The 57671-nt window shown below is 70.9% G+C and carries 48 protein-coding genes (2 of these 48 running past the window's edge); 27 read left to right on the top strand and 21 right to left on the bottom strand.

Going from position 1 to position 57671, the window contains the following annotated elements; translation table 11 throughout:
• From purH to AB0M01_RS07630, 6 genes are all read left to right on the top strand, one after another.
• Window positions 1-709, top strand: the end of a protein-coding gene (gene purH, locus AB0M01_RS07655; protein WP_363666634.1) for a bifunctional phosphoribosylaminoimidazolecarboxamide formyltransferase/IMP cyclohydrolase. 851 nt of this gene lie to the left of the window's left edge; 709 of the gene's 1560 nt are visible here — the last part of the coding sequence; its start codon lies beyond the left edge, outside the window; its stop codon occupies window positions 707-709.
• 89 nt (window positions 710-798) lie between these two features.
• The gene (locus AB0M01_RS07650; RefSeq protein WP_363666632.1) at window positions 799-1779 is read left to right on the top strand and encodes an alcohol dehydrogenase catalytic domain-containing protein; all 981 of its coding nucleotides are present in this window, start codon (window positions 799-801) and stop codon (window positions 1777-1779) included.
• The gene (locus AB0M01_RS07645; protein ID WP_363666630.1) at window positions 1772-2725 is read left to right on the top strand and encodes a Gfo/Idh/MocA family oxidoreductase; all 954 of its coding nucleotides are present in this window, start codon (window positions 1772-1774) and stop codon (window positions 2723-2725) included. The genes AB0M01_RS07650 and AB0M01_RS07645 overlap by 8 nt, the downstream gene beginning before the upstream one ends.
• A 9-nt stretch (window positions 2726-2734) precedes the next feature.
• Window positions 2735-3712 (top strand): LacI family DNA-binding transcriptional regulator, encoded by a 978-nt coding sequence (locus tag AB0M01_RS07640; protein ID WP_363666628.1) that lies wholly within the window; start codon window positions 2735-2737, stop codon window positions 3710-3712.
• Window positions 3713-3855: 143 nt separating this feature from the next.
• Window positions 3856-5136 (top strand): glycoside hydrolase family 18 protein, encoded by a 1281-nt coding sequence (locus AB0M01_RS07635; protein ID WP_363666626.1) that lies wholly within the window; start codon window positions 3856-3858, stop codon window positions 5134-5136.
• Between the two features lie 45 nt (window positions 5137-5181).
• Complete coding sequence (locus AB0M01_RS07630) at window positions 5182-5802, top strand: phosphotransferase (protein ID WP_363666624.1); 621 nt, start codon at window positions 5182-5184, stop codon at window positions 5800-5802.
• Here the strand turns inward: AB0M01_RS07630 and AB0M01_RS07625 are convergent.
• The 5 genes from AB0M01_RS07625 to AB0M01_RS07605 form a co-directional block, all read right to left on the bottom strand.
• Window positions 5799-7025 (bottom strand): acyl-CoA thioesterase/bile acid-CoA:amino acid N-acyltransferase family protein, encoded by a 1227-nt coding sequence (locus tag AB0M01_RS07625; RefSeq protein ID WP_363666622.1) that lies wholly within the window; start codon window positions 7023-7025, stop codon window positions 5799-5801. The genes AB0M01_RS07630 and AB0M01_RS07625 overlap by 4 nt on opposite strands.
• A 53-nt stretch (window positions 7026-7078) precedes the next feature.
• Complete coding sequence (locus tag AB0M01_RS07620) at window positions 7079-8065, bottom strand: pirin family protein (protein WP_363666620.1); 987 nt, start codon at window positions 8063-8065, stop codon at window positions 7079-7081.
• Between the two features lie 75 nt (window positions 8066-8140).
• Complete coding sequence (locus AB0M01_RS07615; RefSeq protein WP_363666618.1) at window positions 8141-10888, bottom strand: AAA family ATPase; 2748 nt, start codon at window positions 10886-10888, stop codon at window positions 8141-8143.
• 100 nt (window positions 10889-10988) lie between these two features.
• Window positions 10989-13169 (bottom strand): MMPL family transporter, encoded by a 2181-nt coding sequence (locus AB0M01_RS07610; RefSeq protein ID WP_363666616.1) that lies wholly within the window; start codon window positions 13167-13169, stop codon window positions 10989-10991.
• A gap of 43 nt (window positions 13170-13212) precedes the next feature.
• Window positions 13213-13812 (bottom strand): TetR/AcrR family transcriptional regulator, encoded by a 600-nt coding sequence (locus tag AB0M01_RS07605; RefSeq protein WP_363666615.1) that lies wholly within the window; start codon window positions 13810-13812, stop codon window positions 13213-13215.
• Between the two features lie 986 nt (window positions 13813-14798).
• On the opposite strand from AB0M01_RS07605, the gene AB0M01_RS07600 reads away from it, so the two are divergent.
• The 5 genes from AB0M01_RS07600 (at window position 14799) to AB0M01_RS07580 (ending at window position 22995) form a co-directional block, all read left to right on the top strand.
• Window positions 14799-15653 carry a bifunctional methylenetetrahydrofolate dehydrogenase/methenyltetrahydrofolate cyclohydrolase gene (locus tag AB0M01_RS07600; protein ID WP_363666613.1) on the top strand — a complete coding sequence of 285 codons (855 nt, stop codon included), beginning with the start codon at window positions 14799-14801 and terminating at the stop codon, window positions 15651-15653.
• A complete protein-coding gene (locus AB0M01_RS07595) occupies window positions 15650-15880 on the top strand; it encodes a hypothetical protein (RefSeq protein WP_363666611.1) in 231 nt (76 codons plus the stop codon). The genes AB0M01_RS07600 and AB0M01_RS07595 overlap by 4 nt, the downstream gene beginning before the upstream one ends.
• Window positions 15880-16155 carry a DUF3017 domain-containing protein gene (locus AB0M01_RS07590; RefSeq protein ID WP_363666609.1) on the top strand — a complete coding sequence of 92 codons (276 nt, stop codon included), beginning with the start codon at window positions 15880-15882 and terminating at the stop codon, window positions 16153-16155. The genes AB0M01_RS07595 and AB0M01_RS07590 overlap by 1 nt, the downstream gene beginning before the upstream one ends.
• 78 nt (window positions 16156-16233) lie before the next feature.
• Window positions 16234-19605 carry a S8 family serine peptidase gene (locus AB0M01_RS07585; protein ID WP_363666608.1) on the top strand — a complete coding sequence of 1124 codons (3372 nt, stop codon included), beginning with the start codon at window positions 16234-16236 and terminating at the stop codon, window positions 19603-19605.
• Window positions 19606-19722: 117 nt separating this feature from the next.
• Window positions 19723-22995, top strand: a complete 3273-nt coding sequence (locus AB0M01_RS07580) for a S8 family serine peptidase (protein WP_363666606.1) — start codon at window positions 19723-19725, stop codon at window positions 22993-22995.
• 54 nt (window positions 22996-23049) lie between these two features.
• Here the strand turns inward: AB0M01_RS07580 and AB0M01_RS07575 are convergent, their stop codons facing one another.
• The gene (locus AB0M01_RS07575) at window positions 23050-24042 is read right to left on the bottom strand and encodes a malate dehydrogenase (RefSeq protein WP_363666604.1); all 993 of its coding nucleotides are present in this window, start codon (window positions 24040-24042) and stop codon (window positions 23050-23052) included.
• Window positions 24043-24419: 377 nt separating this feature from the next.
• Here AB0M01_RS07575 and AB0M01_RS07570 point away from each other — a divergent pair, with 377 nt between their 5' ends.
• From AB0M01_RS07570 to AB0M01_RS07550, 5 genes are all read left to right on the top strand, one after another.
• Window positions 24420-25637, top strand: a complete 1218-nt coding sequence (locus AB0M01_RS07570; protein WP_363666602.1) for a glycerophosphodiester phosphodiesterase — start codon at window positions 24420-24422, stop codon at window positions 25635-25637.
• 1233 nt (window positions 25638-26870) lie between these two features.
• The gene (locus AB0M01_RS07565; RefSeq protein ID WP_363666600.1) at window positions 26871-27674 is read left to right on the top strand and encodes a fused MFS/spermidine synthase; all 804 of its coding nucleotides are present in this window, start codon (window positions 26871-26873) and stop codon (window positions 27672-27674) included.
• 60 nt (window positions 27675-27734) lie between these two features.
• On the top strand, window positions 27735-28595 hold the full coding sequence (locus AB0M01_RS07560; protein WP_363666596.1) for an MOSC N-terminal beta barrel domain-containing protein: 861 nt from the start codon (window positions 27735-27737) through the stop codon (window positions 28593-28595).
• A 34-nt stretch (window positions 28596-28629) separates the two neighbouring features.
• Complete coding sequence (locus AB0M01_RS07555) at window positions 28630-29961, top strand: M1 family metallopeptidase (protein ID WP_363666594.1); 1332 nt, start codon at window positions 28630-28632, stop codon at window positions 29959-29961.
• A 79-nt stretch (window positions 29962-30040) separates the two neighbouring features.
• Window positions 30041-31264, top strand: coding sequence for an NADP-dependent isocitrate dehydrogenase (locus tag AB0M01_RS07550; RefSeq protein ID WP_363666592.1), 1224 nt, complete (start codon window positions 30041-30043; stop codon window positions 31262-31264).
• On the opposite strand, the gene AB0M01_RS07545 is transcribed toward AB0M01_RS07550, so the two are convergent.
• The 4 genes from AB0M01_RS07545 to AB0M01_RS07530 all read right to left on the bottom strand — a co-directional run bounded on the left by AB0M01_RS07545 (window position 31261) and on the right by AB0M01_RS07530 (window position 34712).
• Window positions 31261-31521 (bottom strand): hypothetical protein, encoded by a 261-nt coding sequence (locus tag AB0M01_RS07545; RefSeq protein WP_363666590.1) that lies wholly within the window; start codon window positions 31519-31521, stop codon window positions 31261-31263. The two genes, AB0M01_RS07550 and AB0M01_RS07545, sit on opposite strands and share 4 nt — an antisense overlap.
• A gap of 81 nt (window positions 31522-31602) precedes the next feature.
• Window positions 31603-32400, bottom strand: a complete 798-nt coding sequence (locus AB0M01_RS07540) for a hypothetical protein (protein ID WP_363666588.1) — start codon at window positions 32398-32400, stop codon at window positions 31603-31605.
• 355 nt (window positions 32401-32755) lie between these two features.
• A complete protein-coding gene (locus tag AB0M01_RS07535) occupies window positions 32756-33637 on the bottom strand; it encodes a CAP domain-containing protein (protein WP_363666586.1) in 882 nt (293 codons plus the stop codon).
• Window positions 33638-33875: 238 nt separating this feature from the next.
• Window positions 33876-34712 (bottom strand): CAP domain-containing protein, encoded by an 837-nt coding sequence (locus AB0M01_RS07530; RefSeq protein ID WP_363666584.1) that lies wholly within the window; start codon window positions 34710-34712, stop codon window positions 33876-33878.
• 122 nt (window positions 34713-34834) lie between these two features.
• Here AB0M01_RS07530 and AB0M01_RS07525 point away from each other — a divergent pair, with 122 nt between their 5' ends.
• Window positions 34835-35755 (top strand): NAD-dependent epimerase/dehydratase family protein, encoded by a 921-nt coding sequence (locus AB0M01_RS07525; RefSeq protein WP_363666582.1) that lies wholly within the window; start codon window positions 34835-34837, stop codon window positions 35753-35755.
• A gap of 87 nt (window positions 35756-35842) precedes the next feature.
• On the opposite strand, the gene AB0M01_RS07520 is transcribed toward AB0M01_RS07525, so the two are convergent.
• Both AB0M01_RS07520 and AB0M01_RS07515 read right to left on the bottom strand, forming a co-directional pair.
• A complete protein-coding gene (locus tag AB0M01_RS07520) occupies window positions 35843-36502 on the bottom strand; it encodes a GNAT family N-acetyltransferase (protein WP_363666580.1) in 660 nt (219 codons plus the stop codon).
• An 88-nt stretch (window positions 36503-36590) separates the two neighbouring features.
• Window positions 36591-37748, bottom strand: a complete 1158-nt coding sequence (locus tag AB0M01_RS07515; RefSeq protein WP_363666578.1) for a GNAT family N-acetyltransferase — start codon at window positions 37746-37748, stop codon at window positions 36591-36593.
• A gap of 112 nt (window positions 37749-37860) precedes the next feature.
• Between AB0M01_RS07515 and AB0M01_RS07510 the strand changes: the two genes are divergently transcribed.
• Entirely contained in the window at window positions 37861-38679 is an 819-nt protein-coding gene (locus AB0M01_RS07510; RefSeq protein ID WP_363666576.1) for a DeoR/GlpR family DNA-binding transcription regulator, read from the top strand.
• On the opposite strand, the gene galK is transcribed toward AB0M01_RS07510, so the two are convergent.
• Both galK and galT read right to left on the bottom strand, forming a co-directional pair.
• Window positions 38676-39803, bottom strand: coding sequence for a galactokinase (gene galK, locus AB0M01_RS07505; protein ID WP_363666574.1), 1128 nt, complete (start codon window positions 39801-39803; stop codon window positions 38676-38678). The two genes, AB0M01_RS07510 and galK, sit on opposite strands and share 4 nt — an antisense overlap.
• Window positions 39800-40843: a galactose-1-phosphate uridylyltransferase gene (gene galT / locus AB0M01_RS07500; protein ID WP_363666572.1), complete on the bottom strand. Its 1044-nt coding sequence runs from the start codon at window positions 40841-40843 to the stop codon at window positions 39800-39802. Before galT ends, galK begins: the two co-directional genes overlap by 4 nt.
• A gap of 133 nt (window positions 40844-40976) precedes the next feature.
• Here galT and AB0M01_RS07495 point away from each other — a divergent pair, with 133 nt between their 5' ends.
• Window positions 40977-42269 carry a hemolysin family protein gene (locus AB0M01_RS07495; protein ID WP_363666570.1) on the top strand — a complete coding sequence of 431 codons (1293 nt, stop codon included), beginning with the start codon at window positions 40977-40979 and terminating at the stop codon, window positions 42267-42269.
• On the opposite strand, the gene AB0M01_RS07490 is transcribed toward AB0M01_RS07495, so the two are convergent.
• The 4 genes from AB0M01_RS07490 to AB0M01_RS07475 all read right to left on the bottom strand — a co-directional run bounded on the left by AB0M01_RS07490 (window position 42266) and on the right by AB0M01_RS07475 (window position 46655).
• On the bottom strand, window positions 42266-43516 hold the full coding sequence (locus AB0M01_RS07490; protein WP_363666568.1) for an MFS transporter: 1251 nt from the start codon (window positions 43514-43516) through the stop codon (window positions 42266-42268). The two genes, AB0M01_RS07495 and AB0M01_RS07490, sit on opposite strands and share 4 nt — an antisense overlap.
• Entirely contained in the window at window positions 43513-44133 is a 621-nt protein-coding gene (locus AB0M01_RS07485) for a helix-turn-helix domain-containing protein (RefSeq protein ID WP_363666566.1), read from the bottom strand. Before AB0M01_RS07485 ends, AB0M01_RS07490 begins: the two co-directional genes overlap by 4 nt.
• 54 nt (window positions 44134-44187) lie before the next feature.
• Entirely contained in the window at window positions 44188-45555 is a 1368-nt protein-coding gene (locus AB0M01_RS07480; RefSeq protein ID WP_363666564.1) for a serine/threonine-protein kinase, read from the bottom strand.
• Window positions 45556-45794: 239 nt separating this feature from the next.
• Complete coding sequence (locus tag AB0M01_RS07475) at window positions 45795-46655, bottom strand: alpha/beta hydrolase (protein WP_363666562.1); 861 nt, start codon at window positions 46653-46655, stop codon at window positions 45795-45797.
• 163 nt (window positions 46656-46818) lie between these two features.
• On the opposite strand from AB0M01_RS07475, the gene AB0M01_RS07470 reads away from it, so the two are divergent.
• Entirely contained in the window at window positions 46819-47199 is a 381-nt protein-coding gene (locus AB0M01_RS07470) for a YciI family protein (RefSeq protein ID WP_363666560.1), read from the top strand.
• A 50-nt stretch (window positions 47200-47249) separates the two neighbouring features.
• Here AB0M01_RS07470 and AB0M01_RS07465 read toward each other — a convergent pair whose 3' ends face one another.
• Window positions 47250-48998, bottom strand: coding sequence for an alpha/beta fold hydrolase (locus AB0M01_RS07465; RefSeq protein WP_363666558.1), 1749 nt, complete (start codon window positions 48996-48998; stop codon window positions 47250-47252).
• Between the two features lie 195 nt (window positions 48999-49193).
• On the opposite strand from AB0M01_RS07465, the gene AB0M01_RS07460 reads away from it, so the two are divergent.
• Complete coding sequence (locus AB0M01_RS07460) at window positions 49194-50546, top strand: histidine kinase (protein ID WP_363666556.1); 1353 nt, start codon at window positions 49194-49196, stop codon at window positions 50544-50546.
• A gap of 169 nt (window positions 50547-50715) precedes the next feature.
• On the top strand, window positions 50716-51363 hold the full coding sequence (locus tag AB0M01_RS07455) for a response regulator transcription factor (protein ID WP_363666554.1): 648 nt from the start codon (window positions 50716-50718) through the stop codon (window positions 51361-51363).
• Here the strand turns inward: AB0M01_RS07455 and AB0M01_RS07450 are convergent.
• Together AB0M01_RS07450 and AB0M01_RS07445 are read right to left on the bottom strand one after the other, a co-directional pair.
• Complete coding sequence (locus tag AB0M01_RS07450) at window positions 51256-51810, bottom strand: RDD family protein (RefSeq protein WP_363666552.1); 555 nt, start codon at window positions 51808-51810, stop codon at window positions 51256-51258. The genes AB0M01_RS07455 and AB0M01_RS07450 overlap by 108 nt on opposite strands.
• A gap of 33 nt (window positions 51811-51843) precedes the next feature.
• Entirely contained in the window at window positions 51844-52899 is a 1056-nt protein-coding gene (locus AB0M01_RS07445; protein ID WP_363666550.1) for a BadF/BadG/BcrA/BcrD ATPase family protein, read from the bottom strand.
• A gap of 209 nt (window positions 52900-53108) precedes the next feature.
• Between AB0M01_RS07445 and AB0M01_RS07440 the strand changes: the two genes are divergently transcribed.
• The 5 genes in view from AB0M01_RS07440 to ngcE (AB0M01_RS07420) are tightly spaced (at most 22 nt apart) and all read left to right on the top strand, a layout consistent with a single transcriptional unit that may run on beyond the window.
• Window positions 53109-53918, top strand: a complete 810-nt coding sequence (locus AB0M01_RS07440; RefSeq protein WP_363666548.1) for an SIS domain-containing protein — start codon at window positions 53109-53111, stop codon at window positions 53916-53918.
• Between the two features lie 22 nt (window positions 53919-53940).
• Window positions 53941-55356: an N-acetylglucosamine/diacetylchitobiose ABC transporter substrate-binding protein gene (ngcE, locus tag AB0M01_RS07435; RefSeq protein WP_363666546.1), complete on the top strand. Its 1416-nt coding sequence runs from the start codon at window positions 53941-53943 to the stop codon at window positions 55354-55356.
• Window positions 55353-56354, top strand: a complete 1002-nt coding sequence (locus AB0M01_RS07430) for a sugar ABC transporter permease (protein ID WP_363666544.1) — start codon at window positions 55353-55355, stop codon at window positions 56352-56354. Before ngcE (AB0M01_RS07435) ends, AB0M01_RS07430 begins: the two co-directional genes overlap by 4 nt.
• On the top strand, window positions 56351-57241 hold the full coding sequence (locus tag AB0M01_RS07425; protein ID WP_363666542.1) for a carbohydrate ABC transporter permease: 891 nt from the start codon (window positions 56351-56353) through the stop codon (window positions 57239-57241). The genes AB0M01_RS07430 and AB0M01_RS07425 overlap by 4 nt, the downstream gene beginning before the upstream one ends.
• 9 nt (window positions 57242-57250) lie before the next feature.
• On the top strand, window positions 57251-57671 hold the beginning of the coding sequence (gene ngcE, locus AB0M01_RS07420) for an N-acetylglucosamine/diacetylchitobiose ABC transporter substrate-binding protein (protein WP_363666540.1). It continues 926 nt past the right edge of the window; only the first 421 of its 1347 coding nucleotides appear in the window; its start codon is at window positions 57251-57253; the stop codon falls past the right edge of the window.

Raw genomic sequence — 57671 nt, 5'->3', positions numbered from 1 at the left:
CGGGATCGCGGTCGGCGCCGACATCGCCGAGGCGCACCGGCGCGCGCACGAGTGCGACCCGGTCTCGGCGTACGGCGGGGTGATCGCGACCAACGCTCCGGTGACGGTCGAGATGGCCAAGCAGGTCGCGGAGATCTTCACCGAGGTGCTGGTCGCGCCGGCGTACGAGGACGGCGCGGTCGAGATCCTGCAGGGCAAGAAGAACATCCGGCTGCTCGTCGCGCCGGCGGTCTCGGCCGCCGAGCAGGTCGAGATGCGCGCGATCAGCGGCGGCCTGCTGCTGCAGCACACCGACCGCTTCCAGGCCGAGGGCGACGACCCGAACGCCTGGACCCTGGCCGCCGGTGAGCCCGCCTCCCCGGAGGTCCTGGCCGACCTCGCCTTCGCCTGGAAGGCCTGCCGCGCGGTGAAGTCGAACGCGATCCTGCTGGCCTCGCAAGGCGCCTCGGTCGGCGTCGGCATGGGTCAGGTCAATCGCGTCGACTCCTGCCGCCTGGCCGTCTCCCGCGCCGGCGAACGCGCCGCGGGCTCGGTCGCCGCCTCCGACGCCTTCTTCCCCTTCCCCGACGGCCTCGAGGTCCTGCTCGAAGCCGGCGTCACCGCCGTCGTCCAGCCCGGCGGCTCCATCCGCGACGAAGCCGCCATCGAGGCCGCCACCAAGGCCGGCGTCACGATGTACTTCACGGGGACCCGGCACTTCTTCCACTGAGCTGACACCGGGAAGGCGGCCGCGCTGGTTGCGGTCGCCTTCTTTGCGGTTGAGGTTTGCCACGTGGCAAATGATGGAAACACAGGAGTATGGCGGATCTTGCGGCGGTGCTCGTGGGTGGCGGTCGGGTCGAGTTCCGGGAGGTGGAGCGGCCGGTGGCGGGGCCGGGGGAGTTGGTGGTGCGGTGCCGGGCGAACGCGATCTGTGGGAGTGATCGGGGGGCGTTCGCGGGTGGGGTGGAGGTGGTACAGGGGCATGAAGCTGCGGGGGAGGTGGTTGCTGCCGGGGAGGGGACGACCACGGCTGTCGGGACTCGTGGGGTGGTCTATCTGATGGTGTTTTGTGGCGAGTGCCGGAGTTGCCGGGCGGGGGCTACGAACGTGTGTCTCGACAAGCGCGGGGACATGGGGTTCAACCGGGCGGGTGGGTTGGGGCCCTATGCGGTGGTCGAGGAGCGGGTGTTCTTTCCGGTGGACGAGCGGGTTCCGTTCGCCACCGCGACGGCGTTGCTGGATGTGATGGGGACCAGTGGGCACGCGCTGGATCGGGCGCTGATGGTGCGGCCGGAGATCGAGGACCTGTACGTCGCGGGAGTCGGGCCGGTCGGGCTCGGGGTGTTGCTGATGGCGAAGCTGAGGTTCGGGGCGGATTTTCCTGTGTACGTGAGTGATCCGTCGCAGTGGCGACTCGACTTCGCGGCAGGGATGGGCGGTACGCCGGTGCAGGAGCCGCCGCTGGTCGACGCCGCGGTGGACGCGAGTGGGCGGACGGAGGCGCGGCAGACCGCCGTACGGCGGCTGGGGCGGCGTGGGGTGCTGGTGTGCGTGGGGCACGGGCAGGGGCTGGAGCTCGACGTGTCGCGGGACCTGGTGTCGAACGAGGCCGCGGTGATCGGGAGCGAGTACTTCCCGTACGCCGATTTCGTCAGGAATCATCAACTGCTGCTGGAGAATCTCGAAGCGGTCAGTCAGTTGATCACGCACGAGTTCGCGCTCGCGGACACCCAGGCGGCCTTCGAGACGTTCCTGGGCGGCGAGACCGGGAAGGTCGTGGTGACCCAAGATGCCTGACATCAGGGTCGCGGTGATCGGGGCCGGCGGGTGGGGGCGCCAGCACGCGCGGGCGTTCGCGCAGCATCCGGAGGCCGAGCTGGTCGGGATCTGGTCGCGCGATCTCGGCAAGGCCGAGCGGCGGGCGGCCGAGTGGCACACCACCGGCTACGACGACGTCGACCGGATGATCGATGCCGAACGCCCCGATCTCATCTCGGTGTGCTTGCCGAACACGGAGCACTTCGTGCTCACCGAGCGGCTGCTGAAGCGAAGAATCCCTTTGCTGGTGGAGAAACCGCTCGTCTTCGACCTCGACGAGGCCCACACGCTGATCGCCGAAGCCGCTGACACCTTCTTCGCGATCAACTTCAACCACCGGTACGCCGTACCGGTGCAGCGCGCGGCCGAAGCGATCCGGTCCGGCCGTCTCGGCGTGCTCGACTTCCTCACCTGGCGCTTCGGCGGCGAGGGCAGCAGCGCGCACCACCCGTACGCGAACCTGATCGAGACCCAGTGTCACGGCATCGACCTGCTCGAGCATCTCGGCGGCCCGATCGAGGCAGTCTCGGCGGAGCTGCACGGCAGCACCGTCGCCGCCACGCTGCGATTCGCGAGCGGTGCGGTCGGGTCGCTGGTCGGCAGCTACGACTCGTCGTACGCCTACCCGGGCACGCATCACCTGGAGGTCAACGGCCACGCCGGCCGCGTGCTCGTCGAGGACACCGTCAAGCGCTACACGTTCTCCGCGGCCGGCAACGAGACGCGCGAGGTCTGGGAGGCGGGCTACTTCGACGACCTCGGCCGGTCCTTCGAGCAGACCTTCGACCGGCACCTCGACGCCCTGCTCGCCGCACTGGCCGCCGGGGACGAGCCGCCGGTGCCGGCGACGGCGGGGCTGCGGGCGCTGGAGGTCTGTGCTGCGATCATCGAGGCGTCCGGGAGCGGTCGGCGTACGCAGGTGTGAGGAGCGCGGGTGGTGGTGCGGCAGAGCGACGTGGCCCGGTACGCCGGGGTGTCGGCGCGGACCGTGTCGAACGTCGTCAACGGGTACGTGCACGTCTCGCCCGAGGTGCGGGCGAAGGTCCAGGCGGCGATCGACGCGCTCGGGTACCAGCGCAGCGCGGCCGCGCGCGGGCTGCGGCTCGGGCGGACCGGGCTGATCGCGCTCGGCGTACCGAGTCTGCGGGAGCGGTACTTCGCGGACCTCGCCGAGGCGGTCGTGCACGAGGCCGAGCGGCACGAACTGACCGTGATGGTCGAGGTGACCGGCGGCCGGCGGGAGCGCGAGCGGCTGGTGCTCGGGGGTGGGCGGAGCAGCCTGACCGACGGCGCGCTGCTGAGTGCGATCGAGCTGACGGCGGCGGATGCGCGGTTGGCGGCCGGTACGGCGTACCCGCTGGTGCTGATCGGGGACCGGCGGCTGGACGGGCCGTTCGACCACGTGGCGATCCCGAACGTCGCGGGGGCGCGGGCGGCGACCGGGCATTTGGTTGCTCTGGGCAAGCGAAGGGTGGTGCTGCTGGGGGATGCGGCGGCGAACAAGTCGGGGAGGCTGCGGCGCGAGGGTTTCCGCAAGGCGCTGGCCGAGGCGGGACTGGAAGCGCAGGAGGAGTTGGCGATCCCGTGGACCCGGGAGGCCGGCCGGGCGGCGGTGGACAAGCTGAGGAGAGCTGATGCGGTCTTCGCGCTGAACGACTCGCTGGCGCTCGGCGTCCTCGCGGGCTGTGCCGAGCTCGGCGTCGACGTACCAGGTGAATTGGCGGTCGTCGGCTTCGACGACGTCGAGGAAGCGCAGTACAGCACGCCGCCGCTGACCAGCGTCGCGCCTTCGGTCGGCCAGATCGCCCGTCGCGGCGTCGAGCTGCTCGCTCAACGGCTGGCCGATCCCACCCGGACGCCGGAGCACGTGACCACCGACTTCCGGCTGGTGGTCCGGGGCTCGACCGACTAACCCAAGGGTGTGGGGAAAGAAAGCGCTCTCCCCGCTGGCGAGGATGTGCCAAAGTGACTTCGGCAGTGACATTGCCTAACTCATCGCCGGGACCTAGGGTGAGCCGCATCTGTCCCTTAGTGACCGCCCGGGTGGGGAGATCAATGTCAGTGAAACGTCGGAGTCTGGTGCTGCTGACGGCTGTGGCCGTCGTCGCGCCGGTGGGTTTGACCGCGGTGCCGGCCGAAGCGCACGGCAGCGGCAAGCGAGTGGTCGGGTACTACACCCAGTGGAGCGGCTACGACCGCAACGTCCTGGTGAAGGACCTGGTGAAGAGCGGCGCGGCCGCCAAGCTGACGCACCTGAACTACGCGTTCGGGTTCCTGGACGAGCAGGGCAAGTGCATCAGCAGCGACGCGTGGGCCGACTACCAGCGGCCGTTCACCGCCGAGCAGAGCGTCAGCGGCAAGGCCGACGTGGCCGGCCAGCCGCTCGCCGGAAACCTGAACCAGCTCAAGCAGCTGAAGCAGAAGTACCCGAAGCTGCGGATCAGCATCTCGCTCGGTGGCTGGACCGGTTCGAAGTACTTCTCGGACGCCGCACTGCCGGCGAACCGCGCGGCGAGCGTGAAGTCCTGCGTCGACATGTGGATCAAGGGCAACCTGCCGGGCCTGCCGGCCGGCGCCGCGAAGGGCGTCTTCGACGGCATCGACCTGGACTGGGAGTGGCCGGGCAGCGAGGGCAACCCGGGCAACATCATCCGGCCCGAGGACAAGCAGAACTTCACCGGTCTGGTGCACGAGTACCGCAAGCAGCTGGACCGGCAGTCCTGGCCGTTCAAGGGCCGCTACACGCTGTCGGCGTTCCTCCCGGCCGCACCGGCCCAGGTGGACAACGGGTTCGAGGTCAAGAAGATCTTCAAGGACCTGACCTTCGGGACGACGCAGGGCTACGACTACCACGGCCCCTGGGACCAGCAGACCAACCAGCAGTCCGCGATCGACGGACCCGCCGGTGATCCTGCTCCGGCCGAGTTCAGCTCGCAGGTCACGATCGACGCGTACCTGTCCCGCGGTGCGCCGCGGAACAAGCTCGTCATGGGCGTCCCGTTCTACAGCCACGGCTGGACCGGCGTGACGAACCAGAACAACGGACTCTTCCAGCCCGCCACGGCCGCCGCCCCGGGGACGTTCGAGGCCGGCACCGAGGACTACAAGGTGCTCAAGTCGAAGCTGAGCCAGTTCACCCTGCACCGCGACGAGAAGGCCGGCTTCGCCTGGATCTTCGACGGGACGACGTTCTGGACCTACGACGACCCGACCGAGATGCGCCGCAAGGCCCGCTACATCAACCAGCGCGGCCTCGGCGGCGCGATGATCTGGTCGCTGGACGGCGACACCGCCGACGGCGAGCTGATCTCCGCGCTGCACCGCAACCTGCGCTGAGAAATCCACGAGCGGCACCCTGGGCCGATCGCCTAGGGTGCCGCCGTGGACAACCTCGCGACCCGCTTCGGCGCGCACACCGCCGAGCAGGTGCACATCGGCTTCTCCGGTGCGACCGTCGTCCGTCTCGAGCGCGGGACGGAAACCCTGTACTACAAGGCCGGCCCCGAAGCCGCCGCCGAGGCCGACCGCGTCGCCTGGCTGAGCGCCACGGGCTTCAGCTGTCCACGCCTGCTCGACCGCGGCGACGACTGGATGCTGACCTCCGCGCTCCCCGGCCGCGACGCCTCCCAACCGTGGCCGGCGGCCGAGCGTCCCGCCGTACTGGCCGCGGTCATTGATTGCCTGCAGCAACTGCACGAGCTGACCGACTGCCCGTTCACCTCACCCTTCCCCGGAACGCCGACCGTGGTCACCCACGGCGACTACTGCCTGCCCAACGTCCTGATCGACCCGGAGACGCTGCGCTGCACCGGCGTACTGGATCTGAGCCGGCTCGGCCTCGGCGACCCGTACGTCGACGTAGCGGTGATGACCCAGAGCCTGTCCGGCGGCCTCAACCCCCAGTACGGCGGACCGCCGACAGCGCGCGAGTTCGCGACGGCGTACGGCGCCGACCCGGACGACGAGCGAATCCCGCGCTACATCGCGGCCGACAACTTCTAGAGCGCCCGCAGCAGCGCCAGCACCTGCGGCCAGGCATCGGCCTGAGCGGCGGCGTTGACCGGACGACTGCCGCCGAGGTACGCCGTGTGCTGGGCCGCGGACTCGTAGAACTGCGTGCCCTGCGGGACGTACGGATACGTGCCGACGTTGTGCCCGGCGCCGGGGTAGATCAGCGCCTTGTGGGGATGGCGGTTGTGGGCCGCGTCGAGCTCGGTGGTGATCAGCTGGGCGGCCGGAGCCGACTGCCAGACGCCGTCCGCCGTACCGGCGACGGCGAGCACCGGGCCGCTGACGCGGTCGACCGGGATCAGGTCCTCGGCGAGCGGCGTCCCGTGCAGCGTCCAGGACTTGGAGAGGTAGTCGGGGAAACCCGGCGCGACCTTCGAGGTCGGGGCGTAGAGGACGGCGCCGTGGATCAGCGCCGGGAAGTCCTGCGCCATCAGCAGCGACGCCTCGGCGCCGCGCGAGACGCCGAGTGCGATCATCCGTCTAGGATCCACAGAAGGCTGCGCGGCGAGCAGCTTCGCCGCGGTCTCGAAGTACTCCAGCGGGATCTGCTTCAGCGTCTTCGGCAGCCCAGGCTCCCCGAAGTACGCGACGGTCAGCGACGGAAACCCGTACGCCGCCAGCAGCGCGGCCGTGAGGGTCAGACTCATCCCGCCCTCGGACCCGCCGAGCAGCAGCACGCCCGGATGCCGCTGACCGTCAGGCTTCGGCAGGAACACCCGGCCGACCACCTTGTCGTGCGCCAGTGTCAGCGTTCGGTTGGTCTCCCCGTCGTTCAAGAATCGCCGCGTCTGTGTCGCCGTCGCGAGCGTCTTCCCGTCCTCGTCCCGCACGCTGAACCGCACAACCGACCGAGGCAGTCCGTCGGACACCTCAGGCAGGTAGTACTGCTGCTCAGGATCCCCGTCCGGCGAGTTCATCCCCCAGAACAGGCCCATCCCATCGACCCCGGCGTAGCTCCCGCCGGTCGGTGCGGCCCGGTCGAGGTCGACGACACCGTGCCCGTCGGCCTTGTACGTCGCCGCAGCCTTCCAGACCTTGCCCGCGGAGTCAGCGGTCTCCGCCACGATCTCGACCGCGTCGCCGCTCCCCAGCCCGCTCACCTTCACGTGCGCGGCGGCGTCTGCGAGCGCCGTCGGCTCCACCTCGACCCGTACGTCGGCCGGCGAGGAACACCCAGCGACCAGCAGCACCAGAACCAACAGCACCCGACGCATCCGCACCACCCCACCAACCGGTCTACACCGGCGGTGGGGTCAATGGCGCGGGGTCAGTTCGACTCGCGCAGCTCGGTCGGGGCGCCGTGGACGGCGGGGATGGTGCCGAGCTTGCCGGCCTGGAAGTCCTCGAAGGCCTGGACGACCTCGTCGCGGGTGTTCATCACGAACGGGCCGGCCATCGCGACCGGCTCGCGGATCGGGCGGCCGCCGAGGACCAGGACGTCGAGGTTCGGCTCGGCCAGCGGCTGGGAGGTCGCGGCCTGGGTACGGATCGTGTCGCCGGGGCCGAACAGCGCGAGCTGGCCCTTGCGGAACGGGCGCCGCTCGGCGCCGACCGTGCCCTGGCCGGCCAGCACGTAGACGAGCGCGTTGTAGTCCGGCTGCCAGGGCAGCACCATCTCCGCGCCCGGGCTCACCGAGGCGTGCACCAGCGTGATCGGGGTGTGCGTCGAGCCCGGGCCGTCGTGCCCGTCGACCGAGCCGGCGATGACGCGGATCAGCGCGCCGCCGTCCGGGGTGGACAGCAGGGCCGAGTCGCCGCCGCGAATGTCCTGGTAGCGCGGCGGGGCCCACTTCTGCGCCCGCGGCAGGTTCACCCAGAGCTGGATGCCGTGGAACAGGCCGCCGCTGGTCACCAGGTGCTCCGGCGGGGTCTCGATGTGCAGCAGCCCGCTGCCGGCGGTCATCCACTGGGTGTCGCCGTTGGTGATCACACCGCCGTTGCCCTGGGAGTCCTGGTGCTCCATGATCCCGTCGAGCATGTAGGTGACGGTCTCGAAGCCGCGGTGCGGGTGCCACGGCGTGCCCTTCGGCTCGCCCGGCGCGTACTCGACCTCACCCATCTGGTCCATGTGGATGAACGGGTCCAGGTCGCGCAGGTCGACCCCGGCGAAGGCCCGGCGGACCGGGAAGCCCTCGCCCTCGTACCCGCTCGGCGCCGATGTCACCGACCGGACCGCGCGCTCGCGGGACACGGCCGGGTCGGGCTGGTGGACGCGGGGCAGCACGGTGATGTCGCTGACGGTGACGGCAGGCATGGAGGTCTCCTCGCTGAGCAGGTAGTTCAAGAATAAACTATCCGTCCCAACGGCGGCAAGACCGGGAAAGATTCCCTACAGGTACTGCCCCACCGGCGGCGCGCTCTGCTGCCGCCAGCTCGACGGCACATCACCGGGCAGCAGCTCGGCCAGCTCCTCCAGACCTGGTACGTCGAGCTCGGCGATCCGCGTCGCCTGCCGCGCGACCGTCGCCTCGAACACGCTGCGCGCCTCCCGACCGTTGCCGAACCCGTACTGGCCCCGCAGCGGCCCGAGCAGCCGCCCGACCCGCTCCGCTACGCCGTCGCCGAGCGTGAACCCGGCGTCCTCGGCGAGCCCGCGGAAGATCCCGGTCAGCTCGCCGACCGAGTAGTCGGCGAACCGCAGCGTGACCGGGAAGCGCGACCGCAGCCCGCTGTTGGCGTCCAGCAGCCGCTTCATCTCCTTCGCGTAGCCGGCGATCACCACCACCAGCTCGTCGCGGTGCAGCTCGATCTGCTGCACCAGCGTCGCGATCGCCTCCGCGCTGTACGCCGTGTTGTCGGCGAGCGCGTACGCCTCGTCGATGAACAGCACGCCGCCGATCGCGCTCTCGACGGCCCGGCGGACCTTCGGCCCGGTCTGGCCGACGTACTCCGCGATCAGGTCGGTGCGGGTCACCTCGACCAGCTGACCGCTGCCGAGCAGGCCCAGGTCGCGGTAGATCTCGGCGAGCAGCCGCGCGACCGTCGTCTTGCCGGTGCCCGGGTTGCCGAGGAAGACCAGGTGCCGGGACTGCTCGATGGGCTGGATCCCGGCCTTGGCGCGCAGGACCTCGGCGGCCGCCTCGGCGGTCAGTCGCCGGACGGCGTCCTTGACCTCGGCCAGGCCGACCATCCGTTCGAGCTGCTCGTGCGCGGAGCGGCGCTGCTCCGGAGCCGGACCGCCGGCGACCTCGGCCGCCAGCAGCGGCAGGTCGTCGGCGATCAGCTCGCGGACCTGCTCCGGCGAAGGATCGGCCAGCGCCGCGATCCGCACCGCCTGCCGGACCGAGATCTGCTCCAGCAGCGACCGGGCCGCTCGCGCGTTCCCGAAACCAATTGCCCTGGGCAACCGCTTGAGCAGCAGCGGCACCCGGTCGGCGACGTCGCCGGCCAGCACGTACCCCGCCGTACCGGCCAGGGTCCGGAACAGCGTGAGCAGCTCGGCGTCGGTGTAGTCGGGGAAGGTCAGCACCCGCCCCACCCGCGAGCGCAGCCCCGGATGGCTGTCCAGCAGCTCGTCGACCGCGTCCGGGTAGCTCGCGAGCACGACCACCAGGTCGTCGCGGTGCTCGTCCATCGCCTGCACCAGCGCCGACAGCACGTCCGGATGCTTGCTCAGCCGGTGCGCCTCGTCGACGTACAGCAGGCCGCCGACCGCGCGAGCGACAGCGCTCTGCACCTTGACCGGCGTCGGCACGGCCCCGCCCGTCGTGAGGTCCGACCGGCCGACGGTCACGACGTGCCCGGAGGTCAGCCGCCCGAACTGCCGGTACGCCGTCGCGAGGTGTCGCGCGACGGTCGACTTCCCGGTCCCCGGCCGCCCGACGAACAGCAGCGGCCGCGTTCGCCGGGTGATCGTCATCCCGGCCCCGGTCCGCAGCCCGGCGACCTTCGCCTCGGCGACCAGCTCGCCGATCTGCTGCTTGACCGCGGTCAGCCCGACCATCCCCGCGAGCTCGCCCATCGGGTCGGAGCCGGCCGCTGCGACGGTGTGCTGGCGCGCCGCCGAGCGCAGGTCGTACAGCGTCCGGAGGTTGCGCAGGTACCGCCGCGGCAGGTTGAGGTGGTCCGACGCGACCGGCCAGCCCGGCAGCCCGGCGAGACAACCGCCGACCTGGTACATCGCGCCCAGCCAGCGCCGCGCCGCGTGCGCGGCGCCGGCCTCGCAGGCGCGGGCCATCCAGCCTTCCTGACGCCGGAGCCACGCCTTCCGGTCGTGCTGCTTGGCCAGCTCGTCGAAGTGCTCCTGCACCTCCGCCGTACTCACTCCGGCGAACAGCAGCCCAGCCGGTACGTCGATCCGCCCGACCTGGTGCAGCAGCTCGGCCAGGTGCAGCTCGAACGACTGCTCCCGCTCCGGAGTGACCGCCGAGACCTCGGCGTACGCCGTGCGCAGCCGTGTCATGGCCCAGATCAGCAGCTCGAGCGGGTTGTCCGACTGCTCAGGCAGTACGGCGAATGCCTCGTCGCCCGCGCACAGCTCGGTGAGCCACAGCTCCTTCAGCTCGTCGTACGGGAGCTCGCGGTGGGCGCGGAGCAGGTCGGGGTCCTCGGCGACGCGATCGAACAGGCCGGCCAGGAACGTCCGACGCGGCTCGAAGGGCTCGACGCCGCGGTACAGGTCGAGGCCCTGGCGGCAGAACTCGACCAGCCGCTCGCGGAGCCCGGGAGCTGCGCCCAGCTTGGCGAACCAGCTCCCCGGCAGCTCCATCCGGCTCTTGGTCAGCCAGCTGTCGAACTTGAACGGGGTGGTGGGCTCGGTGCGGAACTCCTCCATCAGCAGCGACAGCTGGTTCGCGCCGGGGCCGCTGACGATGCTGAGCGGTGCGTAGAGCAGGGCGTTCAGGTCGTGGAACGTTGCCGCCAGCACCGGTGCGTCCTCGCGCAGGTACGAGCGGGCGAGCTTGCCGGTGAGTGTGAAGCGCTCGAAGGCCGGGTCGCGGACCAGGGCGGTCGCCCGCGCCCGGGTGTCCTCCAGCCAGCCGTCCGGGAACGGCCAGGGCGCGTCGGGCCCGAACAGGTGCAGGTACGGACGGTCGTCGCTGAGCAGGATCCGCAGGTCCTCGGGCAGGTCGGCCATGGCCCGAGACTAGGGCGTGGCCGGGTCGGCCACGCCCTGCTCGATCAGGCTCCCGCCGTACCGGTCGCGCCGCAGCCGACCCGCGGCGCGCCCGGCCTCGTCAGGCTTCGACGAGCTGCTTGTCCTTCGGTTCGTCCACGCGCAGCGACTCGCCCTCGATGTCGACCTTCGGGGTGATCCGGTCCAGCCACTTCGGGAACCACCAGGCCCGGTCGCCGAGCAGCGACAGCACCGCGGGCACGATCGTCATCCGGACCACGAACGCGTCGATCAGCACGCCGACGGTCAGCCCGAAGCCGATCGTCTTGATGATCGGGTCGTGCACCAGGATGAAGCCCGCGAACACCGCCGCCATGATCAGCGCGGCCGCGGTCACCACCCGGGCGCCGTGCCCGACGCCGGCGATCGTCGCCTCGGTCGCGTGCTTGCCGTGCACGAACTCCTCCCGGACCCGGGACACGATGAACACCTCGTAGTCCATCGCCAGCCCGAACAGGATGCCCATCATGATGATCGGCAGGAAGCTGACCAGCGGGCCCGGGGAGTCCACCCCGAACAGCGCCGCGCCCCAGCCGAGCTGGAACACCCCGACGGTGATCCCGAACGTCGCGCCGATCGTCAGCAGGAAGCCCAGCGTCGCCTTCAGCGGCACCAGGATCGACCGGAACGCCAGCAGGAGCAGCAGGAACGACAACCCGATCACGACCAGCAGGTACGTCGGCAGCGCGTCGGTCAGCTTCTGCGACACGTCCACCCCGATCGCGGTGTTGCCGGTGACCGACACGTCCGCGCCGTTCACCGACAGCGGCTTCAGCGAGTCGCGCAGGTCACCGACCAGGTCGGCGGTCTGCTCGCTCGCGGGCCCGCTGGCCGGGATCACGCTGATCAGCCGGGTCGCGCCGTCCTGGCTGGCCGGGCCGGGCTGGGCCGCGACGATGTCCTTGAAGTTCTTGGTCAGCCCGAGCACCTGACCGACCAGGGCCTCGGACTGCTGCGCGTTCGGCGTCTTCACGACCACCACGAGCGGCCCGTTCGAGCCGGGGCCGAAGGCCGCCGCGGACAGGTCGTACGCGATCCGCTGGTTGGTGTTCTCCGCGGCGGTCGCGCCGTCCGGCATCGCCAGCCGCATGTCCTGCACCGGCAGCGCCAGCGCACCGAGCCCGAGGATGCCCAGGGCAACGATCGGGACGCGGAAGCGGGTCACCAGCCGGGCCCAGCGGAAACCGAAGCCCTCCTTGACCTCGACCGGCTCGGCGGCGTGCGCGCCGTGGTGGCGCAGCTTGCGCGGCAGCACCCGCTTGCCGACGAAGCCGAGCATCGCCGGCAGCAGCGTCAGAGCGACCAGTACGGCGGTCAGCACGGTCGCGGCCGCGGCCAGGCCCATCGCGGTCAGGAACGGTACGCCGACCAGGCTCAGCCCGGCCAGCGCGATCACGACGGTCGCACCGGCGAACAGGACGGCCGACCCCGCGGTCGCCGTGGCGCGTGCCACCGACTCCTCCGGGTCCATCCCCTCGGCGAGCTGCGACCGGTGCCGCGAGCTGATGAACAGCGCGTAGTCGATCCCGACGGCCAGGCCGAGCATCAGCGCGAGGATCGGCGCGGTCGAGGAGACCTCGGTGAACGCGGTGACCAGGAACAGGCCGGCCATCCCGGCCAGTACGCCGATCAGTGCCGTCAGCAACGTCATGCCCGCGGCGACCAGCGAGCCGAAGGTGATCACCAGGATGACCGCGGCGATCGCGACACCGATCACCTCGGTGCTGCCGATCTCCGGCGGCCCGCCGACCACCGCACCGCCCGGGACGACCCGCAGGTCACCGGTGCTGAGCGCGTTCAGTCCGTCGTACGCCTTGGTGCTCTCCTCGGAGAGCTGGTCGGCGGACTTCGCGAACTGGACCTGGATCAGCCCGGTCGTCCCGTCCGGGCTGATCGCCCGCGCGGTGTACGGGTCGACGGCGCCGACCACCTCGGGGACCTTCGCGACCTTCGCGACGGTGACCCCGACCGCGGCCTTGACCGCCGGGTCCATCAGCGTCTTGCCCGCCGGGGCCTTGACCACGACGCTCGAGGACGCGCCGCTGGCGGCCGGCAGGTCCTTGGCCAGCGCGTCGAGCGCGCGCTGCGACTCGGTGCCCGGGATCGAGAACGTGTTCGCGGTCTGGCCGCCCAGGGTCAGCGCGCCGACCCCGAGCAGGACCAGCACCACCGCCCAGAGCGAGGCGACGAGCCGCCGCCGCTGGTAGGAGAACCGGCCGAGCCGGTACAGGAGATTCGCCATCAGTCAGTACGTCCGTTTCGGATGGTCCGGGCGGGCAGGGGAATCAGACTTCGGTCGCCGGCGAGGTGGCGCCGAGGGCCGGTTCGCTGGTCGCCGGCGGACGGAGCAGCCGGCGCAGAGCGGTGTTGCACAGCTCGAGCAGCTCCGCGTCGGAGCGCTCTCCCGGGTGCCGGCACTCGCCGAGCAACCCGTTGACGGCGAACTTCGCCACGTCCAGCTCCAGCTGGTCGTGGCTCTGGCCGGCCATGATCTCGGTGAGCCGGATGCCCTCGCTGATCAGCTCGGCGAACTCGGGCATCCCGTCCATCGTCGGCAGGATGTCGGACAGCACGGCGATCAGCCCACGAGCCCCGACCGCGAGCTCGCTGAACCGCACGATCGCCAGCTCCTGAGCCTCGTCGGCCGGCAACTGCTCGGCCTCGGCGATCACGACCTTCAACGCCTGCTTCGACGGCTCCAGCGCAGCAGCCAGCACGGCGGCCTTGCCGTTGAAGTGGTAGAGCACGGTCGCCTTCGAGCACCCGGCGGCGGTCGCGATGTCCTGCAACGAGGTCGCGCTGTACCCCTTGCTAGCGAACAGCGCCACGGCCTGCTGCTCGATCTCGCGCCGGGTCCGCTCCCGCGCGGGGGTGCTCTCTGCCATGTCAACCAGCTTGCCTGACCGATCGGCCAGTATTCAACCGATCGGTCAGGATTGTGCTTCACCTCACCTGCGTGGGCGTATCGCGAGGGGGAGATGTGGCGGGTGGTTGAGGTGGTGGGTGGGTTTGTGGGGGTGGTGAGGAGCCGGGGGTTTGGGGTGGGGGTGGAGAGAGGGGTGGGAGTGCAGCGGGGGCTGGTACTTGCTGTGGGGACTGGGGGAGGAGAGGTGGTGGGGACTGGAGGCGAGCAAGCTCGCGGGGTCGGTTCGACCGGGGTTCAGCGCGCTTGGTCGCCGCTCCGCCCGGGGGCGTCCCGCCGGGGTTCACCCACGCTGTGTCGTGGTCGCCGGGTTCACTCCACGCTGGACTGTCCCCGCCGGGGTTCGGCTCGCGGGTCGTCCGCATGAGGTGTGCACACCCGAGTGGCACCCGCCCGGGTGTGCCGGGTGCCCCCGGGGCGGGCTCGCGCCTGCCTGAGGCGTACCCGCCCGGGGTCCCCTGAGGCGGGTCCAGCCTGGCGAGCCCATCGGGGTTCACGTCGCGGGTCGTTTCGCCTGAGATGTGCCCACCTGAGTGGTGGCCACTCCTGGTGCGCCCGCTTGGGCCCCGGGGCGAGCGTGCCTGAGGTGTGCCCACCCGAGTAGCACCCATCCGAATGCGCTCCGCTTGGGGTGCCCTGGGGCGGGCCCAGGCGGGTGAGTCCATCGGGTTCCCCTCACCCGGTGGCGTCTCCCGAGGGGAGATGTGGCGGGTGGTTGAGGTGGTGGGTGGGTTTGTGAGGTGGTGAGGAGCCGGAGGTTCGGGGTTGGGGATGGAGAGAGGGGTGGGAGGGCAGCGGGGGCTGGTACTTGCTGTGGGGACTGGAGGCGAGGTGGTGGGTGTGGGCGGATCGTGGTGGGCGCGGGGCTGCGGTGGGTTCAAGTAGTTGTCGGCGGTTGGTGTCGGGTGGCGCGTGGGGTGAGTGGGAGGCGTGGCAGACTCCGGTGTTGTGACGGCTCAGGTTTTGGACGGTAAGGCGACGGCGGCGGCGATCAAGGACGAGCTGAAGGTCCGGGTGGCCAAGCTCGCCGAGCAGGGGGTTGTGCCCGGGCTCGGGACGATCCTGGTCGGGGACGACCCGGGCAGCCGGGCGTACGTCGCCGGGAAGCACCGGGACTGTGCGGCGGTCGGGATCTCCTCGATCGAGGTGGAGCTGCCGGACACGGCGACCCAGGACGAGATCGCGGCGAAGGTGCGTGAGCTGAACGAGAACCCGGCCTGCACCGGGTTCATCGTGCAGCTGCCGTTGCCCAAGCACGTGGACACCAACGCGATCCTCGGGCTGATCGACCCGCTCAAGGACGCCGACGGGCTGCACCCGATGAGCCTCGGCAAGCTGGTCCTCGGCCAGGACGGCCCGCTGCCCTGTACGCCGAAGGGCTGCGTCGAGATCCTCCGCCGGTACGACGTACCGATCGCCGGCGCGCACGTCGTCGTGGTCGGGCGCGGGGTGACCGCCGGGCGCCCGATGGGGCTGCTGTTCACGCGCAAGTCGGAGAACGCGACCGTCACCCAGTGCCACACCGGCACCAAGGACCTGGCGTCGGTGGTCCGCACCGGCGACATCGTGATCGCCGCGGCCGGCTCGGCCGGTCTGATCACCGCCGACATGGTCAAGCCCGGCGCGGTCCTGCTCGACGTCGGCACCAGCCGCAGCGCCGAGGGCAAGATCGTCGGCGACATCGCCCCGGCCGCCCGCGAGGCCGCCGCCTGGATCGCCCCGATGCCCGGCGGGATCGGCCCGATGACCCGCGCGATGCTCCTCACCAACGTGGTGGAAGCAGCCGAAGCAGCCACCGCATGACCTCGCCGGCTACCCGCGGCGCCGCACCCGCGCCCGGCAGCGCCGCGCCCGGCGCCACCGCGCCCGCGCAGGGCAGCACGGCGCCCGCTCGCGGCAGCACTTCGCGCGCGCCCGGCGGTGTCGCGACCTCGCGCGCTCCCCGCGACACCGCGCACGCGGCGAACGCGACCGCGCATCCGGCGACCGCGACCGCGGCGACCGCTCTCGCTTTCCCCGGAGCTCCGTGATGGCGGCCGCGACCGAGCCCAGGCGCAGTGAGTGGCCGTTGGCTGTCGTCCTCGTGGCAGGGCTTGTCGGTCTGGTGATGCTCACCTTCTACGACTGGTTCAACGGCATCCTCACCGTCTCCGGCAGTGTCGTGTTGGCCGGGCTCCTGCGGGCGGTGCTGAGCGACGACCAGGCCGGGCTGCTGCATGTCCGTGGCCGGATGTTCGACACCGGCCTGCTGATCGGGGCGGGCGCGGCGATCCTCGTGCTCGGGCTGATCGTTCCGCGCGGCTGACCAACCTTTCGTCGTCCCCGGTGCGTCAGACCGGGCACAGCGGCTCCGCCCTGAGCCGCGTGGACGACGGGAGCACGTATGAGGTTCGCCGCAGCAGCCGCGCTGATCGCCTTGGTGGTGTCCGCGGCAGTACCGCCCGGGACCGCCAACGCCACGACGCCACCATCCACGGCCGGATGGCAGCCGCCTCAGAAGCACCAGACCGTCACGCTCATCACCGGTGACCGCGTCACGTTGCGCGCCGACGGCAACCAGTCCGTCGAGCCCGGCCCGGGCCGCCGCGGCATCACCTTCAGCACCCAGAACTCGCGCGGCAAGCGCCTCGTCATCCCCTCCGATGTCCGCCCCCTGATCGCCGCCGGGCGCCTCGACCGCCGTCTCTTCGACGCCGCAGGACTCGCGGCCGCCGGGTACGACGACGCCCGCAGCCCGCAGACTCCACTCCTGATCACGTACGCCGGCCGCACCCGCGCCGCCCTCCCGTCCGGCGCGAAGATTGCCCGCGAGTTCCCGGTGATCAACGGCGCCGCCGTCAAGCTCCCGAAGACCACCGGCCTCACGGCGAATAGCGGCATCGACAAGATCTGGCTGGACGGCGTACGCCAACCCACGCTCGACCGATCGGTCCCGCAGATCGGCGCCCCCGCGGCCTGGCAGGCCGGCTACAGCGGCAAGGGCGTCTCGGTCGCCGTCCTCGACAGCGGCATCGACAGCACCCACCCCGATCTCGCCGGACAGGTTGCTCAGCGCAAGAACTTCACCACCGAACCCGACGGCGACCAGACCGGCCACGGCACCCACGTCGCCTCCACGATCGCCGGTACCGGCGCCGCCTCCCAGGGCAAGTACCGCGGCGTCGCCTCCGGCGCCACCCTGTACGACGGCAAGGTGTGCGCACGGAACGGCTGTCCGGACTCCGCGATCCTGGCGGGCCTGGAGTGGGCCGCGACCGAGGTCAAGGCGAAGGTCGTGAACCTCAGCCTCGGCGCCGAGGACCTCCCCGGGATCGACCCGGTCGAGGCCGCCGTCAACCGGCTCACCGCCCAGACCGGAACCCTCTTCGTGATCGCTGCAGGCAACGCCGGCCCGGGCGCCGGGACGGTCAGCTCGCCCGGCAGCGCGGACGCCGCGCTGACCGTCGGCGCGGTCGACAAGGAGAACCAGCTCGCCGACCTGAGCGGCCGCGGCCCCCGCGCCGGTGACGGCGCGATCAAGCCCGACGTCACCGCCCCCGGGATCGACATCGTCGCGGCCCGCGCGCACGGCGTACCGGGGGAGGCGTCCATCGCCGGCGCACCGGCGGAGGCACCCGGCGCAGGCGCACCGGCGGAAGCGCCCGGCGCAGGCGCAGCGGCAGAGGCACCCGGCGCCGGCGCACTGGCGGAGGCACCCGGCGTCGGCACACCGGCGGGGACGTCCGCCGACGAGCACTACCTGGCGGCCTCCGGCACCTCGATGGCGACCCCGCACGTCGCCGGTGCGGCGGCGCTGCTCGCGCAGCAGCACCCGGCGTGGAAAGCCGCTGAGCTGAAGGCATCGCTGGTCGCGTCCGCCGAGCCGCACGGCGATCAGACCGCGATGGAGCAGGGCGCAGGCCGGATCGACGTCGCGCGCGCGATCACGCAGACCGTCGTCGCGGACCCGGTCAGCCTCGGCTTCGGCGCCGTGCAGTGGCCGCACACCGACGACACCCCGATCACCCGGACGGCGACGTACCGGAACCTCGGCGACAGCCCGGTCACCCTGGCGATCGCCGGACAGCTGACCGGCCCGGACGGCGAACCGGCCCCGGCCGGCGCCTTGAAGCTGTCCGCGACGACGCTCACCGTCCCGGCCCGCGGCACGGCGACGGTCCAGGCGACCGTCGACACCCGGCACACCGGCCCCGACGGGCTCTACAGCGGCCAAATCGTTGCCATTAGCAACCAAATCCGTATCGTCACCGCGCTCGCCGTCGACAAGGAGGTCGAGAGCCACACGCTGACCGTCCGGACCATCGGCCCGGACGGCGAGCTGGCAACCGACGCGTACGCGACGCTGCTCGACTTCGCCGCCGGCCAGGTCCGCGACCTCCCGGGCAACGCCCAGCTCCGGCTGCCGAAGGGCGAGTACGCCGTCGACGCGGGCTTGGTGACCCCACACGCCGAAGGACCTGGCGACGACGCGTACGACGTGACCGGCCCGGTCGCCGTGCTCGACCGCGACGTCACCGTCACCTTCGACCTGCGCAAGACCCGCGAGGTGAAGGTCACCGCGGCCGCCCAACCGGGCGCCCGCGCCGGGCTGATGCTGCTCGCGCACGACCGGCGCAGCGCGGACGGGCAGGTCTGGTTCAACTTCGGCATGATGGTCGACCCCGAGGACCGGCTGTTCAGCGCCCAGCAGGGCCCGGACGAGGTGCCCGAGCGCTTCACCGGCAGCCTGATGGCGTTCCTCTCGAAGCCGGCCGCCGACGGGTCCAGCACCAACACGCCGTACCAGTACGCCGTCGCCGACCTCCGGCCCGGTGCGTTCTACACCGGACTCCGCCGAGTGCTGCGCGACCGTGACCTGGCCACGGTGCACCAGCAGATCAACGCGACCTCGGAGCGCGAGATCACCCGCAGCCTGCTGGTGTCGCTGCCGGGTGTCTACATCTCCGCGAGTCCGCTGACCCGCTTCGCCACCCCGGCGACCACACGGGTGCTGTTCGAACCGGGGTACGACTGGGAGCGGCAGCTGTCCGAGCTCAACGCGGATCGGCAGGAGATCACGCAGTCCGCCGAGGAAACGGTCCGGTACGCCGCCGGCACGGTCCATCGGGAGCGCTGGAACGCGGCTGCCCTGGTCCCGCTGCCGGCGATCGCCGAGCGGGCCGGCGGGGATCTGGTGATCGGGATCTACCCGCAGGCCGACGCGGACGGGCACGGCTGGTTCACGGCCACGCCGGACAGCGCGAGCAGCAAGCTCTACCGGGACGGGAAGCTGCTCAGCGAGTTGCCGGACTTCGGGTACGCCGAGGTGAGCGACGTTCCGGCGGAGCCGGCGGCGTACCGGTTCGAGACGTCGATGACCCGGTCGGTGTCGTGGTTGTCCACCCGGACCGACCTGGTCGCGACGTTCCGGTCGGCCGGTGGTGAGCAGGAGCAGTTCCCGATCCGGACCGTGCGGTACCTGCCGGACGTAGACGCGCGGAACACGGTGCGGCGGTCGCCGGTGACGGTGCTTCCCGTGCGGCTGCAGGGTGCGCCGGGCGTTCGGTTGCCCGCCGTACGGGAGTTGTCGGTGCAGGTGTCGGGTGACGCGGGGAAGACCTGGCGGCCGGCGCGCGTCGTACGGGTCGGTGCCGACGAGTACCGCGCGGTGTTCCCGACACCGGCCGGACCGTCGGTGGCGCTGCGGGCTCGGACGGTGGATGCCGCAGGCAACAGCACCGACCAGACCGTGATCGGGGCCTGGATGATCCGCTGAACCTGTCCGAAAGGGCAGGGCTCGAGATCCGGAGCATCTTTTTCCGCCGGGCACGCGTCGTACCCGTGTGGTCACCGACGGAGGGGAGATCAGGAGATGGAGCACGGCAGGAAATGGTTGACGATCGCAACCGGTGTGCTGACCGGAGCGCTCGCGATCGGTTTGGTGCAAGGGCCTGGAGCGCAGGCGCACACCGCGCCTGAGCCGGGCGCGCAGGCCGGGAAGGACCGAGTCGTCACGCTGGTCACGGGGGACAGGGTGACGGTGCGCGGAGGGGACCTGCGAAAGGCCTCCGTCGCGCCAGGTCCCGGCCGCGACAAGGTGGTGTTCAAGCTGCAGCGCTCGCACGGCCGGCTGACGGTGCTTCCGCTCGACGTCAGCTCGGTGGTGACGGCGGGCAAGCTCGACCGGCGGCTGTTCGACGTGTCCGGCCTGCTGGAGATGGGGTACGACGACCAGCGGTCGGCGACGATCCCGCTGATCGTGGCAACCCGGAGCCGGTCCTCGAAGTTGCCATCGGCAACAGTCACGAAGGAGCTGCCGGCGATCGGCGCGAGCGCGGTCACGGTGGACAAGAAGTCGGCCGGGCAGTTCCTCCGGCAGCTGACCGGGCAGAACCGGGACGCCGCCGGGATCGCGCACGTCTGGCTGGACGCCAAGCGCAAGGTGCTGCTCGACCAGTCGGTCCCGCAGATCGGCGCGCCGAAGGCCTGGCAGGCCGGGTTCACCGGCAAGGGCGTCAAGGTCGCGATCCTGGACACCGGCATCGACCCGGCGCACCCGGACTTCAAGGGCCGGATCGGCGCCACCAAGAACTTCACCACCGACCCGGCGGGCGACCAGTTCGGGCACGGCACGCACGTCGCGTCGACGGTGGCCGGCTCGGGAGCCGCGTCCGGCGGCAAGTACAAGGGGGTCGCGCCGGATGCGACGCTGCTCGACGGCAAGGTCTGCGACGGCAGCGGCAGCTGCACCGACTCGGCGATGCTGGCCGGGCTGCAGTGGGCCGCGGTCGAGCAGAAGGCCAAGGTCGTCAACTTCAGCATCGGCGGCCCGGACACCCCCGACGTCGACCCGATCGAGGCGGCGATCAACAAGCTCACCGCGCAGACCGGCACGCTGTTTGTCGTTGCTGCGGGCAACGAAGGGCCGGGTGACGGCTCGATCTCCTCGCCGGGCAGCGCCGACGCGGCGCTGACCGTCGGCGCGGTCGACAGGTCAGACCAGCTCGCGGAGTTCTCCAGCCGCGGTCCGCGGGTCGGCGACGGCGCGATCAAACCCGACGTCACCGGCCCGGGCGTGGACATCGTCGCGGCCCGGGCCAAGGGCGCCGACATCGGCGAGCCGGTCGGTACGCAGTACATGAAGCTCTCCGGTACGTCGATGGCCACCCCGCACGTCGCCGGGACGGCCGCGCTCCTCGCCCAGCAGCACCCGGCCTGGAAGGCCGCCGAGCTCAAGCCGGTCGTGATGGCGTCGGCGAAGGAGATCGCCGGGCAGACCGTGTTCCAGCAGGGCGCCGGGCGGGTCGACGCCGGCAAGGCGATCACCCAGTCGCTGACGGCGACGCCGGGCAGCATCTCGTTCGGCAAGGCGCTCTGGCCGCACACCGACGACAAGCCGGTCACCAAACAGGTTGCCCTGCGCAACCTCGGCCAGGCAGCCGTCACGCTGCAGCTGCAGGTCGCCGCGACCGGACCGGACGGCAAGCCGTCCAGCGCGTTCAAGCTCGCGGCGAGCAAGGTCACCGTGCCCGCGGGCGGCACCGCGTCGGTCGCCGTCACCTCCGACACCCGCCACCAGGGCCCCGACGGCCAGTACGCCGGCCGCCTGGTCGCCACCGGCGGCGGGACCAGCCTGAGCGTCCCGCTCGCGGTCGAGAAGGAGGTCGAGAGCTACGACGTCACGGTCAAGCACCTCGGCCCGGACGGCCAGGGCACCGACGTCAACTACACGACGATGCTCGGCCTCGACGGCGTCCGGTTCGTCGAGGTGATCACCGACGCGCAGGGCACCGCGAAACTGCGGCTGCCCAAGGGCGAGTACTTCGTCGACGGCAACCTGATGGACGCGAAGGAGCGCGTCTACCAGCTGGTCTGGCCGCGGCTCGTCGTCGACAAGGCGACCACCGTCGCAGTGGACGCGCGCAAGGCCGGGCCGGTCCGGATCACCGTGCCGCGGGCCGATGCGCGGCTCGCGCGCGTCGAGCTCGGCTACGAGCGCGCGATCGGGGACTTCGTGCAGGGCAACTCGACCTTCGCGGCCGACCTCGGCCAGGTCTTCGTGGGCTCGATGGGCCCGGCGGCACCGACCGGCGAGATGACCTCGTTCGCCGCGTCGCGCTGGGGCGTGCCGGGCAAGAACGGCGACTTCCTCGACACGCCGTACACGTACACGCTGCTGCAGGGGCGGACCGGCAGCTACTTCACCGGGTACCAGCGGACGGTCCGCGACCAGGAGCTGGCCAGGCTGTCGACGCTCTACACCGCCGACCACCCCGGGCAGCAGCTCTTCGACGAGCGGTTCGGGATCCTGCCCGGGATGTCGATGAGCATGTCGGGCTGGCCGATCCCGTTCAGCGCACCGCGCCGGGTCACCCACCTGGTCGACGCCAGGAACGTCACCTGGGCGGCCCAGCTGAACACGTTCGTCGACGACGGCGAGTTCTACACCTTCCCGCTGTCCTACTCGTTCACCGACAAGACCTACCGGCCCGGTACGTCGTACGGCGAACGCTGGGGCGCGGCGGTCGCGACCATCGACGTCGCCGGCGGCGGGTCCTACCGCGAGGGCAACCTGATGGACCTGTTCGTGTTCCCGAACGGGGACGGCGACGGGCACGACGGGATGTCCGACGAGGTCGGGCCGGGCAGCAGCACCAAGGTGTTCCGGGACGGGAAGCTGCAGGGCGAGTCGCCGGTGCCCGGGCAGCTCTGGCTGGAGGATCTTCCCGCCGGGCGGGCGGCGTACCGGGTGGAGATCGTGCAGGACCGGCCGATGCTGCAGCTGGCCAACCGGATGGAGGGGGTCTGGACGTTCAGCTCCCAGCAGAGCGGTGCGGCGGAGCTGCTGCCGATGAAGGCCGTCCGGTTCACCCCGCGGGTCGACGAGCGGAACGCGGTGAAGCGGCTGCCGGTCAGCGTGCTCGACCTCGCGGTCAGCAGCGCCGCTGGTGCGAAGGTGACGCCGGTGAAGTCGGTCGTCGTGCACGTGTCGGGTGACGCTGGGAAGACCTGGCAGGCGGCGAGCGTCGTACCGGCGGGGAAGGGCAAGTACAAGGCGATCTTCAAGACTCCGGCGGGATCGACGGTGTCGCTGAAGTCGCTGGTCGTCGACCAGAACGGGAACGCGGGCGCGCAGACCGTGCTCAACGCGTACCGGTTGCGGTAGGGACGACGAAGGCCCCCGGGGAATCCCCGGGGGCCTTCGGCTGTGTGCTTTCGGTCAGCCGATCAGGCCGAGCGCCTTCACCGCGTCGCGCTCCTCGCCGAGCTCGGCGGTGCTGGCGTCGATCCGGCCGCGGGAGAAGTCGTTGACCTCCAGGCCCTGGACGATCTCCCAGTTGCCGTCCTTGGTGGTCACCGGGAACGACGAGATCAGGCCCTCCGGTACGCCGTACGAGCCGTCGGACACGACCGCCATCGACAGCCAGTCACCGTCGGCCGAACCGCGCAGCCAGTCCCGGGTGTGGTCGATCGTCGCCGCCGCCGCGGACGCCGCCGACGACGCGCCGCGAGCCTCGATGATCGCCGCGCCGCGCTTCTGCACGGTCGGGATGAAGTCGTTCTCCAGCCAGGCCTGGTCGTTGACGACCTCGGCCGCGTTCTTGCCGGCCACCTCGGCGTGGAAGATGTCCGGGTACTGGGTCGCGCTGTGGTTGCCCCAGATGGTCAGCTTCTTCAGGTCCGTCACGTGCGTGCCGGTCTTGCGGGCCAGCTGCGCCAGCGCGCGGTTGTGGTCCAGGCGGGTCAGCGCGGAGAACCGCTCGGCCGGGATGTCCGGGGCGTTGCTCTTCGCGATCAGCGCGTTGGTGTTGGCCGGGTTGCCGGTGACGGTGATCCGGATGTCGTCGGCGGCGTGGTCGTTCAGCGCCTTGCCCTGGCCGGTGAAGATCGCGCCGTTGGCCTCGAGCAGGTCACCGCGCTCCATGCCCTTGGTGCGCGGACGGGCGCCGACCAGCAGGGCGACGTTCGCACCGTCGAAGATGACGTTCGGGTCGTCGCCGATCTCGACCCCGGCCAGCGTCGGGAACGCGCTGTCGTCGAGCTCCATCACGACCCCCTCCAGCGCCTTCAGCGCCGGGGTGATCTCCAGCAGCCGCAGCTCGACCGGGGTGTCCGGGCCCAGCAGCGCACCACTGGCGATCCGGAACAGCAGGCTGTAACCGATCTGACCGGCGGCGCCGGTGACGGCCACCTTCACGGGGGTAGTGCTCACGACACGCTCCTTGGGAACTCGACTGGCTGTACTTCGGACGCTAGCAACCCGTGCGCTGCGTGGCGACGGTGGGGCCGGTGATCCGTACCACCTCCTTCCAGGCGGCCTCGCCGGCCTGACGCGGACCGAGCGACAGGAGGTGTTCGGCTGCCGAGCGCCCCGCCGGCCCTCGCTCGGGCCTTGCTCGGCGCTCGCCAGGCTCCCGCCGGGCCCCGGCCGGGCGGGCGGCCGACGCGGTGGGGTGGACACCTCCTGTCGCTCGGTACCGGGTGGATCGTTCACCGCGCGGTGGCCGGGACGACCTGTGGCGGCCGCTCGGTGGATGCCGGGCGGCCTGATCGTTTGCGCAATTCCCCTGAGCAGTGAGGAGAACCCCGATGAAGCTGTCCCGGCAGTTCGTCGCGATCGGCGCCTCGGCGCTGGCCGTCGGCGCGGCGCTGGTCGTCCCGCAGGTGTCCGGCTCGGGCGCCGACTCGCGCGCGGCGTCCGGCGCGGTGGCCACCGATTCGCGCGTCGCGTCCGGCCTTGCGGCCACCGACTCGCGCGCCGCGTCCGGCCTTGCGGCCACCGACTCCCGTGCCGCCTCGGCGTCCGGCAAGCACGACGACTTCGTGGTCGTCGGGCACCGCGGTGCGTCCGGCTACCGGCCGGAGCACACGCTGGCGTCGTACGAGCTGGCGGCGCGGATGGGCGCGGACTACATCGAGCCCGACCTGGTGACCACCAAGGACCACGTCCTGGTCACCCGGCACGAGCCCGAGATCGGCGGCACCACCGACGTCGCGCAGCACCCGGAGTTCACCAACCGGCGCAAGACGAAGATGCTCGACGGCGTCGCGCTGACCGGCTGGTTCACCGAGGACTTCACGCTGAAGGAGCTGAAGACCCTGCGCGCCACCGAGCGGATCCCGGCGATCCGCCAGCACAACACGGTCTTCAACGGGCGCTACCAGATCCCCACGCTGCAGGAGGTCATCGACCTCACCAAGCGGCTGTCCCGCGAGCTGAACCGCCCGATCGGGATCTACCCGGAGACCAAGCACCCGACGTACTTCCAGCAGCAGGGCCTCGCCCTCGAGCCGGAACTGGTCAAGGTCCTGAACCGCAACAACCTGAACCGCTCCGACGCCAAGGTCTACGTCCAGTCCTTCGAGGTCGCGAACCTGAAGTCCCTCGACAAGCAGCTCCGCGTCCCGCTCGTCCAGCTGACCAGCTCCGCGGGCGCGCCGTACGACTTCGTCGTCGCCGGCGACAAGCGCACCTACGCCGACGTCGTCTCCGCCCGCGGCCTCCGCGAGGTCGCCACCTACGCCGACGGCGTCGGCCCGTCCAAGGACCAGGTCATCCCCCTCGACGCCACCGGCAACCTGGGCCGACCCACCACCCTCGTCCAAGACGCCCACAAGGCCGGCCTCGTCGTCCACCCCTACACCTTCCGCGTCGAGAACTCCTTCCTCCCCACGAACCTCCGCAGCTCCACGGTCCCCAGCGACTCCGGCAACCTCTTCGCCGAAATCGCCACCTACCGCAAAACCGGCATCGACGGCCTCTTCTCCGACAACACCGACATCGCCGTCGCAGCAACCACGGAGTAACCACCGGCCTGGAGTGGGGCCCGGCGGACACCCACCACTCACTAACCCCCTCCGCACGGCCACCCAGCAGCGCCTCTGAGCGTGCGCCGCTCGGCTCGCGGGTGGTTGATCAGTGGTGCACGTCCGCAGGCCGCGCCGCGCAAGGCGGGTCGGCCGGAGCCGCGGGCTGCGGCGAGGCGGGTGCCCGGAGCCGCGAGGCGTGGCGGGCGTCTGGAGCCGCGAGGCGGGGCGATGTCCGAGGTGCCCGGAGCCGCGAGGCAGGCGGTGCCAGGCGCCCCGCGCTGCGAGGGCGAAGCAGCTGGCTCCTCGCCGCTCCACCACCCGCCAACGGCGCGCGGTGCGGCCCGACGGACACCCACCACTGACTAACCCCCTCCCGCCGCCGCAATCAGCGGCACTCCGAGCGTGCGCCGCCCGGGTGGCGGGTGGTTGATCAGTGGTGGGTGTCGCCCACACCAACGATGCCCGGCGGCCATCTGCCGGGACCGCCGCGTCCGGAGTCGCGGGCGAAGCGGGCGGGTGGCCGGAGCTGCCGGGTGGGGCCATTGGGCCGCGAGGCGGGCCGGGGTGGGCGGCCGTCGCCCACCACCCACCAACGGTGCTTGGCGGCCCATCTTCCGGACCGCCCACGCCTGCGGCCCGCCGACCGCAGAGGGTTGGTGGGTGGTGGAGCGCGGCGGGCGGACCTCCACCACTCACCAACCCCTTCCACACAGCCGACCAACAGCCGACCAGCAGTACCGCTGAGCGTGCACCTCTCGGCCCACTGCTGGTCGATCAGTGGTGGGTGACGTGCAGCGTGGTGCGCGAGGCGCGGAGCCGCGGGGCGACGCGGGGCGGGGCGGGGCGAGGCGGGACGGGCGGCTGGAGTCGGGAGGCGGGCCGGAGCGGCTGGAGCGCGCAGGGTGGGGCGGCCGGAGCCGCGGAGTGGGGCGGCCGGAGCCGCGCGGCGGGGCACGGTTGCCGGTGCTGCGGGTGTGCCGGGGCAGCTGGTTCTCGCCGTCGTCCAGCACCCACCAACGGGTGCTCGGCGCTCATTTGCAGGGTCGTTCGCGCCTGCGGCACGCCCGCGCGTGGGGGTTGGTGGGTGGTGGAGCGGGCAGCGGCGGACACCCACCACTCACTAACCCTCTCCTCACGGCCGTCCAGCGGCGCCTCTGAGCGTGCGCCGCTCGGCTGGCGGCAGGTTGATCAGTGGTGGGTGTCCGTCTCCGTGCCTGGGAGGATGGGGGCATGGAGCGGTTGGTGGGGTCCGGGACGGCGTCGGTGGAAGCCGTGGCGGACGGGACGTTTGTGGTGCGGGTGGACGGGTCGTTGCAGTCGCAGGTGGATCTGGCGGATCCTTCGCATCTTGCGTTCGAGTACATGCGGCGGATCGGGGACGTCGTCGATGTCGTGGCGGCGCGGAAGCAGCCGATCTCCGTGCTGCACGTGGGCGGCGCCGGGTTGTCGCTGGCGAGGTACGTCGCGGTGACGCGGCCGCGGTCGCGGCAGATTGTGCTGGAGCCGGACGAGGATCTGACCGAGTTCGTGCGGGAGGCGTTGCCGTTGCCGAAGCGGTCGGGGATCAAGGTGCGGCCGGAGACCGGGCGGGCCGGGATCACTGCGGTCTACGAGGACTCGGTGGATCTGCTGGTGGTGGACGCGTTTGTGAAGGAAGCGGTGCCGGAGAACTTGGTGACGCGCGAGTTCGCCGCCGAGTGTGCCCGCGTGCTGCGGCCGGGCGGTGTGTTGGTGCAGAACCTGATCGACGGCTCCGCAGGTCTGGGATTCGTACGACGAGTGGCAGCCACAGCAAGGGAAGCGTTCGGCGACGGCGTCGTGCTCGCCGAGAAGAAGGTGCTGCGCGGTAAAGCGTTCGGCAACGTCGTCCTCGTCGCCTCCCGGCAACCCGTCCCCGACCTGACCGCGGTCGGCCGCCGCGCCCAACCGCCGTACGACGTACTCCCGCTCAACGAGCTCGCCGGCAAGGCCGAGCCGCTGACCGACGGCGAAACCTTCGTCTCCCCAGCCGCACCGTCCGGAACTTTCAGCTAACTGGACAATGCAACGTCAACTTCAGCACCGAAGGGCCCGGGCGCCGATTACCCTGTGCCAGTGGCCGACGTCCGAATCTCCGCGCTGACCTACTACCCGGTGAAGGGGCTGGCCGGCGTCTCCGTCGACCAGGCCGAGATCGGCGCCACCGGCCTGCAGCACGACCGCAGCTTCATGCTCGTCGGCCCGGACGGCGCGTTCTACAGCCAGCGCAGTCTCCCCGCGATGGCGCCGCTGCGCGTCGAGGTGATCGACGGCGACGGCCTCCGCCTCTCCGACGGCACCTCACCGGACCTCGAGATCGAGGTCGCGTACGACGGGAAGCGCCGCGACGTCAGCCTGTTCGCCAAGTGGTTCGGCGCGGGCGTCGTCCAGGACCCGGCGGCCGACGCTTGGTTCACCGAGCGCCTCGGCAAGCCCGCCTCGTTGGTCCGCGTCACGCCGGAGCACGAGCGCCCGGGCTGGGGCGTGCACGCCGGGCAGACCGGCTTCGGCGACGCGCACGCACTGCTGATCACCTCGCTGGCGTCGCTCGACGAGCTGAACGCGCGGATCGTCGAGTCCGGCGGCGAGCCGATCCCGATGAACCGCTTCCGCCCGAACCTCGTGATCGCCGGCTGGACCGAGCCGCACACCGAGGACCAGGTGCTGCGCGCGACCGCCGGCGCGCTGGAGCTCGGGTACGCCGCCCGCGCGATCCGCTGCGCGGTGCCGACCGTCGACCAGGCGACCGGCCGCAAGAGCGGCCCGGAGCCGACGCGGACACTCGCCAAGTACCGGCGCGAACCGGCGTACGGCGGTGGGGTGAGCTTCGGCATGAAGGCGGCGGTGCTGACGCCGGGCGTGGTCGCGGTCGGCGACGCTTTCGACGTCGCGGAATGGCTGCCGGAAGGTCCCGATCCCGCACCCCTGACTCGGTAGCCTCGATCGCACCTGCTGACCCTGGGGAGTCATCGTGCGACGAATCGTGCTGCTGGGACTGGTGCTGGCCGGCCTGACCGCGCCCACGGCGGTTGCCGTGAGCAACCACTCCGCGGACGGGCGGGAGCTGACCGCCGCCCGGACACCGGGCCAGGCGTCGTACGACGTCCGCCTGACCGCGAACGCGACCGGCGTGACCTGGACCGGGCGGGAGAAGATCTCGTTCACCAACACCGGCGACAGCCCGCTGCGCGAGGTCTACCTGCGGCTCTGGGGCAACACCTGGGATGGCTGCAAGGCGCCGGTCAAGCTCAGCCGCTTCGAGGGCGGCACCGCGGCAGCGCCGACGGTGAACTGCACAGCGCAGAAGATCACACTGACGAAGCCCCTCCGGCCGGGCCAGCGTTCAGCCGTCGCCTTCGACCTCACGTTGACCGCGCCTCAACGCGCCGAGCGCTTCGGCCGCTCGGGCAAGTACAGCTTCTTCGGCAACGCGCTGCCGGTGCTCGCGGTCCGCGACCAGGCCGGCTGGCACCTCGAGCCCGACGTCGGCATCGGCGAGAGCTACTACACGCTCGCCGCCGACTTCACCGTCCGCCTCGACCACCCGGCCGGGCTGGCCGTGCCCGCGACCGGCACATCCACGACCTCGCGCGGTACGACGATCTCGAAAGCCAAGCAGGTCAGGGATTTCGCCTGGGCCGCCGGGCCCTTCAAACAAGCGACGACCAAGTCGCCGGGCGGCATCACCATCCGCACCGCCTGGACCGACGTCGTCACCGCCGCAGCGGTCAAGGACGCCCAGACCCGAGCGGCCGCGGCGATCGACGACTTCGGCCGCCGCTTCGGCACCTACCCGTACGGCGAGGTCGACCTGGTCCTGAACGACAACTGGGAGTCCTTCTACGGCATGGAGTACCCCGGTTTCGTGCTGCTGATCGCGCCGCCGAACGAGGAGGGCCCGGTCGTCCACGAGCTCGCCCACCAGTGGTTCTACGGCATCGTCGGCAACAACGAGTACGCCGATCCGTGGCTGGACGAGTCGTTCGCGGTCTACGCCAGCTACATCCACACCGGCGACAACCAGCCCGACTGCTGGCCCGGGCGGCTCGACCACCTGATCACCAGCGACATGGGCCACTGGAAGACGGTCCCCGGCTGGTCGGCGTACGTCTACTCGTACGGCGCGTGCATGCTGCACGACCTCGAGCGCACCCTGGGCACCAAGCCGATGGCGGCCATGCTCAAGGCGTACACGAAGGCCAACTGGTACGGCGTCGCGACGCCGCGGGCGTTCAAGGCTGCGGCCCAGGCGGCGACCACGAAGGACCTCACTCAGTTCTGGAAGGACCACGCGATCGGGTAGCCGGTGTGGTGTTCCCCGGAGCGAGGGGTTATCTTGATGTCGAGATAGATGTCTTGACGTCAAGATAATTGGAGTGCGCATGCGGCGGATCAAGGTGCAGAACCCGGTCGTCGAGCTCGACGGGGACGAGATGACCCGGATCATCTGGCGGTTCGTGAAGGAGCGGCTGATCCACCCGTACCTGGACGTGGACCTGGCCTACTACGACCTCGGGATCGAGCACCGGGACGCCACCGGCGACCAGGTGACGATCGACGCCGCCGAGGCGATCAAGCGGTACGGCGCCGGTGTGAAGTGCGCGACGATCACGCCGGACGAGGCGCGGGTGGCCGAGTTCGGGCTGCGCGAGATGTGGGCCTCGCCGAACGGGACGATCCGGAACCTGCTCGGCGGCGTGGTGTTCCGGGAGCCGATCATCATCCGGAACGTGCCGCGGCTGGTGCCGGGCTGGACCAAGCCGATCGTGATCGGCCGGCACGCGCACGGCGACCAGTACAAGGCGGCCAACTTCACCGTGCCCGGCGCGGGCGAGCTGACCATCACGTTCACGCCCGAGGACGGCTCGGAGCCGATCCAGCACGTGGTCGCGAACTACGGCCCCGACGGCGGGGTCGCGCTGGGCATGTACAACTTCCACAAGTCGATCGAGGACTTCGCCCGGGCGTCGTTCGCGTACGGGCTGCGGCGTGACTACCCGGTCTACCTGTCCACGAAGAACACCGTGCTCAAGGCGTACGACGGTGCCTTCAAGGACATCTTCGAAGCGGTCTACGAGAGCGAGTTCAAGGCCGAGTTCGAGCGCCGCGGGCTGACCTACCAGCACCGGCTGATCGACGACATGGTCGCGTCGTCGCTGCGCTGGGAGGGCGGGTACGTCTGGGCCTGCAAGAACTACGACGGCGACGTACAGTCCGACACGGTCGCGCAGGGGTTCGGCTCGCTCGGGCTGATGACGTCGGTGCTGATGACGCCCGACGGCAAGACCGTCGAGGCCGAGGCCGCGCACGGGACGGTCACCCGGCACTACCGCCGGCACCAGCGCGGCGAGCCGACCTCGACGAACCCGATCGCGTCGATCTTCGCCTGGACCGGCGGGCTCAAGCACCGCGGCGCGCTCGACGGTACGCCGGAGGTCAACGGCTTCGCCGAGACCCTTGAGCAGGTCTGCGTCCGCACGGTCGAGCAGGGCCAGATGACCAAGGACCTGGCCCGGCTGATCGGGCCCGACCAGGAGTGGCTGACCACCGAGCAGTTCCTGCAGGCGCTCGACGAGAACCTGCAGAAGGAGATCGCGCAGCGCTAAAGCAGCGTGATCAGGGTGTACAGCGCCGGGGCGCTGAACATCACCAGCAGCAGCCAGGCCACCATCCGGTGGCCTGGTTTGGCCCGGTCGAGCGACGAGGCGAACGCCAGTACGGCGCCCTCCTCGGTGTGCCGGCTCAGCCCCATCCGCTTGGCCTCACCAGGACGGTTGTCGGGCCGCTCGTCGGCCAGCGCGTCCGGTGGAATCCCGAACAGCGCAGGCCGGGCCGGTTCCAGATCGTCGCGCTCCCCGGACATCCGGCCTCCCACGGTTCGGTGGAAGCCTGAGCCGGCGGGTCAGATCGTTGCCGACTCAAGCACCTTGCCCCATGGTCTCACTTAGTCGAAGTCGACGACCCAGGCGACACGATTGGACTCTCCGATGCTGCCCAGGCAGAGCAGCGCGTCGCAGTACTTGTGACTGGCTCGGCCGACTCCCAGTTCGGTGAGCCCGCAGTTGAAGATCGTGCCGCCGCGCTCGGCTTTGAGCTTGTCGTACGCCGACTTGGCGCTCATGTCGTTGCCCCCCGCAGCGGCGTAGCTGTTCCCGCCGTCCGAGACCTGCCCGTTCCGCGCCCGGGTCTCGGCGTCGGAGCCGGCGCCGTCCGACAGCCCGTTGTTCCGGCGCAGGGGAGCGCAGCCGCGCTCCTGCCGGGCGTTGTCGACCAGGCTGAACAGTTCGACCTCTGCGGAGCTCATGTTGCCGTCGTCCTCGGGCTGCTCCGGCGTGCTCGGGTCGTCCGTGGGGGTCCGCGTCGGGGTCTTCGTCGGGCGCGGGTTCTCGGTCTCGTGGCTCGGCGGCGGCGCCGTGGTCGTCCCGGAGCTCGGCGGGTCCGTCGGGCCGCCCGTGGGCCCGTCCGTCGGCGCCCCGGTCGGCGTCACCGTCGGCCCGCCCCCCGGCGTACCGGGTGTCTCTCCCGGCGTCGGCGTCTCCCCAGGCGTCGGCGTCTGACCCGGCGTGGGCGGAGTCGACGGCGCGGCAGTCGGCGGCGCATCTGTCGTGTCCACCACAGGATCGGTCGAAGCCGTGATGTACGTGTCGTCGTCGCGGGTGACGTACGGGACGGACGCGTCGGCCTGGTCGCTCTGCGGCTGGTGCAGGAGGATCCAGGAGATCGGGGTGATCACCAGGATCACGGATGCGATGGCGATCAGCGGACGGCGGACCCGCGACGGTTGCGGGGCGGCCCTTCTGCTGCGCCGGCGCCGAGCGGTGGCTCCGGGCTCTGACATTACCTGCGTGTTCCCTTCACGGTCGCCCCCAAGACGTGCCTCATTCGTCTCACCGGGGCGCCTGTGAGGGGCGCCCAGTGAAGTGCAAGGACGGATCTACCCGCTGCGTTCGCCGGCCAAGCGGCCGGCGGCTGTTGCTGTTCGACAAACTGCACCCGCGCCACGGTGGGCCTGCCACAAAACATTGTCCTGACAAACTCGCCGACGCGTGTCGCGCTCGACAAGCGCCGGATCAGTTGCCGATCCGGCCGACGCCGGATCAGCTGCTGACCCGGCCGAAGTCCTGGACCCAGCTGCCCGGGCCCCACTGCTGCTTGACCTGGCCGTCGTCGTACCCGATGCCGATCCGGTTGAACTTGCAGTTCAGGATGTTGGCCCGGTGCCCGTCGCTGTTCATCCAGGCGGCGAACACGCGCTGCGCGGTGTCGTAGCCGGCGGCGATGTTCTCGCCCCAGCTGTTGCCGTGGAAGCCGGCGGCGGAGATCCGGTCGCCCGGGCCCTGGCCGTCGGGGTTGGTGTGGTCCATGTAGTGCCGGCGGACCATGTCGGACGCGTGCCGGCCGGCGGCCTCGACCAGGCTGTCGTCGAGCTGCAGGGGGCGGCAGCCCTGGTTGCGGCGCGCGGCGTTGGTCAGGTCGAGCACCTCGCGCTCGATCGAGCTGGTGCCACCACCGTCCGACGGGGGCGGCGGCGGGTCGTCCGGCGTCGACTGGGTCGTCGTCGGCGGCCGCGGGGTCTTGGTCGTCGTCTTGGTGACCGACGGCTTCGGCTTCAGCGTCTCGCCGGTCGCGGTCGGCTTACCGGTCGGGTCGACCGTCACCGTGACGACGCCGCCCGGGGTGCTGACGGTGCTGCCCGGCGTACCGGGGGTGCTCGACGTGGTGGTCGACTCCGCCGAGCCCAGCACCGGCGTACCGGTCGGGGCGATCGTGGTGGTGACGCCGTTCGGCAGGGTCTTGGTGACGGTGACCAGCGGCTTGCCGGGCTGGTCCGGTCCGGAGGTGTCGTCGACGGCGGCGGGGCCGGAGTTGTCCTCGGAGACGTTCAGGACCTTGGTCCCGTCGGCGACGTCCGAGCCGTCGCGGTGCGACATCAGGTAGACCACGGGTCCGATGGCCAGCAACACCGACAGGGCACTCACGACCGGGCCGATCAGGCCTCGGCTGCGTTTGCGCGCTGCTCTTCTGCTCCGGTGTCGCCCAGGGGTTGGCGAGTCCGTCATGGGTGGGCGAATCCTCTTCGTATCGTTCGTACCGAGTCCGTCGTTCCCCGCGGTGCAGTGCCAGGCCCCCCTGGTTACCGAACAGTGACCTTAACCGATCAGCAAGGCCACTGTTACAAGCGTTCGAACCTTCTTAACGCACCCTGTACTTTCTGCGTCAGCCACCGAAGTCCTGGACCCACGAACCGTTGCCCCAGTCGGGCTTGACCTGGCCGCTGTCGTAGCCGATGCCGATCATCGTGTAGCTGCAGTTGAGCATGTTCTTGCGGTGGCCCTCGCTGTTCATCCAGCCCTTCACCACCGCGGCCGCGGAGCTGTAGCCGACGGCGATGTTCTCGGCCATCGAGCCGCCCTTGAAGCCGGCCGACTTCATCCGGTCGAACGGGCTGCGGCCGTCCTGGCTGTTGTGGTCGAAGTAGTGGTTGTCGACCATGTCGGCGGCGTGGTCCTCGGCCGCGCGGGCCAGTGCGCTGTTCGTCCGCAGCGGTCCGCAACCGGCCTTCTGGCGCTCGCTGTTGGTGAGCTGCAGGACCTGCGTCTCCATCGAGCCGCCGGTCGGCGCCGGCTTCGTCGTGGTCGGCTTCGGGGTGCTGGTGTGGCTCGGCCGCGGCGACGGCTTGGTCGGCCGGGTGCTCGGCTTCGGCGTACGCGTGGTGCCGCGGCTCGGCGCGGTGGTCGACCGGGTCGGCGTCGGCGTCGCGCTGGGTGTCTTCGACGGCGTCTTGCTCGGCGTCGCGGAAGGCGAAGGGGTGGGCGTCGGGCTCGGCGGAGGCGTGAGCTCCTCGATGTCCGTGGGCGGGGTGTCGGTGACGACGGTCAGCGGCTCGTCCTGGCTGGTCGGGGCGGTTCCACCGTCGCGGGTGAAGTACCACCCGCCACCGGCGACCAGTCCGAGGACGACGAGTGCCGCGAGCACAGGTCCGGCGACTCCTCGTCGTTTCGCGCGCCGGCGACCTTGGTGATCCGGGAATTCGTCGTACTGAGTGTTGGACACCCGAGGCAACGTAGCGGAGATCGTCAGCGCCGACGAGCCCTTGTGACGAAGGACGTTCGGGCTCTTACAGACCTTTGACGTACTACCGTTCAGGCCTGGTCCACTATCTCGGGAGCGCGATCATGCACGTTGTCGTCGGAGCGGGCCCGGTCGGTACGGCGGTCGCGCGGCTGCTGCTCGACCGAGGCGAGCAGGTGAAGCTCGTGACCCGCCGGGGGAGCGGACCCGAACACCCAGCACTCACCAAGGTCGCCGCGGACGCCTCCGACCCGGCGGCGCTGAGCGCGATCGCCGACGGCGCGAGCACGTTACTGAGTTGTGGCGGTCCGCCTTACCCGCAATGGATCCCGGACTGGCCGAAGCTCGGTACGTCGCTGATCGCCGCGGCCGAGAAGACCGGCGCGCTGCTCGTCACCACCGGCAACCTCTACCCGTACGGCGCCCCCGACGGCCCGATGCGCGAGCAGGATCCCGACCGGCCGAACTCGACCAAAGGCGAGGTCCGCGCGAAGGTCTGGGCCGAAGCGCTCGCGGCGCATCGAGCCGGCCGAATCCGTACGGCGGAAGTCCGCGGCTCGGACTACCTGGGCGCGGGCGCGGTGTCGTTCTTCACCGTCGGCGTGCTGCCCGGCGTGCTCGAGGGCCGGCGGGTCGCCGTACCGGCGGACATCGACGCGGCGCACAGCTGGACCGCGGTCGACGACGTCGCGCGAACGCTGATCGCGGTCGCCGACGACGAGAACGCGTGGGGCCGGACGTGGTTGGTGCCGACCGCACCGCCGGTGTCGATCCGCGATCTCGCGGCGGACGCGGCCCGGATGGTGGGCTTGCCTGCGGCGCGCGTGACGGAGATGCCTGCGGCGGTGCTGTGGCTCGGCGGGCTGTTCAACCCACAGGCCAAGGAGATCCGCGAGCTGCAGTACCAGTTCCGCGAGCCGTTCGTCGTCGATTCGACGCAAGCCGAGGAGGCCTTCGGCCTGCGACCCACGCCGACCGAAGACGCTCTTCAGGCAACCATCGAGGCAGCACGCGGAGGCAACTAGCAGCGAGGCTGTGGACAACCCCCGCAGCTCGGATGCCGACGCTTGTACGCTCAGTGCAGAAGGAAGGAGCGCGCAGGCAGAGCGCACTCAGCAGCGGGCGATGACGATGTCGGCGACGACCTTCCAGCCCAGGCTGCGGTAGAGGCGCAGGCCGTCGATCGACGCGATCAGGATGCCGCGTTTGGCGCCCTGGGCTGCGGCGGTCTCGACCAGGGACGCCATCACGGCGCTGCCGAGGCCGCGGCGGCGGTGCTGGGGGTCGGTCTCGATCCGGTCGGCGACGGCGTCCTCGCCGACCACCGCCATCCGGCCGCTCGACACCACGCCGCCGTGCACGGTGGCCCGGCAGACGATCAGGTCGGACTCGAGCTCGGTGTGCAGCGCGTACCGGTCGTTGAGTTGCAGCGCCGGTTGCTCGGACAGCTGGATGGTCATCAGCCAGTCCTGTTCGCGCTGCACCTCCAGCCCGAGCTCCTCGAACTGGTCGACGCGGGCTTCCCGGTCGTCGGTGGCCAGCGTGATCCAGCCGGCCCCGCGACCACCGGGCGCGGCGAGCGCCAGCTCGGCCGCCCGTTCGACCCGCTCCGGTTTGTCGTCCGCGTCGAGCACGACGTACTCCATGGCGCGGTTGTCCTCACCCGCGCGCACGGTCAAGATCCCGTCGTTGTCGTCCTCGACCTTGGTCCAGCCCCGCGACACCGACCACCCCGCCTGCCAGCGGCGGACGAGCTCCTCACGATCTCTCACCTGTCGATTCAAGCAGCCCGAGCGCCGGACGGCGAGGGGAACGGTGTCGCCAGTCGAACAAATCCGCCTCACACTGTGGACGACTCGCTCATTCCGCGACGTTTTCCAAGAGTTTCCGGTAATCAGGATGTTCGGTCGCGAGCAGGTCGAAGGAGATCAGGTCGTCGTACGAACCGTCCCGTCGCGGGCTGGCCGCGCGTTGCAGCCCGGTCCGGACGAAACCGTTGACCTCGGCCACGTGCGCCGACGCGGCGTTCGGCGCCGCGGCGTACAGCACCAGCCGCCGTCGCCCGAGCCCGCCGTCGTCGAGCGGGGTGAACGCGTGCCGGACCGCCAGCCCGACCGCGGCCGACATCACCCCACGCCCACGCGCGTCAGGGTGCGCCCAGTAGCCGATCTCGCCGACCGTCGGGTCGATCCGCCCGCGCAGGTCGAACGCGCTGATGTTGCCGAGCAGCTCGTCGGTCTCCGGGTCGGCGATCGCCCACGAGACGCCGTCGCCGTCGGCGGCCCACGCGATCCGGCCCTCGATGAACGTGTGCGCGTCCTCCAACGTGTACGGCGAAGGCAGACCGGCCAACCACGTAGCCGTCCGCTCGTCGTTGCACGCGGCCATCACCCGCTCCGCGTCCTGAGGCCCGAGCGGGCGCAGCCGCACTCCGTTGCCCTCGACCACCGGGATCGGCCACCAGCGCCCCTGCGGTTCGAGCTCGTCGTCGCGGGTCACCGACGCGACCCACTCGTCCCGCCGTACGCCGCGCTGCAGGCCTTCCTGCGGCAGCGTCACCAGCGAGCGGAAACCTGCCTTCCATGCGACCCGGCGCGAACCCCAGTTGCCGACGTACGCGCGCCAGATCACCCGCTGCAACCCGAGCTGGTCGAAGGCGTGGCGGACCGCGAGCTTGACCGCGCGGGTCATCACGCCGTTGCCGCGGGCCCACGGCGAGACCGCGAACCCGATCTCGCCGACGCCGCCCTCGCGGTCGCGCAGGTCGACGGTGCCGGCGTACCGGCCGTCGTACTCGATCGCCCACGCGTACGACGATCCGTCGGCCCAGCCCGCCGGGATCTGCTCGGTCAGGTAACCGACCGCGTGCTCCTGCAGGTACGGCACCGGGATGGTCGTCCAGCGCTGCATCTCCGGGTCCTGGCAGGTCTCGTACGCCGGGCCGATGTCGGCCGTCGTATGGGCGCGCAACGTGACGAGGGAGTCGGTGAGCACCGGGACGTCGTCGGGGAATCGCATACCCGAAGCGTGACCCGCACGACGCCGGGCAGGCAACGCCATTTCGGTCCAGAAGCACGGAAACCAACACTTTCCCACTGCGCGCCGGCGGCGCAGACCGTAGTCTGTGCCTGTGAACGCTGCCGGAAACGCCGAACCGACCCGCGGCCGGGGCGGTCAGCTGGCTGCCCAGCGCCAGGCCACGATCGTTGCCGAGGTCAACAGCCGGGGCGCGGTCACGGTCGCCGAGCTGGTCGACCGGTTCGGCGTCTCGGACATGACGATCCGCCGCGACCTGGACGCGCTCGACTCCAGCGGCCTGCTGCACAAGGTGCACGGCGGCGCGACGTCGGTCGGGTTGCGCAGCGCGCACGAGCCCGGGTTCGACGCGAAGCTGACGCAGGAGTCGGGGGCCAAGCAAGCGATCGCCGCGGAGGCGGCCCGTCGCGTCCAGCCGGACAGCGCGATCGGCATCGGCGCCGGTACGACGACGTACGCGCTCGCCCGTCAGCTGCTGCGCGTGGAGAACCTGACCGTCGTGACGAACTCGGCGCGGATCGCCGACGTGTTCCACGGCAACGGCCGCTCGGACCGGACCGTCGTGCTGATCGGTGGCATCCGGACGCCGTCGGACGCGCTGGTCGGCCCGATCGCCACCGCCGCGCTGCAGTCGTTGCACCTGGACGTGCTGTTCCTCGGCGCCCACGGCGTCGACGCCGAGCACGGACTCAGTACGCCGAACCTGATGGAGGCCGAGACCAACCGGTCGTTCATCGCTGCCAGCCGCGAGGTCGTGCTGGTGGCCGACCACACCAAGTGGGGCACGGTCGGCCTGAGCACGTTCGCGACCTGGAACGACCTCGACGTCGTCGTCACCGACACCGGCCTCAGCCCGGCGGCCCGCAAGTCCATGCGGGACACCGGCTGCGAACTGGTGCTGGCCGGCGCCTAGAGCTTGGAGGCTCCCGGCGACGGGGTGGCGGCCAGCGAGGTCGGAGCGTGGAAGCCGTGCTCCTCGAAGGCCTTCTCGATCGCGGCGAAGGTCTCGTCCGCCTTGGCGGTCTCGACCAGCGCGATGATGCAGCCGCCGAAGCCACCGCCGGTCATCCGCGCACCGACAGCGCCCGCAGCCAGCGCGGTGTCGACGGCGACGTCCAGCTCGGGCACGGTGATCTCGAAGTCGTCCCGCAGCGACGCGTGTGACGCGGTGAACAGCGGTCCGACGTCGCGCAGCCGCCCGGCGTGCATCAACGCGACCGCCTGCTCGACGCGGTCGATCTCGGTCACGACGTGTCGCACCCGGCGCCGGTCCACATCGTCGGTCAGCTTCCCGAGTGCCTCGTCCAGGTCAGCCAGGCCGATCGACCGCAACGCCGGTACGCCGAGCGCCGCGGCCGCGTTCTCGCAGCTCTTGCGCCGGGCGGCGTACTCGCCGTCGACGTGCCGGTGCGGCGCCTTCACGTCGATCACCAGCAGCGTCAGCCCGTCGGCCTCGGGGTCGAACGGGATCTGCTCGGTCGACATCGCCCGGATGTCGAAGTACAGCGCGTGCCCGGCGGTGCAGCACATCGACGCCATCTGGTCCATCAGCCCGACCGGCGCCCCGACGTACTGGTTCTCCGCTTTCTGCGCGAGCCGCGCGAGCTCGGCCGGGTCGACCTCGATGCCGCGCAGGCCGAGCAGCGCGACGCCGGTCGCGCAGAGCAGCGCGGCCGACGACGACAGCCCGGCACCGGTCGGGAGGTCGGAGTCGAAGAGCAGGTTGGCGCCGCCGATCTCGTAGCCGGCCTCGCGCAGCACCCAGGCCATGCCCGCCGGGTACGTCGCCCAGTCGCCGACCGATCCCGGCGCGAGCGAGTCGAGCGCGAACTCGGTCACCCCCTTCTGCCCGTTCGACGAGACCGCGACGACGCCGTCCTCGCGCGCGGACGCGGTCACCGAGATCTGGTTCGGGAGCGCGATCGGCAGCACCAGGCCGTCGTTGTAGTCGGTGTGCTCACCGATCAGGTTCACCCGGCCGGGCGCCCGCCAGGCGCCGTCGGGCGTGCCACCGAAGACCTCTGCGAAGCTGCTCATGCGCCGACCTTACGGAGGGTCTCGGCCACATCCTCCGGACGGGTGTCGGAGATGAAGGCGCCCATCCCGGACTCCGAGCCGGCCAGGTACTTGATCTTGTCCGCGGCCCGGCGGATCGACAGCAGTTCCAGGTGCAGGTAGCCGAGCTCGCGGTCGACCCGGACCGGAGCGGCGTGCCAGGCGGCGATGTAGGGCAGGCGGTCGTCGTACAGGCCGTCGAAGCGGCGCAGGACGTCGAGGTAGAGCTGGACGAAGTCGTCGCGCTCGGTCTCGGTCAGCTCGCTGATGTCGGCGACCTGGCGGTGCGGGTAGAGGTGCACCTCGACGGGCCAGCGGGCGGCCTCGGGGACGAAGGCGGTCCAGGTGCCGTTCTCGGCGACGACCCGGGTGCCCTCCTTGCGCTCGGCGGCCAGGATGTCGGCGAACAGGTTGCCGCCGGTGGTGTCGAAGTGCTCGCGGGCGCGGGCCATCAGCGTCCGGATCCGCGGTGGCAGGAACGGGTAGGCGTAGATCTGCCCGTGCGGGTGGCTCAGGGTGACGCCGATCTCACGGCCCCGGTTCTCGAACGGGAAGACGTACTCGACGTCGTCGCGGGCGCTCAGCTCGGCGACCCGGTCGGCCCAGGCCTCGACGACCAGGCGGGCCTGGCCGGGCGACAGGTCGGTGAACGACTTGTCGTGGTCGCTGGTGAAGCAGACCACCTCGGTCCGGCCGGGGCCGGCGAACGACGGGAACCGGTTCGCGAAGACGGCCACGTTGTAGTCGTGGTCGGGGATCTCGGTCGGGTTGTCCGGCGTACTGGCGTCCAGCGGGCACTGGTCGGCCGGCGGCAGGTAGGTCCGGGTGTTGCGGTGGGTGGCGAAGGTGATCACGTCGCCGGTCAGCGGATCGGTCCGCAGCTCGACCTGCGGCGCCGGTGCGGCCAGGTCGCGGGTGTCGGCCAGCGGCACCCGGGCGGGGGCGTCGGCGGGGTCGTAGTAGATCAGGTCCCGGCCGTCGGACAGCTTGGTGTCAGTGCGGCGCGCGCCACGCATCGTCATACGAATCATCATAAACCAACAGAATTGAACATGCATCGTGAGACCCGGCGCCGCTACTCTTGATCGATGGACGTCGCCCTACTCCCGCGTCCTCTCCTGTCTGCCCGGAGAGGACGCTAGGAACTCCCAGCCCATGAACGAGACCCTGCTCAACATCGTTTTGATCTTCGTCTTCGTGCTGATCGGTGGCGTCTTCGCCGCCGCCGAGATGGCCCTGGTCTCCCTGCGGGAGAGCCAGCTCAAGTCGATCGCCACCCGAGGCCGCCGCGGCGAGACCGTCGCCCGGGTGGCGCAGAACCCGAACCGCTTCCTGTCCGCCGTGCAGATCGGCGTCACCCTGATGGGCTTCCTGTCCGCCGCCTTCGGTGGCGCGACCCTGGCCGACGGGCTGTCGCCGCACCTGCAGGACATCGGCCTGCCGGAGTCCGTCGCGGACACCGTCGCGCTGGTCCTGATCACGGTGGCCATCTCCTACGTGTCGATCGTGATCGGGGAGCTGGCGGCCAAACGGCTCGCGCTGCAGCGCGCCGAGACGTTCGCGCTCGGCCTGGCCCCGCTGGTCGACCGGATCGCCTCGGCCGTCCGGCCGGTGATCTGGCTGCTGTCGAAGTCGACCGACCTGGTCGTCCGCGCCCTCGGCGGCGACCCGAACGCCAACCGTGAGGTGATGACCGACGAGGAGTTGCGTGACCTCGTGTCGGGGCACGAGTCGCTCGGCGAGGAGGAGCGCCGGATCGTCGACGACGTCTTCGAGGCCGGCGGCCGGCAGTTGCGCGAGCTGATGCTGCCGCGCACCGAGGTGGACTTCGTCGACGCCGAGATGCCGGCGTACAAGGCGGTCAAGTTCGCCGCCGAACGGCCGCACTCGCGCTACCCGGTGATGAACGGCTCGGCCGACGACATCGTCGGGTTCGTGCACGTGCGCGACCTGTTCGACCCGGCGGTCGCGTCCCGGTCGGTCCGGGTCGGCGATCTCGCGCGCGACGTGCTGATGCTGCCGGACACCGCGAAGCTGCTGCCGACGCTGACCGAGATGCGCCGCCGCTCGACGCACCTGGCGATCGTGCTCGACGAGTACGGCGGCACCGCCGGCATCGTCACGCTCGAGGACCTGGTCGAGGAGCTGATCGGTGACATCAAGGACGAGTACGACGAGGAGGCGGGCGAGACCACCCGCCTGCGCAGCGGTGACGTCGAGGTCGACGGCCTGCTGAACCTCGACGACTTCGCCGACGAGACCGGGGTCGAGCTGCCGGACGGCCCGTACGAGACGGTCGCCGGCTTCCTCGCCGCCCAGCTCGGCCGGGTGCCCGCGGTCGGCGACGAGGGTTCGGTCGACGGCTACAACATCACCGTCACCGAGATGGACGGCCGCCGGGTCGCTCGCGTCCGCGTGCACCGGGTCGCCGTCGAGGACGCCGGCTAGACGAGGGCGGGGGCTGGTGCCTTCTGCTCCAGGACGTTGCTCCTGGCCAGGACCACCAGCCCTCCCACGGTGAAGCCGAGACCCTGGAAGATCAGCACCGGGATGATGCCGACGACCTCGCCGAGCACGCCGGAGGCAACGATCCCGACCAGCACGGCCAGACCCTCGGCGGCGAACAGTGCGCCGAAGACGCGGCCGCGCGAGGCGTCGTCGGTGAGCCGCTGCACCACCGTCATCGACGCGGCGACCACGAACGCGCCGGGCAGGCCGACCGCGATCATCAGCACGTACGCGGGCGTCAATCCCTTGTAGAACAAGGGGTAGCAGAACAGCGCCAGGTCGATCAGCCCGAACAGCACCGCGCCGATGCCCCAGAGTTTCGCCGCCGCGAAGCGTGCGCCGACCGCCGCGGCGACCAGCCCGCCGGCGATCCCGCCGACCGCCTGCGCCGACACGATCAACCCGTACGCCGTACCGTCGCCGCCCAGCTCGGCGCTCACGAACGGCGCGAACAGCGTGCTCATCGCGCCCTCGCCGACGCCGGTGACCAGGCCGAAGACGAACACGATCCGCATCGCCTTGCTGCTCAGGCAGATCCGCAGCCCGTCGACCCACTCGGCCTTCAGCCGCTGCACCGCGCCCGACGTCCGCTCCCGGACGACGGCGACCGCCCGGTGCTTCACGCCGATCAGCAAGCCCATGGCCAGCAGGTAGGTCGCCGCATCGACCGCTGCGAGCAGCGGCATCCCGCCGGCAGCCGCCAGTACGCCGCCGAGCGCTGCGCCGGTCAGCCGGGCGATGTCGTTGCTCTGGCTGTTCAACGCGTTGGCGGTGACCAGCTGCTGCTGGTCGACCAGGTGGGGGACCAGCGACTGCTCAGCGGGCCGGAAGAACTGCTGCAGACAGCTCTGCGCGAGCACGATCACGTAGATCACCCAGAGGCCGCTCTCGTCCTTGACGAGGAGCAAGGGGAGTAGCACGAGCGCGTGCAGCAGGTTGACCACGATCATCGTGCGCCGGCGGTCCCAGCGGTCGACGAACACTCCCGCCAGCGAGCCCAGCACGACCAGTGGCACGAACGACGCCAGCAGCAGCCCGCCGGACGCCAGGGTCGAGCCGGTGAGCGTGTACACGTGGAAGGCGAGGCCGGTCCGCAGTACCCAGTCGCCGGTGAGGGAGATGAGTCCGGCGCTCAGCACGAGCCGGTAGTCCCGGCGGCGGGCCAGAACTGCCCACAGGTTTCTCATGCGTCCTCCTCGGTCGCCGGGGACTCCTCCGGGAGCACGCTGACGATGCGGGTGATGTCGATCAATCGGCTGCCGGGCGGCCGGGTGGACTTGTCGTCGATCGGCCGCTCGTCGACGTACCGCTGGATCAGCGCGGCCACCTGTTCCTCCAGCTCGGCCAGCTCGTCGCCGGTGAGGTAGACGGAGCTGTGCCCGATGCCGGAGTTCTCGACGAGCACCTCCGCCTCCTGCGGCCGCCGCTGTTGCCAGTCGACCAGGTTGCTCACTGCGCGCTCGGCGATCAGCTGCTCCAGTACGTCGGCAGCTGCCGCACCTTCCGTCGTGAGCCGCGCGCCGCGCCACGTCTGCGAGGTGGAGACGAGTCGCCACGGGCGCTCGCGGTTGTCCTTGCCCTGGGCGGGCTCGACGAAGTCGTACTTCGCCAGCTGCCGGAGGTGGTGCGAGGCGAGCGCCTGGCTGATCCCCAGCTTCCGGGCCGCGTCCGCTGCGGTCAGCGGGCCTTCGCGGCCGAGCAGCGCCTGCAGGTCGAGGCGCACCGGGTGGGCCATCGCGCGGATGGCGAGGGGGTCGTCCAGCAACCTGCGGCGGCGCGGGTCCTGCTCGGATTCCAAAGACATGCTTGGAATATGCGGCAGGTTTCGGCGGATGTCAAGCTGTTGCTTGGAATAGCCCTACGGCTTCTTCGGGTTCTTGCCCTTCGACTTGCCCTGACCGGGCTTGCCGGGTTTGCCCGGCTTGGTGTGCCCGGGCGGCTCGGGCGGTCGCGGCGCGACCACCGTGGGTCTGCCGGTGGTGCTCGCTTTCCGCTCGGTGGTGATCGTCGTCGTGCTCACGGTCGGCCTGGTTGTCGGCGGCACGGTCGGGGTGGTCCGCGGGGTCGAGGGCGGCGTGAGGTAGGTCGTCTCGGGAAGCCGCTGGTCGCGGTGGTCCAGTACGACGGCCGTCCCGACCCCGGCGAGGACGGCGAGCGCGGCGCCGGCACCGATCAGCCGCCGCCGCGACCACCTGGCCGACTCGCGCAGCCGGCTCGCCGCGACGGCGGATCCGTCGTCAGTCCGCCTCCCGGTCGACCTGTCTTCCGCGCGGTTACTCCCCACCGCGGGGACCGCCCCCGAACCGCCGGTCCGCCGGGCCGCGCCGCCGGTCTGCCGGGCCGAACCGCCGGTCAGTCGGGCCGCCCCGCCGGTCAGTCGGGCCGAACCGTCGGTCAGCCGGGCCGTCACGCCGGACAGCGAGGTCGCGGTGGCGGCGACCTCGCCGGCGGTCGGCCGGTCGGCGGGGTCCTTCGCCAGCATGCTCAGCAGCAGTTCCTCGAACGGCCCGGCCAGCTGCGGCCGCAGGTCGCTCGGCGGGGTGGGCTCGGTCGTGACGTGCTGGTACATCACGCTCGCGGGCTGGTCGCCCTGGAACGGCGGGTGTCCGGTCACCAACTGGTACAGCACGCAGCCGAGCGCGTACACGTCCGACGCCTTGCCCGCCGGAAGACCCTGTGCGCGCTCCGGCGCCAGGTAGTGGATCGACCCGAGGATCTGCCCGGTCGCGGTCAGCGTCGTCGTGGTGTCGGTGAGGAACCGCGCGATCCCGAAGTCACTGACCTTGACCGTTCCGTCGGCCGTGATCAACAGGTTCTGCGGCTTCACGTCCCGGTGCACGATGTCGTTGCGGTGCGCGGCGGCCAGCCCGGCCGCACTCTGCCGGATCACGGCGAGCGCACGATCGGCCCCGAACGGGCCCCGCAACCGCAGCTCCACCGCGACGGTCCGCCCTTCGACGAGCTCCATCGCCAGGAAGAACCCGTCCTCGTACGGGCCGAAGTCGAACGCCGCGACCACGTGCGGATCGGACAACGCCGCTGCCGCCCGGGCCTCCCGGTGGAACCGCTCGGCCATCTCCGGCTCGCGCCGCGCGGGCAGCAGCAACTTGAGCGCGACCTCCCGCCCGAGCAACTCGTCGGTCGCCCGGAACACCTCACCCATGCCACCGCGCCCGAGCGGATCCCCCACCCGGTAGCGCCCCGCCACCACCTCACCCGGCCTCATCCGCGCCCAGGTACCCACCGACCGGCCCGCGTAGTCAGCCCCCGCCCGGCGAAGCGTGGCCATCGGGCCGCGCCCGCTCGCCCTCGCGCCCGCTCGCCCTCGCGCCCGCTCACCCTCGCGCCCGCTCACCCTCGCGCCCGCTCGCCCCGGCTCGCGCCGCCCCGCCCTCGCGCCCGCCCCGCCCTCGCGCCGCCCCGCCCGCTCGCTCTCGCGCCCCGCTCGCGCCGCCCCGCCCGCGCTCAGTCCAGCGGGTACGCCGTCGGCGCGTCCGCCCGGTCGCGCAGCCAGTCCAGCGCAGACTCCGCGTGCCGCAGGATCGAGATGTGGCTGTCCGCGCCGTATTGGTCGAGCTCGGCGCACGGAATGTGTGTCGCCAGCCAGTCGCCGTGCGCGGGCGGGATGATCCGGTCGATCCCGCCGTGCAGCAGCAGCGCCGGCGCGGTGATGTCGGTCGGGTCGCACTCCCACGGCAGCAGGTACGACACGTCGTCGTCGATCGCGCCGTACGGTCCCGCGGTCAGCGCCGCCGGTCCCGCGACCTCGCCGAGCCACGACCACGGCCCGTCGAAGAGCGCCAGGTCGACAGCAGCGAACTCCGGGTCGTAGTCGTCCCCGTCGACCGCAGCCCGCGCCTCGCGCCCGCTCCGCGCGGCCTGCAGCGCGGTGACCCCCGACGGGATCATCCCGCCGAACCAGTCCAGCCCCGGTACGCCGTACGGCGCGATCCCGGCCAGGCTCACGACCGCCTGGACCCGCTCACCGAGCACCGCCGCGCACCCCAGCGCGTACGAACCGCCCCCGGAGTACCCCATCGTCGCGAACCGCCCGAGCCCGAGCGCGTCCGCGACCGCTTCGACGTCGTGCGCCACCGACCGCATCGTGCGGCCCGGTGCGACCGTCGACCCGCCGTACCCGGGCCGGTCGAACGAGACCCAGCGCAGCCCCAGCCACTCCGACGCCTCGAGCAGCGGCACCGGCGGGACGCCGAGGTTGGGGGTGCCGTGGTGCCAGACCACCGGGACCCGGCGCTCGTCGCCCGGGTGCGTGTCGTACACCCGCAGCACCCGTCCGCCGGGCAGTCGCAACTCGCTCCGTTCCATCACCGCACGTCCGTTCCTCTCGGGTCCTCTTCGGACGGTACGTCGCGATCGTGCCCGCCGGCTCGACATTTCGGCTCTGGCTGCCCGAAGAGGCGAAATGTCGACGACTGTCGCGCGCCTCCGACCTCTGCTGCGAAGATCCGTTCCGACGAGAGGAAGTCCCGTGAAGTACCTGCTGCTGATCCACAGCAACCCCAAGACCTGGGGTCACCCGTCGTTCCTGCACACCGAGGAGGGCATCGCGCTGCCGCGCGCGGCCCGCGATGCGCTCGCCAAGCAGCTCGACGACCTGCTCACCGAGCTCGACACCTCCGGCGAGCTGGTCTCCGCCAGCCCGTTGGAGGCGCCGGCCAAGGGCAAGGTGGTCCGGGTCCGCGAGGGCGTCCGCGCGACCACCGACGGCCCGTACTCCGAGGCGAAGGAGCAACTCGCCGGCGTCTTCATCGTCGACGTCGCCTCCCCGGCCCGGGCCGAGGAGATCGCCGCCCGCATCCCCGAGGCGGAGTTCTCCGCGGTCGAGGTCCGCCTCATCTCCGCCGACTAGCAGCAGCCGGCCCCGGACCGGAAGGTCCGGGGCCGGCTCTCATCCGTGGATCAGCGGGTGACCAGCCGGTTCACCGTGGAGATCTCGTCGGACAGCTTCAGCCGCAGCTGGTCGTCGACCGACTTGAGAACGGCGGTCCGCTCGGCCCGGTGCCCGCCGAGGTAACCGTCGACCGGACCACGGACCGGGAACACCTTGTCCTCACCCGGCAGCGGCACCGACGGGCACAGACTGTTGTCGCTCTTCGACCCGAACAGCAGATACGTGTTCACGACCCCGTCGACACACGGGTTCCCCTGTAACCCGTACTGCCCGTGGAACGCCGCGTCGTCGACCCGCAGCACGTCCACACCCGGCGCCTTGCGCACCGCGCTCATCGCCTGCTCGTACGACGTCTGCGGGTCGAACTCACCCTGCACGACCAGGACCTGGTCGCGCACCGACTTCGGCAGCTGGGGCAGCGTCTGCTCCGGCGCGTCCGACCACGGGCCGCACACCTCGCTCAGTCCGTACTGCCACCCGTACGCCGGGTACTTCAGCCCCTGCAGGTCACTCAGCGACTTGTACCACTGCGTCGACTTCGTCACCTGGTCGTTGCACGCGACGGCGTACCGCGTGATCGGCACCTGCTGGTAGTCCGGGACCTCCTGCCCGAGGCCGGCCTTCACCACCGCCGCCGTGGTCAGCTTCGCGGTGACGACCCCGAAGCGGTCCCGCGACACCGCGTCGACCTTGCCGCGCAGCCCGGCCGGCAGCGCACCGAGTTTCTTCACGCCGGCTGTGTCGCCGTCGATCACCAGCGTGAGAACCAGGGCCCGGAGCAACCAGTTCAGCTCGCTGCCGTTCCCGATCAGCAGTGCGTCGTACGCGTCCGGGCTGACGCCCAGACCACTCGCCTTGGCCCGGCCTCGTTCGATCGCCGCCTTCGCCTGCCGGGTGGTGGTCCCGAACACGTCGGGCAGGTTGCGGGTCAGCCACGGCAGGTAGACCTGCTCGGCCTGCCGCTGGCCCATCCGCGGGAAGTCCTCGAAGTCGGCCTGCAGCCGGCCCTGGAAGTCGACGCTCGAGTCGAGCACCATCCGGCCGGTGCTCGCGGGGAAGAGCGACGCGTACTTCGCGCCCAGCCAGGTGCCGTAGGAGTAGCCGACGTAGTTCAGTTTCGTTGCCCCAAGCAACTGCCGGAGCAGGTCCATGTCGTGCGCGGTCTGCCAGGTCGTGATGTACGGCGCCTCGGCGACGCTCTGGCAGGCCTCGGCGATCGCCTTCGGGGCCTGCTGGTGGTCGGCGATGCTCTGCCGCGAGCGGTCCCGCGCGTCGAGCGGGCCCTCGGGCAGACGACCGGTCGGCACCTGGCAGGTGATGCCGAGCCCGGCCGGCCCGGCCGCTCCCTGCTGTCCGGTACCGCGCGGGTCCATGCCCAGTACGTCGTACTGCGCGTTCAGCGTCGGCTGCAGCTTGGCGAGATCGGCGGCCAGCCCGGTGCCCTGGCCGCCGGGCCCGCCCGGGTTGGTCAGCACGACCCCCTGGTAGTCGTCCTTGGCGCCGGTCGCGGCGACCCGGCTGACCGAGACCTGGAGGTCCTTGCCGGCGTCGGGAGCGGCCCAGTCCCGGGGAACGGTCAGCTGGGCGCACTGCACCGGCACCTCGGCCTTGAAGGCGCAGGTGCCCCAGGCAAGCTTCTGACCGGTGTACTTCGACAGGTCCGGCTCGCCGGCCGCACCCGCGGACGTCAAGGGGACCAGGACGGCGACCACCGACAACGACGCCGCGACGGCGAGACCTGTGCGTAGGCGTTTCATGCCCTTCCTTCCTCACGATGGATTCGTCCGCCGGAGCCGGGGGCGGTCGGCGGCACCTCGACGCTAGGGCGGGCCCGAGTACGGGGTGCACCACCGATCGGCCGGTTCCTGATCGCCGTCTAGTCCTTTCGGCCAGGTCCGACTCCAGCCGTCGGGCCGACGCGCGGTGTCCCGGCGGCACGGCATGCTGGAGCCATGACGACCGCTGCCGCGTCCCCGGAGCCCACGGCGCGATCTTCCTCCCGGTACCGCCGTACACCGCTGATGGTCGAGATCGTCGGGCTCGCGCTGGTCACCGTCGCCGACCTGGTCATCACCCTGGTGACTCCGAGACCCGAGTCCGGCCTGCTCGCCGTCCCGTTCACCGCGATCACCCCGGCGATCGGCACCGGCGCGGCCGTGGTCGCGGTCCTGCGCCGCAGGTTCGGCCGGATCGCCGTACTGACGACGGTGGTTGCGGCGGCGTCGCTCCTGGTGAGCGTGGCCAGCGGCATGGCGGCACTGGCCGGTGCCCGCGTCCCGGCACAACCCGCGCTGACCGAAGCCGTCGCACTCGCACTGCTCTGTGGCGCGGTCTGCCACCAGTTGCCGACCCGCCGCATCGTCCCGCTGGTGGTTCTCGCCGGCGTTGCGGCCACCGTTGCCGCGCCCCTGCGCTTCGGTTTCGGCTCCCCGTGGGCGCTGACCGCGATTCCTGCGGCACTCCTGTGGGGCGGAAGCGTCGCCGTCGGCCTGCTCCTCCGCGACGCGGAGGCCGCCTACACGACCCGCCTCCGCACGGCCCGCGAAACCGAACGCCTCGCCCTGGCCCGCGAGCTGCACGACTTCGTCGCGCACCACGTCAGCGGGATCGTCGTCCTCGCCCAGGCCGCCCACCTGTTGTCGACCCGATCGGACTCGACGCCGACCACGCCCCCGGAAGGGCCACCGCCTCAGCGCTCAGCAGCGCCTCCGCCCAAGCAGACGGCCCCTGCTGCGACCTCCGCTCTGGACGTCTCCCCGGCTCCGGGGGCGGGGACGCCTGCGGGGGAGGTGTTCGCGGAGATCGAGCGGGCCGGTGGCGAGGCGTTGCAGGCGATGCGGCGGCTGGTGGGGATGCTTCGTGAGGACAGCGGCGAGCAGGCTGCCGGCGGTCGGGGTGTGCTACCGGCCGAGCTGGCGGACGCCTGCGGTGCCGACCCGCGGGTGCGGCTGACCGTCCCGGCCGAGCTCGCGTCCCTGTCGTTGCCCCCGGCACTGATCGTCGCGGCGCACCGGATCGTTCTCGAAGCGGTGACGAACGCCCGCCGGTACGCCGTACCGGGGACTCCGATCGACGTCACCGCCCGGCTCGCCCGGAAGGGACTCACCGCTGGGCTCGAGCTCGAGATCGGCAACGCCGTCCCGCCCGGAGCGGCCCGCGGTGAGGGCTTCGGTGTGCTCGGGATGACCGAACGGGCCCAGGCCGTCGGCGGGTCCCTCGCCGCTGGGCTGTCGGCGGACTCCCGGCGCTGGCTGGTCCGCGTGACGCTTCCGATCGACCCGGCACCCGAGCAGCTGTCCCGGTGAACCCGTCGATCCGGCCCGGCTCGCCGGCCCCGTCCAGCAAGCCGGCCCCGCCGACCGCGCCCGTCGCACCGAAACCCCCAGCGCTAGGCTGCCGGCCGAGAGCGGATCTCCGCGACCGGCTCGTCGGAGGCCGGCCCGCCGGGCGTCGCACCACCGAGACGAGGAGCTGGTGAAGGTGCGGGTGCTGCTGGCCGACGACCAAGCGATGGTGCGGACCGGCTTCCGGCTGATCCTGACCTCCGAACCCGGTGTCGAGGTGGTCGGCGAGGCGGCCGACGGGGAGGAAGCGGTCCGGCTCGCCCGCGAGCTGCGGCCCGACGTCGTCCTGATGGACATCCGGATGCCGCTGATCGACGGCATCCAGGCGACCAGGCTGCTCGCCGGTCCGGGCGTCGCCGAGCCGTTGCGGGTGGTCGTGGTGACGACGTACGACGTCGACGAGAACGTCTACGCCGCGCTGCGCGCCGGGGCCTGCGGGTTCCTGGTGAAGGACGCCGGTCCGCGCCTGCTGCTCGAGGCGGTCCGGGCGGCCGCCGACGGCGAGTCGATCGTCTCCCCGTCGGTCACCGCCCGGTTGCTCGAACGCTTCACCGAGGCCGCCGCGCCGGCCGCGCCGGGCGCCCATCCGCTGACCGAGCGCGAGCTCGACGTGGTCCGGGCGGCGGCGCGGGGCCGGACGAACAGCGAGATCACCGATGAGCTGGTGCTGTCACTGTCCACGGTCAAGTCGCACCTGGCCAACGCCCAGCGGAAGCTCGGGCTCCGCAACCGCACCGAGCTCGCTGTCTGGGCCTGGGAGAACCGGCTGGTCGGCTGACCAGAACCGCACCACCACGGTCCGCGCGAGCAGGTCGCCGAGGCGCTGCCGGTACGGCGTACAGAGCATCACCACGAAGCCGACGATCCCCCAGAACAGACCGTCGACGGTCCACAGCAGGTACCGGACGCCGAACTGTTTCCAGCTCGGCAGGGTTCCCTCCAGCGTCACGGTCCGCAGGCCGGTCACCAGCATCCCGACCGTCCGCCCGCCGTTGTGCAGGGGCAGGAGGATGTCGTTGCCGATCTGGAGCAGACCGATCGAGCCGACGAACGTGAAGGCCGCCAGCCGGAGCAGCCAGGGCCCGTGCCCGCCCAGCTTCGTCGCGCTCCACAGGGTCAGCGCGGCGATCAGTACGGACAGCACGAACACCAGCAGGACGTCGATCCCCCACTGAAGGCATCGCCGGGGAACCACTCGGGTCGACGCGGGCGTGAGAGCAGTCACCTGGTGATCATCGCACCGATCCCGCGGGGTGGTTCAAACAGTTGAGTTTCGCGGAGCGACCAGCCTGGTGTGGTTCTCCCGCGTCGCCAGCGCCGGGTCCAGCGCCCCCAGCGCCAGCCAGGTGGCGCCCCCGACGCCGTCGTGCGCTGTCAGCACCTCGCCGTCGAAGTGGTCCCGGATGCTCTGCCGCAACAACTTTCCGACCGGGGACGACTCGCCGGCAACGCTTCCGGTGAGCACCAGAGGCCCGTTGTCCGACGTTGTCCTCAGCCGGCTGACCGTTTCTGTGAGCAGTTCGGCTGCGCGTTTCACCAGGGCGTGCGCGGTCTTGTCGTTCTGGTCGTACGCCGCCACCACCGTGCGCGCCAGTTCGGCCAGCAGGACCGGCGGACGCGAGTTCACGGTCCGGATCAGGTCGTCACGGAGCAGGTCGTAGCCTTCACGCTCCGCGACGTCGCCCGGATCCCAGCCCGGTAGCACCGCCTGGACGACGGCCTCGCCGAGCCCGCCGATCGGCTCGCCCTGGTCGATCGCGCGCAACAGGCTGCGCATCGCCTCGCGGCCGAGCCAGAAGCCCGAGCCGTCGTCGCCGAGCAGCCAGCCGTGGCCGTCGGCGGTCCGGACCAGCCGGTGGTCGCGGACCAGGCCGGCCGCGCTGCCGGTGCCCGCGATCAGCACGGCGCCGTCGGCTTCCGGCGTACCGGAGGCGAACGCGACCTCCAGATCGCCGATGTAGCGCGGTACGCAGACCAGGCCGGCGCCCGACCAGGCGGCGTCGAACTGTGCCGCGACCTCCGGCTTGGACAGCGCCGAACCGCCCGCCGCGCCGATCACCGCGGCCCGCACGGAGGCCGGATCGAGGCCGGTCAGCGCCTGCCGGATCGCCTGCCCGAAGTTCGCCGCGGCGCTCGCGGGGTGGCTGGTCGGATTTCCGCCCGCGGCAGCCCCGCGACCGACTACGTTGCCGTTGTGGTCCGCGATCACGATCCGGGTGGAGGTCCCGCCGAGGTCGCCGCCTAGGACCAGTGTGGTGTCAGGTCGCAGGACCACTGGGTCCTGTGGTTCCGGGAGAGCGTGCTCGACGGACATAGGCGGTGCTCCAAACTGCTCAATCAGAGCCGTTAATGGACAATAACGTGCAAGGTCACGCAACGGTCCCGATCTGGAGGGAAGAGTGAGATGAGCCTTGACTTTAGCTGCCAGGTGAGAAAAGTTCTGTCCAGCAAACCGCAAACTTGCGCACTTGTCGGCACCAGGTGTGTCGCGGCGAACACATTAGTGGAGGGGCGGGGCCTCTGATGGCCAGTACGACGGACGGCAGCACCGGCGCGCACGCGGGATCGGGCAACGACACCGGCGGCGTCAGTGCGCAGTCGTATGTTCACACGCTGACACCGATCCTGGCCGCGGTCACCGAGCAGATCGACGGCCCGATCCAGGACGCGGCGGAGCTGTTCGTCAGCTCGCTGCGCAACGACGGCGTCATCCAGGCCTTCGGGTCCGGGCACTCCGAGGCGCTCGCGATGGAGATCGCCGGCCGGGCCGGCGGCCTGATCGCGACCAACCGGCTCGCGCTGCGCGACCTGGTCCTGATCGGCGGCGAGCCGATCGAGGTGCTGCGCAGCGGCGAGCTCGAGCGCGACCCGTCGATCTCGCGCCGGCTGTACGAACTGAGCGCCGCGCAGAAGAACGACCTGTTCGTGATCGCCTCCAACTCCGGCGTGAACGGCTCGATCGTCGAGCTGGCCAGCGTCGTGAAGGAGCACGGTCACCCCCTGATCGCGATCACGTCGCTGCAGCACACGGCCGGCGTCGAATCGCGGCACCCGTCGGGCAAGAAGCTGATCGACTTCGCCGACGTGGTGCTCGACAACCACGCGCCGTACGGCGACTCGGTGCTCGAACTGCCAGGTTTCGGCAAGGTCTGCGCCGTGTCGTCCATCACCGCGGCGCTGATCGCGCAGATGCTGGTCGCAGAGGTGCTGCGCCGGCTCGCCGAAGCAGGTGTCACCCCTCCGGTCTACCTGTCCGCGAACATTCCCGGCGGCGACGACCACAACCACGCCCTGGAAGCAAAGTACGCCGGCCGGATCCGTCGTACTGCCTGAAACACTCTCGGAAGGCGGGACCATGAGTACTCCCAACAAACTGTCGCGGCGGCTGTTCCTGCAGCGCGCGGCGGTCGGCACCCTGCTGGCCACCGGTGGCAGCACGCTTCTGGCCGCCTGCGCCGGCAGCGGCAGTGACGACAGCGGTTCCACCGGTGGTGGCGAGAAGTCCGCCGACAACCCGTTCGGGATGGCGGACAAGGCGACCGTCGACGCGGTCATCTTCAACGGTGGTTACGGCTACGACTACGTGCAGTTCGCGGCCGACATCGCGCAGAAGAAGTTCGCCGGCTCGACCTTCAAGGTCGCGCCGTCCACCCAGATCGCGCAGCAGCTGCAGCCGCGCTTCGTCGGTGGCAACCCGCCGGACCTGATCGACAACTCCGGCGCGAACCAGATCGGCTTCAACACGATCCTGGACCAGCTGTCGACGCTGGACGACGTCTTCGAGGCCAACAACTACGAGGGCACCAAGATCGCCGACACCCTGTACCCGGGGGCCAAGAACCCGGGCACGTACGACGGCAAATTCGTCGCGATGAACTACGTGCTCACGCTGTACGGCATCTGGTACTCCGACAGCCTGTTCCAGGAGAACGGCTGGACCCCGCCGAAGACCTACGACGAGCTGCTCGACCTGGGCGCCAAGGCCAAGGCCAAGGGCAAGTACCTGTTCGTCTGGGGCAAGGAAGCCGCCACCTACTACCACACGATGGCCGTCGACGGCGCCATCAAGGAGGGTGGCGACGAGGTCCGGCTGGCGCTGGAGAACCTCAAGGAGAACTGCTGGTCGATGCCGCAGTTCCAGGGCATCTTCAAGGCCCTGGAGACGATGGTCAAGAACGGGTACTTCGTGCCCGGTGGCGCCGGCACCCAGTTCACCGCCGCGCAGGCCAAGTGGAGCAACGACCAGCAGGCCATCCTCTACCCCTCGGGCTCGTGGATCGAGAACGAGATGAAGAAGGCCACCAAGGCGGGCTTCAACATGAAGGGCGTCCCGGAGCCGACCCTGACCGCCAGCCCGAAGCTGCCCTACGAGTCGCTGCGCAGCGCGGCCGGTGAGCCGTTCATCGTCCCGGCCAAGGGCAAGAACGTTGCCGGCGGCAAGGAGCTGCTGCGGGCGATGCTGTCCAAGGAGGCGGCGACCAACTTCGCCAAGACCCGGCTCGCGCCGACCATCGTCAAGGGCCTGGTGCCCGCCGACGGCTTCGGCTCGACCGCGCTGCAGTCGCAGACCCAGATGCTGGACGCCGCCGGCACCAACGTCTTCGACTACCAGGTCTTCGGCCTGTACGGCATGAACACCGACCAGCTGGTGGTCTGGAACTCGTTCCTGTCCGGCCAGCTGGACGCGGCGGGCCTGACCAAGGGCCTGCAGCAGATCACCGACAAGGTACGGAACGACAGCTCCGTCAAGAAGATCCCGGTCACCAAGTGACCGTGCAGCAAGAGGCCGTGCCGGGAGGCGGACCCAAGCGGTCCGCCCCCCGGCGCCGCCGGCCGCTGACCTTCGACCGGGTCAGCTTCATGGTCGTGTTCCTCGGCCTGCCGCTGGCGGTGTTCGTGATCTTCGTGGTCTCGCCGTTCGTGCAGGCGCTGTGGTACTCGCTGACCGACTGGTCGGGGTTCAGCTCGGGGATGAACTTCGTCGGCTTCGACAACTACGTCCGGCTGTTCCACGACGACATCTTCCTGAAGGCCGTGCGCAACAACGTGCTGCTGGCGGTCGTCGTACCGCTGGTGACGATCGTGCTGTCGCTGACCCTGGCCACGCTGGTGACGATCGGCGGCTCCGGCACCGGGACCGTCCGCGGACTGAAGAACGCCGGTTTCTACCGGATCGTCTCGTTCTTCCCGTACGTGATCCCGGCGATCGTGATCGGCCTGATCTGGGCCCAGGTGTTCACCCCGAGCTCGGGCATCCTGGACGCGGTCCTGAACAAGATCGGGTTGCACGGGTTCGAGAACTTCGCCTGGCTCGGCGATGCCCGGACAGCGATGCCGGCCTCGATGTTCGTGATGATCTGGGGCGGCGTCGGGTTCTACATGGTGCTGTTCATCGCCGCCATCCGGGGGATCGACCCCGAGGTGTTCGAGGCGGCCCGGATCGACGGCGCCGGCCGGTTCCGCAGCGCGGTGTCCATCACCGTGCCGCTGATCCGCGACAACGTGCAGACGGCCTACGTCTACCTCGGGATCGCCGCGCTGGACGCGTTCGTCTACATGCAGGCGCTGAACCCGGGCGGTGGACCGCAGAACTCGACCCTGGTGATGCCGCAGCAGCTGTTCACGACGGCCTTCACCAAGGGGCAGTTCGGGTACTCGACAGCGATGGGTGTGGTCCTGGCCGCGGTGACGATGCTGTTCGCGCTGCTGGTCTTCACCGTGAACGCCCTGACCGGCGGACGTGAGCCGAAGAAGAAGGTACGCCGATGACGACAACCACCGCCGACCGGGCCGTGGTGTCCGACACCCCGGCCCCCCGCAAGCAGGCTCCGGAAGGCCGCGGCGTGGCCGTCACGGCCCACGTCGCGCTGATCCTGTGGTCGCTGCTGGTCATCCTGCCGCTGCTGTGGACCGTGCTGTCGTCGTTCAAGACGACGCAGGAGGTCCTCGGGAACCCGCTGTCGCTGCCCAGCTCGCTGCGGTTCGAGAACTACGTCAACGCCTGGACGACGGCCGGGATCGGCCGCTACTTCGCGAACACCGTGATCGTCGTCGGCAGCGCGCTGGTGCTGGTGATGATCCTCGGCGCGATGTGCGCGTACGTGCTGGCCCGGTTCACCTTCCCTGGCAACCGGCTGATCTACTACAGCATGCTGGCCGGGCTGACCTTCCCGGTCTTCCTGGCGATCGTGCCGCTGTTCTTCGTGCTGAAGAACCTCTCGCTGCTGAACACGTTGCCCGGGCTGATCGCCACGTACGTCGCGTTCGCGCTGCCGTTCACGGTGTTCTTCCTGCACAGCTTCTTCAAGGCGCTGCCGCACGAGATCTACGAGGCGGCGCAGATCGACGGCGCCGGCGAGTGGCGGACGTTCTTCTCGGTGATGCTGCCGATGGCCAAGCCGGGTATGGCCTCGGTCGCGATCTTCAACTTCCTCGGCCTGTGGAACCAGTTCCTGCTCCCGGTCGCGCTGAACACCGACTCGAACAACTACGTGCTCTCCCAGGGCATGGCGTCGTTCGCGTCGCAGGCCGGCTACGCGGTCGACTTCGGTGCGCTGTTCGCGGCCGTGGTGATCACGGTGGCGCCGGTGCTGGTCGTCTACATCATCTTCCAGCGTCAGCTGCAGGTCTCGGTCACCGCCGGGGGCGTGAAGTAGCCTGCGGGCGTGCTGAAACGGCGTACGGTCTTGCAGGGCGCTCTCGCGAGCGCCCTGCTTGCTGGTTGTAGCTCCGAGAAGCCCACCGGTCCGGCGCGGACCAAGGACAACCCGTTCGGGGTGGTCGCCGACAGGCCGGTCGAGGTCGTCGTCTCCGAGGAGTACGGCGGCTTCGGCGCTCCGCAGTACCGGGCCAAGTACCAGCAGGCGACGGTCACCGTGACGCCCACCAAGCAGCTGCGGGACCTGCTGCAGTCGCGGTTCGCAGCTGGGAGCCCGCCGGACGTCGTACTGAACACTGGTGACAAGGCGTTGACTGTCAGCCGCTTGGTCGCCGACGGGCAGCTGACCGACCTCGGGCCGTTGCTGGCCGCCCCCTCCTGGGAGAACAAGGACGCGAAGGTCCAGGACGTCGTACTGCCCGGCCTGC

Origin of the sequence: Kribbella sp. NPDC051770 (assembly GCF_040681455.1) — a bacterium.
In the GTDB taxonomy this organism is placed as follows: domain Bacteria; phylum Actinomycetota; class Actinomycetes; order Propionibacteriales; family Kribbellaceae; genus Kribbella.
This window is presented reverse-complemented; position numbering and strand designations above follow the sequence as displayed.

Bases quoted from the DNA above. Each gene is read 5' to 3' on its own strand.
- AB0M01_RS07650 (WP_363666632.1), top strand. From the start codon at position 799: ATGGCGGATCTTGCGGCGGTGCTCGTGGGTGGCGGTCGGGTCGAGTTC.
- AB0M01_RS07645 (WP_363666630.1), top strand. From the start codon at position 1,772: ATGCCTGACATCAGGGTCGCGGTGATCGGGGCCGGCGGGTGGGGGCGC.
- AB0M01_RS07635 (WP_363666626.1), top strand. From the start codon at position 3,856: ATGTCAGTGAAACGTCGGAGTCTGGTGCTGCTGACGGCTGTGGCCGTC.
- AB0M01_RS07625 (WP_363666622.1), bottom strand. From the start codon at position 7,025: ATGCGTCGGGTGCTGTTGGTTCTGGTGCTGCTGGTCGCTGGGTGTTCC.
- AB0M01_RS07620 (WP_363666620.1), bottom strand. From the start codon at position 8,065: ATGCCTGCCGTCACCGTCAGCGACATCACCGTGCTGCCCCGCGTCCAC.
- AB0M01_RS07615 (WP_363666618.1), bottom strand. From the start codon at position 10,888: ATGGCCGACCTGCCCGAGGACCTGCGGATCCTGCTCAGCGACGACCGT.
- AB0M01_RS07610 (WP_363666616.1), bottom strand. From the start codon at position 13,169: ATGGCGAATCTCCTGTACCGGCTCGGCCGGTTCTCCTACCAGCGGCGG.
- AB0M01_RS07605 (WP_363666615.1), bottom strand. From the start codon at position 13,812: ATGGCAGAGAGCACCCCCGCGCGGGAGCGGACCCGGCGCGAGATCGAG.
- AB0M01_RS07595 (WP_363666611.1), top strand. From the start codon at position 15,650: ATGACCTCGCCGGCTACCCGCGGCGCCGCACCCGCGCCCGGCAGCGCC.
- AB0M01_RS07590 (WP_363666609.1), top strand. From the start codon at position 15,880: ATGGCGGCCGCGACCGAGCCCAGGCGCAGTGAGTGGCCGTTGGCTGTC.
- AB0M01_RS07585 (WP_363666608.1), top strand. From the start codon at position 16,234: ATGAGGTTCGCCGCAGCAGCCGCGCTGATCGCCTTGGTGGTGTCCGCG.
- AB0M01_RS07570 (WP_363666602.1), top strand. From the start codon at position 24,420: ATGAAGCTGTCCCGGCAGTTCGTCGCGATCGGCGCCTCGGCGCTGGCC.
- AB0M01_RS07565 (WP_363666600.1), top strand. From the start codon at position 26,871: ATGGAGCGGTTGGTGGGGTCCGGGACGGCGTCGGTGGAAGCCGTGGCG.
- AB0M01_RS07550 (WP_363666592.1), top strand. From the start codon at position 30,041: ATGCGGCGGATCAAGGTGCAGAACCCGGTCGTCGAGCTCGACGGGGAC.
- AB0M01_RS07545 (WP_363666590.1), bottom strand. From the start codon at position 31,521: ATGTCCGGGGAGCGCGACGATCTGGAACCGGCCCGGCCTGCGCTGTTC.
- AB0M01_RS07525 (WP_363666582.1), top strand. From the start codon at position 34,835: ATGCACGTTGTCGTCGGAGCGGGCCCGGTCGGTACGGCGGTCGCGCGG.
- AB0M01_RS07515 (WP_363666578.1), bottom strand. From the start codon at position 37,748: ATGCGATTCCCCGACGACGTCCCGGTGCTCACCGACTCCCTCGTCACG.
- galK (WP_363666574.1), bottom strand. From the start codon at position 39,803: ATGAGCAGCTTCGCAGAGGTCTTCGGTGGCACGCCCGACGGCGCCTGG.
- galT (WP_363666572.1), bottom strand. From the start codon at position 40,843: ATGACGATGCGTGGCGCGCGCCGCACTGACACCAAGCTGTCCGACGGC.
- AB0M01_RS07495 (WP_363666570.1), top strand. From the start codon at position 40,977: ATGAACGAGACCCTGCTCAACATCGTTTTGATCTTCGTCTTCGTGCTG.
- AB0M01_RS07490 (WP_363666568.1), bottom strand. From the start codon at position 43,516: ATGAGAAACCTGTGGGCAGTTCTGGCCCGCCGCCGGGACTACCGGCTC.
- AB0M01_RS07485 (WP_363666566.1), bottom strand. From the start codon at position 44,133: ATGTCTTTGGAATCCGAGCAGGACCCGCGCCGCCGCAGGTTGCTGGAC.
- AB0M01_RS07480 (WP_363666564.1), bottom strand. From the start codon at position 45,555: ATGAGGCCGGGTGAGGTGGTGGCGGGGCGCTACCGGGTGGGGGATCCG.
- AB0M01_RS07475 (WP_363666562.1), bottom strand. From the start codon at position 46,655: ATGGAACGGAGCGAGTTGCGACTGCCCGGCGGACGGGTGCTGCGGGTG.
- AB0M01_RS07465 (WP_363666558.1), bottom strand. From the start codon at position 48,998: ATGAAACGCCTACGCACAGGTCTCGCCGTCGCGGCGTCGTTGTCGGTG.
- AB0M01_RS07460 (WP_363666556.1), top strand. From the start codon at position 49,194: ATGACGACCGCTGCCGCGTCCCCGGAGCCCACGGCGCGATCTTCCTCC.
- AB0M01_RS07445 (WP_363666550.1), bottom strand. From the start codon at position 52,899: ATGTCCGTCGAGCACGCTCTCCCGGAACCACAGGACCCAGTGGTCCTG.
- AB0M01_RS07440 (WP_363666548.1), top strand. From the start codon at position 53,109: ATGGCCAGTACGACGGACGGCAGCACCGGCGCGCACGCGGGATCGGGC.
- ngcE (WP_363666546.1), top strand. From the start codon at position 53,941: ATGAGTACTCCCAACAAACTGTCGCGGCGGCTGTTCCTGCAGCGCGCG.
- AB0M01_RS07425 (WP_363666542.1), top strand. From the start codon at position 56,351: ATGACGACAACCACCGCCGACCGGGCCGTGGTGTCCGACACCCCGGCC.